A 44,593-nucleotide genomic window follows, 5' to 3' on the forward strand; every position below is an offset into this window, starting at 1 on the left:
AAGATTAACAAAAGAATCTCCAAAAGGTCTAGTGACGATGGCAAGGAGGGCACACCTGTTCCCATACCGAACACAGAAGTTAAGCTCCTTAGCGCCGAGGGTAGTACGCAAGTGCGAGAGTAGGACGTTGCTGGGCCAAAAATTTATTAACATCCTTATTAGGGTGTTTTTTTTATGTTTTTAAATATAATTTTATTCTAATGATCAAAGTTTTCCTTTAAATGAAATGAAATTTACAAATAAAGTTTACTTGGGGTATACTAGTATTGAACTTATTAAATAAGAGTACATACCAATGGAGGTTAGTTATGGATGTAGCAGTTATAGGTGTCAATCATCACTTGGCTCCAATACAGATTAGGGAAAAAGTTTCATTTACAGATTCTCAAAAAATAGAAGCTATAAATGTTTTGTTGGATCAGGATATCAATGAAATTGTTATTTTATCTACATGCAATAGAAGTGAAATTTACATTCATGCTAATACAATTGACGAAAAGATTAATGTTATTAAAAATTTTTATGAAGAATTCTTTCATGATGATGAGATAAAAAATTTCCTATTTTCAAAAACGGGAGAACGGGCAATGGGTCATTTATTTGAGGTGGCATCTGGTCTAGATTCTATTGTTTTAGGTGAAGATCAAATTTTAGGACAAGTAAAAAAAGCCCATGAATTTTCTATGCAACTTGGGGCAAGTAAAAAGTATTTTAATAAACTCTTTAGAGAAGCAATTATGACCGCTAAAGAAATTAAGAATACGACTAAAATCTCTGAGCAACCTTTATCAATTAGTTATATAGCTATAAAACTTTTAAAAGAAAAAATAGGTTCGTTAAAAGGAAAGAATGCTTTAGTTATTGGGTATGGAAAGATGAGTAAATTAGCGATTACTTATCTGAATGATGAGCAGGTTAATGAGATTTATGTGGCAAATAGAAGTCACGGCAAAGTTCAGGATATTGGCGATAGGTTTACTAATGTCATGCCTATTCTATATGAAAATCGGTACGATGTATTGAATGATGTTGATTTAGTTATAACAGCTACTGCCTCTCCTCATGTTATTTTAAAGCTAGAGCATATGCCAACGATTGATCATAAGATTTGCATGATGGATATTGCGCTTCCTCGCGATATTGATCCAGCTATTAAAAAAATGAATAATATTGAACTTTATGATATTGACGACTTAAAGAAAATACACGAAGAGAATGATAATAAGCGAAATGAGTTAGCACTAATTGGACGTCAAATTATTAATCGTAAAATAGAAGAGTTTCTACAGTGGCTAGAGTTAGCTAACATTGACCCAACCATTCAATCATTAAATGAAAAATGTTTGGAAATTAAATCGGATAGTTTAGATTACTTATTTAAAAAAATAAATCTGGATGCAAAAGAGAGAAAATTGATTGATAGGATGATGGAATCGGCCTTAAAACGATTAATAAGAGAGCCTATTATTAATCTAAAACAAATTGATAATAAACATAAACGTGATGAGTATATTAAGTTAATTGAGGAATTATTTGATATCTAGTATTAGGAGGCAACAGGATGATAAATATAAAATCACAGAAAATTTTTGAAGAAGCAATTGAATATATACCTGGCGGAGTTAATAGTCCCGTAAGAGCATTTAAATCAGTAGGGTTGAGTCCAATTTTTATTGATCATGCCCATGGTAGCAAGATATATGATGTAGATGGTAATGAATATATTGATTACATTTGTTCTTGGGGACCTCTTATGTTAGGCCATTCTCCGCAAGAATTAACTGATGGAATCGAAGACGTGATTAAAAAGGGGACAAGTTTTGGGGTACCAACACAAATCGAAGTTGAGATGGCCAAGATTATTGTAGATGCCTATCCAGCTATTGATCAGGTACGAATGGTTAATTCAGGAACTGAAGCGACAATGAGTGCGTTACGAGTTGCAAGAGGATATACCAATAGAAATAAGATCTTAAAGTTTGAGGGATGCTATCATGGTCATTCAGATGCACTATTAGTTCAATCTGGTTCTGGAACCATTACTTATGGGGTGCCAACAAGTCCTGGAGTGCCTGAAGATGTGGTTAAACACACTTTAGTCTGCAAATATAATGATTTAGCAGCTGTTAGACGTATTTTTGAGGAACAAGGAAATGAGATAGCCGCTGTGATTGTAGAAACTATTTCTGGTAATATGGGACTAGTTAAAGGAAAACAAGAATTCATTGAATTATTACGCGAGGTATGTACTGAATATGGAGCTGTTTTAATTTTTGATGAGGTTATTACTGGATTTAGAATTGATTATCATAGTTCTCCTGCTTATTTTAACGTTGAACCTGATATGGTTTGCTTTGGAAAAATTATTGGAGCAGGACTTCCTGTTGGTGCATACGGCGGAAAAAAAGAGATTATGAGTGTTGTATCTCCTGTCGGGCCAGTTTATCAAGCTGGAACTTTATCCGGTAACCCATTAGCTATGTATATGGGGAAAAAGAATTTAGAAATTTTAAGGGATAACCCGCAAATCTATACTGAATTAGATCGAAAAGCTCTAAAACTTGAAGAGGGAATTAAAGCTAATTTAGAGAAGCTAGGATTAGATTATACGGTAACACGTGCGGGTTCATTAGTTTGTTTATTCTTTGCTAAAGGACCTATTGAAAATTATGATGATGCTAAGCGATGCGATATCGATAGATTTAATAAGTATTTTAAAGCGTTATTAAGTCAAGGAATTTTAATTGGTCCTAGTCAATATGAAGCGATGTTCTTATCCAATGCTCATACGGATGAAGATATTGAAAAAACAATTGAAGCAAATTACGAAGCATTAAAATTGGCTCATCAAGAATGATTTATTATGTGATAAAAACCTAGTCCATTTGGCTAGGTTAATTTTTTAAAGGTTTCAAGGAGATAAATGATGAAAAAAGCTGTATTAGTTGTAAGTTATGGAACAAGCCATAAAGAAACACGAGAAAAAACAATAGAGGCTTGTGAGAAAAAAATACATAAATCTTTTAAAGATTATGATTTTTATAGGGCATATACATCTGATAAGATTATCAGTAAGATAAAAGAACGAGAAGGAGTAGAGATTCATAACCCAACTAAGGCTTTATCACAAATATTAGAAAAAGGATATGATGAAGTATTAGTGCAATCTTTGCATATTATTTGCGGAGATGAGTTTAATCAATTAAAAGAAGAGGTAGAAGCCTATCAACATAAATTCAAAAAAATTGTATTAGGGAGGCCTTTATTGTCAGTTGGTCATGATTACGAGGAGGTAGCAAAGGCTTTAGAAGATGAGTTGTTTGCCATGAATAAAGATGAGGCCGTTGTATTTATGGGACATGGGATGTCTCATAAATGTAATCAAGAGTATTTAGGAGTTGAGTCTGCTTTAAGATCGCATGGTATCAATGCTTATGTAGGAACGATTGAAGGGACGCCTAGATTAGAAGAGGTGATACCGCGATTAAAGGCTGGTCAAGTAAAGACGGTTAATTTAATGCCTATGATGTTAGTAGTAGGGTACCATGCTAAAAAAGAGATGATAGGCAATAGTCAAGATTCATGGAAAAATGTATTGGAGTCCGAAGGATTTGTTGTGAATGTTCAACTGAAAGGTCTAGGAGAGAATATTGGGATCCAAGATAAGTTTTTAAAACATGCGCAAGAGTGCTTAAAGGAGGTTTAGTATGCGAGTAGTGGTCGGTACAAGAGGAAGTAAATTAGCGCTGACGCAAACGCAATGGGTGATTGATCAGTTAAGAAAATATCATCCTGAGGTGGAATTTGAAGTTAAAATCATCAAGACAAAAGGTGATTTGATTCAACATGTTTCGTTGGATAAAATAGGAGATAAAGGGTTATTTGTAAGAGAAATAGAGCAACAATTATTAGATAAAGAAATTGATATAGCTGTTCATAGTATGAAAGATATGCCGTCAAAATTGCCCAAAGGGTTAAAGTTTGCAGCGGTTCCTAAACGCGAAGATCCACGAGATGTGCTAATCTTAAAAGATGGATATAAAACGTTAGAGGATTTGCCTAAAGGGGCTAAAATAGGAACGGGAAGTAAAAGAAGAAAGTATCAATTATTAAAATATCGACCAGATTTAGATATTTTATCGATTAGGGGAAATATTGATACGAGAATTAGAAAAATAGAGGATGAGAATTTAGATGGAATCGTACTTGCGGCTGCAGGGATATTAAGAGCGGGAATGAGTGAAATGATTAGTAGTTATATTCCAGTTGATATTATGGTGCCGGCTCCAGCTCAAGGAGCATTAGCGATTCAGATTAGGGAAGCAGATTTAGAGATTGAAGCGTTAATAGAGAGTATTAAAGATGTTGAAACTGAAATTAGGGTAGCAGCAGAAAGAGCCTTTTTAGCAGGTGTGAATGGTGGCTGTCATATTCCAATGGGAGCGTATTGTGAATTAGAGGGTGAAAAGCTTAAGTTAACAGGCCTTTATGGAAGTGAGAATGGAAATTGTCTGGTGAGGAAGTGTTTAGAAGGTGGAATTGAGTCACCGATTGAGTTAGGATTAGAGGTTGCACAGTTTGTTTTAAAGGAGTATGACAATTATGAAAGGTAAGGTTTATCTTGTAGGAGCAGGGCCAGGTGATTATAAGTTATTAACGTTAAAGGGACTAGAGTGTATTCAGCAGGCAGATGTTATTGTTTATGATCGATTAGCGAATGTTCATTATTTAAAGGAAGCTAAACCCGATTGTGAGATTATTTATGTTGGCAAGGCATCTAGTGATCATACGCTACCTCAAGATGATATTAATCGTGTGATTGTTGAGAAAGCGAAGGAAGGTAAGATCGTGACACGATTAAAGGGTGGGGATCCTTATGTTTTTGGTCGTGGAGGTGAAGAGGGAGAAGCGTTAAAGTCTGAGGGAATTGAGTTTGAGGTAGTACCAGGTATTACGTCTGCTATTGGAGGACTTTGTTATGCAGGGATTCCAATTACTCATCGTGATCATGCATCGTCATTTCATGTGGTGACGGGGCATTTAAGAGCAGATGATAAGGAAAATCCTGAGATTAATTGGAATGCTTTGGCGAATATAGGCGGAACGTTAGTCTTTTTAATGGGGGTGGCTAATTTGAAAAAAATTAGCGACTGTTTAATGAGAGAAGGTAAAGATGGTAAAACACCGGTAGCGTTAATTAGTTGGGCAACACGTTTTAATCAGCGAGTGATTACTTCAACGCTTGATGAGGTTTACGATACGGCGATTAAGGAGAAGGTGAAGCCACCAACGTTGATTGTGGTGGGATCGGTTGTTGGATTGCGTGAGTCATTGAATTTCTTTGAGAATAAGCCGTTGTTTGGAAAAAATGTGATGGTGACACGTAGCCGAACTCAAAGTAGTTCGTTGGTTGAGAAGGTGATGGATTTAGGTGGAAATCCGATTGAGGTGCCAACGATTAGGATTGAGAAGATTAAGGATAATGTTGAATTAGAGCAAGCGATTAAGGAGATACAAGATTATACGTATTTAATTTTGAGTAGTCAGAATGCGGTGGATATTTTCTTTGATCAGTTAGATGAATTAGGATTTGATGCAAGGGCATTGGCTCATTTGAAGGTGTGTGCGATAGGAAGTGCAACGGCCAAGGCGGTGAAAGACCGCGGGATTAAGGCTGACTTGATTCCATCTAAATTTGTTTCAGAGGCTCTTTGTGAGGAGTTAAGAGACGTATTAAAACCTGGGGATCGAGTGTTAATTCCAAGAGCTAAGAATGCACGAGATGTTTTGGTTGAGACGTTAGGTCAAATTTGTTCCGTTCATGAGGTTCATACGTATGAAAGTGTGATGGATACAAGTATGAAAGAGGATGTCACTGAGCTATTAACCAATCATCAGGTTGACTATGTGACGTTCGCTAGTTCGGCAACGGTTAAGAATTTTGTTAAGATGTTAGGGACTGATTATTTAGAAAAATTGAATCAGACAAAGGTCATATCAATAGGACCTGTGACCTCTAAAACATTGCAAGATTTAAAAATCGAAGTATACAAGGAAGCAAAGGAAGCAAGTATTGATGCGCTTGTTGAAGCGATGATTGGAGGCCATTAGAATGTTAAGAAGACCACGTCGATTAAGAACGAGTCAAGCAATTCGAAATTTAGTAAGAGAAACGAAGTTAAATGTTGAGGATTTAATTTATCCGTTATTTATTGTCGAAGGCGAAGGAATTAAACGTGAGATTTCATCGTTACCAGATGTTTATCATTTTTCAGTAGATCAATTAGAGGCCGAAATTATAGAGTTAGGCGAACTTGGAATTGAGCATGTGATTTTATTTGGAATTCCTCATGATGAGGATAAAGATGCATGTGGAAGTGAAGGATTTAATGAAAATGGAGTAATTCAACGTGCCATTCGAAAAATTAAAGAAGTGAATCCTGCTATGAATGTCATTACAGATGTTTGTATGTGCGAGTATACAAGTCATGGACACTGTGGAATTTTAAATGAGGAAGGGTATGTTAAGAATGATGTGACCCTTGAGTATTTAACGAAGATTGCCGTGAGTCATGCGTTGGCAGGAGCAGATATGATTGCACCATCTGATATGATGGATGGACGTATTAAAGCGATTCGTGAAGGATTAGATGCAGCAGGGTTTGAGAGTATTGCGATTATGTCATACAGTGTTAAATATGCGTCAACGTTTTATGGACCGTTTCGTGAGGCGGCTAACTCTGCGCCGGCTTTTGGAGATCGAAAAACGTATCAAATGGATCCGGCTAATTCAAATGAAGCCTTAATCGAAGCAGAACTAGATGTATTAGAAGGGGCTGATATTTTAATGGTGAAGCCAGCCCTTTCTTATTTAGATGTCATTCGCCGTGTGAAGGATGAGTTTGATCTTCCATTAGCAGCCTATAATGTGAGTGGGGAGTATGCCATGTTAAAATCGGCAGTTAAAAATGGGATTTTAGCAGAGGGAGCCATTTATGAATCGGTGATGTCGATTAAACGTGCGGGAGCAGATATTATTATTACGTATTTCGCGAAAGATTTGGCAAAGATGTTAAAAAAATAAACATAAAAAGACTGATGACGCTTGCGATAGTCATCAGTTTTTTTGTGTTATAATGAGGCTATATGAAGAAATGAAGGTGATTTTTTTTGCTTTATCCGGTCAATTTAGAGTTGGATCAGTTTGAAATTGTGATTGTTGGAGGCGGTGAAGTAGCTTATCGAAAATGTAAGAACTTTCTTGAGTTTAATAAATCGGTTAAAGTCATAGCACCTCATTTTTTAGATAGTTTTTATGAGTTAGAGAATGTGGTGTTAGTGCAGGATAAGTATGATGAAAGATATATTGAAAGTAGTCAAATAGTGGTGGCAGCAACAGATAATCGGTTAGTTAATGAGGAGATTGCAAAGTATTGCTATCAACATAAAAAACTTGTGAATGTGGTAGATAATCGGATGCTTTCAAATTATATCGTTCCATCTTATGTAAAAAGAGGTGATTTACTGTTAAGTGTTTCAACGGGGGGAAAGAGCCCCGCTTTAGCGAAGAAGATTAGCCGTGAGTTAGCGGTGGAGTATGATGATTCTTATGAGGAATATGTCAATCTTTTAGGGAGTTTACGAGAAGCTATTATGAAGAGGTATGAGGATGTTGGTGTGAGGCGAAAGCTAATTAAAGAGTTGATTTCATTAGATTATGAGGCATTAAAAGAAGAAAGTAGAAAGTATTTATAAGATTAAATTTTATCAAAATTAGAGTAGTGTGTGAGCATTGTTTTGCTATATTCAGGTGCTAGAGATGAAGCTGCAGTTTAAAAATAAGTTTAAATTTTTTTAAAATTGTTCTTGATTTTTGAAATGAATTACCTTAAAATGTATTTAACAATTTGATTTGAATAAATCCTTTGACGAAGAAAGTAGCCATAAGTTAATTGCAAAGCGAGCTAGAGTAGGTGTGAGTCTAGCCAATGCTTATGTGTGAAACGCCCTTCTATGGAGATTATCACAAATATACCTCGTATAGAGTATGATAATCGGGTACTCCCCTTAATGAGCAGAGCGGATGCAAGTTTTTGTATCAATTAGAGTGGTAACGCGGTCAGTAGGTCGTCTCTTATGTTTATAAGAGATGACCTTTTTTTATAAACATAGCCACTATTAATTGATAAGATAAACTTGGATCAATAAGAGTGGTACCGCGGTTGAAAGATCGCCTCTTGATGAAAGAGGCGGTCTTTTTTAATTGTCAAAAAAAATCGATTCAAATCAATTTATACAAGGAGGAGAAAACGATGAAAAAAATGTTAATGATTTTAGGTTTAATGTTAGTGGGCGTGGTAGGATGTTCACAAAATGGTGTGAGTGTTGAAAGTATCGAAAAGAACGGAAGTTTATTAGTCGGGTTATCGGCAGATTATCCACCTTTTGAATCAGTAAAAATGATTGATGGAAAGGAGACGTTAGTTGGATTTGATGTCATGTTAGCAGAAGAAATTGCGAATGAGTTGGGTGTTAAAGTTGAGTTTAAGCAAATGGATTTTAGTGGTTTAGTAGGAGCTTTACAAGCGAGTCAGGTTGATATGGTTATTTCAGGGATGAGTCCTGATGAGGAGCGTCAAAAGCAAGTTGATTTCTCAGATCTTTATTATACAGGGGAAAATGCTGTGTTAATTAGAACTGAAAGTGTTGACTCAATTAAGTCGGAAGATGATTTAAAAGGGATTAAAATTGGGACACAATTAGGAAGTGTACAGTCACCAATTGCTTATGAGTTAACTGAGAATGTTAAAGAGTTAGCAACAACTCAAGCGATTGTATTAGAGTTAAGTAATGGGAATCTTGATGCGGTGATTGTTGGAAAAGAAATTGCGAATCGTTACGCTGAGCAGTTTGAAAATGTAGAAGTGGCTGATTTAAAAGTTTCATCTGAGGAGTATATGGCAGTTGCGATGCCAAAAGGTTCAACAGATTTAGTTGAGAAAGTGAATGAGGTTATCGCGAGTTTAAAAGCGAACGGTAAGTTAGATGAGATGTTAGAAGAGGCGATTACAATTTCAAATCAATAATGATTTTAGGGAGTGCAGGTGAGAAAAATGAGTTTTGAATTTTTAGTTGATTATTATCCGATGTTGTTAAAGGGAACGGGTGTGACGATTGCGTTAGCATTGATTACCGTATTCTTTGGAACGCTTATTGGAATTTTGGTTTCGTTGACAAAGTTTAATGCTAAAGGGATGCTCGGAAAAGTTTTAAGTAAGCTAGCCGATGCCTATGTGGCCTTTTTTAGGGGAACACCATTAATGATTCAATTGTTTATTTTATGGTTTGGGGTGCCACAGTTATTGCATACACGTTATCCATCGTTTGGATGGATTTCAGCTGAGTTTTTAGTTGGAGCCATTGCTTTAGCGATTAATTCAGGGGCTTATGTATCAGAGATTTTTAGAGCTGGAATTCAAGCGGTTGATAAAGGGCAATTTGAAGCGGGGCGTTCACTTGGTTTAAGTGAGAAACAAACGTTAAAGCATGTCATTTTACCACAGGCAGTGAAAAATATTTTACCGGCACTTGGAAATGAATTTGTTGTCATTATTAAGGAATCAGCAATTGTGTCAGTGATCGGACTACGCGATTTAATGTATAATTCAGATATGATTCAAGCGGCAACGTTTAATGCTTTTGGTGTTTATGTGGTCGCGGCGGTGATTTATTTTATTTTAACGGCGTCATGTTCAAAATTATTATCTGTTTTAGAAGGGAGATTACATCAAGATGCTTAAAGTTTGTGGGTTATCAAAATCTTTTCATGGTAAAAAAATCCTCAACTCTATTAATTTAGAGATTAAAGAGGGAGAAATTATTGCGATTATCGGACCTTCTGGATCAGGAAAATCGACGTTATTACGTTGCTTAAATTTATTGGAGGTTCCTGAGGAAGGAGAAGTGTTATTTGAGGGAACAAATTTATTAGATCCAAAGACTGATTTAAATCAAGTTCGTGAACAAATCGGGATGGTCTTTCAAAACTTTCATTTATTCCCGCATATGACGGTTGGAAAAAATATTACATTAGCGTTAAAGTTATTAAAGAAAATGGATGATAAGTCAGCGGATGAGATTGCACTTAATTTGTTAACACGTGTTGGACTTGCCGATAAGTTTGATGCGTATCCATCTAAGTTATCAGGTGGACAAAAGCAACGTGTGGCCATTGCGAGATCACTAGCTTTAAATCCGAAGTTAATGTTATTTGATGAACCTACCTCAGCACTTGATCCTGAGATGGTGAAAGAAGTATTAGATGTCATGAAAGAACTAGGAGAAGGTGGCATGACAATGGCGATTGTCACTCATGAGATGGGATTTGCCAGAAATGTAGCAACACGTGCCATCTTTATTGATGAAGGTCAAATTCTAGAAGATACGAAGCCGGAAGTATTATTTACGTCACCAACTCATCCCCGTACAAAAGAGTTTTTAGCGAAAGTTATGTATTAAGATGAAACCACCCGACTCAATCGGGTGGTTTTTTTCATGCATAAAAAAAGAGTTGAACATTCAACTCTTTTGCATAGAGGAGCTATTTTAGAAATTTAATGAACTGTTAAAAGCTTTGGCCTAGGTTAAGGGATAAAGGGTAACGAGGAAGGCACAGACTCTATTTTTGATGAAAGGGTGAGAAGGTTGTGTAAAAAGGATGAGTGTATAAAATAAGAGGGCGTAAGCGCGGCATAGTAAAAAGATATCTCCTTAAGGAAATGGTTATTTAGGGTTATGACTAAGGTGGAGGAGATATTCTTAGAAGTGATATAATAGCAGTAGTTTAGGAGGTTTAGAGATGGAGACACAACAGCTATTAAAAACGTTAACGTTATATTTTGATGGAAAGTGTGAGATTTTGCATGGTTCATCTGGCATGAATAATCTGACAAGGTTCATTCGCCAGGAGAGTGGAGAATATGTGATGCGGGTGTATCAAAATCATGCGGATGTTTCGAGGATTTTGGTTGAACAGGCAGTGCTTGATCAGCTTCAAGTGTTGCCAGTTCCTCGAATTGTTTTGACGAAGGATGGTCAAACGATGGCTAAGGTGGGGGAGAAATTAGCGGTTGTGTTTGAGTTTAAGAAGGGTCAGAATTTAAAGTTAGAGCGTATTGATCAGTATGTTGCGTATGGAAAAATGGTGGGACAACTGAGTGTGAAGCTACGGGATGTATTTGTAGGTGAGGGAGAGTATTTGCCATATTATGAGCTTGAGAAATCGTATCCTATGGTGAAGGCAACCGGGTTGGTACAGGAGTTGTTAGAAGAAGTGAAGGGATTGATGGCGCAATTTAAGGCGTTACCTCATCAGTTGATTCATGGGGATATTAATTGTTCGAATATGCTAATGGATGATTTGGGGATGCCATGTGCCATTTTGGATTTTGAGTTTGTAACATGGGATTTAAGAGCGATGGAAGTAGCGATTTGTTTATCGGAGTTATTGCAAGAGGATGATTATTTTAATGGATTAAAGGCATTTTGTGAGGGGTATAAGTCAGTGGTTTCATTAACTGAAGCGGAGATTTTAATGATTCCATGGTTGATTAGGCTGAGAAGATTAGATGTGATGCTTCATTTTTTAGAGCGTCATGAGCGTGGGATTGAAACAGAGGCTATTGAGAGCGAGCTTTTTTTACAAAAACAGCTCTTATCCTTACAAAAGCAACATCAGTGGTTAGTTGATCATGGGGGCCTTTTAATGGAATATTTAAGATAGGAGTGCGCATAGTACTCCTATTTTTTTCATATAGTGAAGTGTGAGTTCATTTTAGCCTAACCTTTAGGAATGGCTATCTTTTTTTATCTATATAGGAGTCAATTTTGTCTATATAAAGTTAAATGTTTAGCGATTACAATAAAGGGGAAGGTAAAGTTTGGAAGGAGAGTTGAGATGGAAGAAAAAATTTTAGGGTATGAACAGTCGAATCTAGAAGCGTGGAATGGAATTTATACGGCGAAAGAAATTCATCAGCAGCCTGATGTGTGGTTAAAAGTCTTACACCAAATTTCAACTCATAAAGAGGTCATTCAAAGTTTCTTAGATCAGGTGTTAGAGCATGAGGATTTAGAGATTATTTTAACAGGAGCAGGAACATCAGCTTTTGCTGGTGAGGTCGTAGAGCCCTATTTACATCAGTTAACTAAAAAGTCTGTTCGTGCGATTGCAACAACAGATATTGTGGCAAATCCATTTGGCTATTTGTCGCCTGAAAAACCAACGTTATTAATTTCTTATGCTCGTTCTGGAAATAGTCCTGAGAGTGTAGCAACCGTTCAGTTAGCCAAACAATTAGTGCGCAACTTGTATCAAATTGTCATTACCTGTAATAAAGAGGGAAAATTAGCTCAGTTTGCAAGCGAGGATGAGGGCTCATTATTATTGTTAATGCCTGATGAGACAAATGATATGAGTTTTGCAATGACAAGTAGTTGCACGTCAATGATTTTAACGAATATTGCGATTTTTAATTTGAAGACATTACATAATTTACAAACTGATTTATTTAATGTGAGAGAAAATTTACTTGATTTATTTAATAATACGGACTTATTTAATGAGATTTTAACATATGACTATGATCGTTTAATTTTCTTAGGATCAGGACCACTTAAAGGTATTGCACGTGAGATGGCATTAAAGACACTTGAGTTAACAGCTGGAATTGTCAATGCAAATTACGATACACCACTAGGATTTAGACATGGACCTAAATCAGTCATTAATGATAAAACGTTGATAGTAGTGCTTAAAAATAATCAAACTTATCCAAAATACTACGATGAAGATTTAATCCGCGAGTTGTTATCAGAACGTAAGGAAAATAAAGTGTTGGTGTTATGTAATGATCACGTGGCTGATGATTCTGTTTATTTCGGACGTGCGATTAAAAATAATGTGATTTTAGGAATGCAGTATTTAGCATTTGGACAAATTTTGGCTCTTAAGAAGTCGTTAAGTTTAGGGATTACGCCTGATAATCCTTGTCCGACGGGAGAGGTTAATCGCGTGGTAAAAGGAGTTACGATTTATCAATTTAAGGAGGAAAAAGGATGTTAATAAATACGAAAGAAATGTTAATCGAGGCACAACGCCATGGTTATGCCATTCCAGCCTTTAATATCCATAATTTAGAGACCATCCAAACAGTTGTTGAAACAGCGAATCGTTTGCATTCACCGGTTATTTTAGCGGCAACTCCTGGAACAGTGAAATATGCAGGAGGCGAAAATTTAATCGCGATTACAGAAGCGATGGCGAAGAAAGTCAATGTGCCAATTACGTTTCATTTAGATCATCATGAGAATGTGGAGGATATTAAAGCGTTAATTGAACTTGGGTGTCGTTCAGTTATGATTGATGCCTCAAAGCATCCGTTTGAAGAAAATATTGAGATTGTACGTGATGTTGTTAATTTTGCTAAAAAATATGGAGCCACAGTTGAAGCAGAGCTTGGAAAGCTTGGAGGACGTGAAGATGATTTAGTGGTAGAGGACGCAGATGCGTTCTTAACTGATCCTAAAGAAGCACAGATTTTTGTTCGTGAAACAGGGATTGACTCGTTAGCAGTTGCGATTGGAACGGCTCATGGAATGTATAAAAGCACACCTAAACTAGATTTTAAACGATTAGCACAAATTCGTCAGGTCATTGATATTCCACTTGTGTTACATGGGGCATCAGGTGTTCCAACAGAGATGGTTCAAGAGGCGATTAATTTAGGAATTTGTAAAGTGAATGTCGCAACAGAGCTTAAAAATATTTTCAGTGAAAGTTTAAAGATTTATTTTAATGAGCATCCCGATGCGACGGACCCACGCTATTATTTCTTACCTGCCAAAGAAAAAATGGGTGAGTTAGTGGCGACAAAAATCGCCATGTGTGGTTCAAATTTAGAAGAGGTTACTAAAAATGTAGGTTAAATAGATTAAAAAGAGCATACAATGAGTTGTGCTCTTTTTTTTATGTCATTCTTTTAGTAAAGACTAAGGTAATAAAATGGAAAATTTGTGCAGGTTATGATAAAATAAAGAAAGCGCTACTAAAAGAGGGGAGTCGAATGAAAAAGTTAGAATGGGGAAGGCAATATTATATTGTCAGAGAGAAACTTGAACTTTTGTTTCGAAAGTTTAGTATTTATAAGCGGTTGATAACAGTTATGTTATTAGTCTCAATTGCGCCGATTGTGATGATTGGCAGTATTTCAATCCATATCATTTATGGATCGATTCGTTCTAATTATGTGAATCATATTGAGAGTACGAATGAGATTTTAGCAGATAATTTATCCTTATTTATTCAAGATGTTGAAAGTTTTGGAACGCAACTTTTGTTTTCATCCACGATTCGCCAAGGGCTTCAAAAATCAGAGGGGATGACTCTTAATGAGCAAGTTCAATTTATACGTGAAGTCGAACAAATCATCTCACAAAATTATTCTTTGTTGACGTTAGCGGCGGATATTTCAATTTTGAATGTAAATAAGGATTTTTTATATGCTCAAGGTTATCGATATGTTAATACGGATTTCATGATTAACTGTATCGAAGAACTTGAAGAGAGTGGAAAATCATCTCTGAAGAAAAGTTTTTATAGTCGAGATGGACGATATATCGGTATTATTTTGAAGATAACCAATGGCAATCCGCATACACCGATGGGATATTTATTCATTGCGATTGATGAGATAAGGATGCAAAATATTTTAGAAAAAGGGATGATTAGTGGTGTAGGTGGTTTGATGTTGCTTGATTTAGAGGGGGATGTGGTAACCTCGATTGGGCAACCCACTCATTTTGATTTAGATGAGTTTTTGAAGCAATGCTATTTGAAGGGGGATTATAAGGGAACTAAGATGTTTACTTATAACCTCGTGAGTTACAAGTATGTCAGTTATAATGATTGGTATTTGATTTCAAGTACACCAAATACGTATATTTTAAGTGAAGTTTTAAAAGTGGTAAAGTCACTTTTAATTGGCATTATAGTTTTGATTGTCATCGTAACTTTGATTTCGTTTTTGCTGTGGCAAAGTATTATTAGACCGTTGAATCGATTGATTATGACGATGAAAAGTATAAATACGATCGAACTGACAGACCCTCAACGTGAGGATGGAAATGACGAGATGACGTATTTGTACAAAGAGTTTAATATTATGATTCAATTTATTAAAGATTTGATTTCAGATATGAATGAGACGAATGAAAGTCAAAGGCGACTTGAACTTAAAATGTTACAGGCTCAGATTAACCCACACTTTTTATTTAATACGTTAAATTCAATAAAGTGGATGGCAGAAATGTCGAATGTTAAGACCATTAGCAATACGATTGGGGCTTTAAGTCGATTGTTGCAGGCAACGATTAGTGATACCAATGAATTGATTCCAATTAGTCAAGAACTTCAAAATGTAGAGGATTATATGACGATTCAAAGAAATCGTTATGGAGATACGTTTCATTTTACGGTGGATATTGAAGTAGATTGTTTAGATTATAAAATTACACGTTTTATCTTGCAGCCCATCGTTGAAAATAGTTTATTGCATGGTTTGAATGAGGAAGAGGATTTAAAAATTACGATTAAGGTGCGAGATATGCTCAATTGGATTTATTTATATGTTGAAGATAATGGAGCAGGATTTGATGTAGAAAAGGTGTTAGAGAAGAAGTCGAAGGAGAAGTTAGACGGAAAATTATCTTCAATTGGAATGATTAATGTCATTGAACGAATTAATCTTTGTTATCAATCAGAGGGAGATATTAAGATTTTAAGTCGTTTAAATGAAGGCACGACAGTAGTTATTAAAATACCTAAGCAGTTATAATTGGGGGGGGCTAGTCATGTTAAATATTTTAATTGTTGATGATGAACAAATTGTAAGGATTTATTTACAAAGTGTAATAAATTGGCAAGAAGAAGGATGTAAGGTGGTTGGGGTTTGCAAAAATGGAGCAGAGGCACTTGCATTCTTAAAAAACAATCAGGTTGACGTTGTCTTAACAGACTTAAAAATGCCAAAAATGAACGGCATAGAATTAATGGCAGAAATGAAGGCAAGAAATATGGAAACTAAGGTGATTGTATTGAGCAATCATAGCGATTATGATTTGGTCCGTCAGGCGATGAAATTAGGGGCAATGGATTATTTTATTAAGATTAATTTACGAACAGAGGATTTAATTAACTTAATTAAACAGATTAAAGTTGAATTGAATGAGAAGCAGTTAAAAAAACGTAAATTAGAAGAAGATGAAAAAAATGAGGTTCATCATTTTAAAATAGGGAGAAAAAGTTTTTTAACAACCGTTTTAAAAGGGGACATTTATTATAGTGAGGATGAACTTGATCGGTATGTGAAGATGTATCATTTATTTGAACCGCAACTGAGTTTATATCGCTTAAGAGTGAAAGAAAATGACAAGATTGAAGATGATCAATTTCCGTATATTGATGCCATTATTAGGGAGCAATTTAGGGGATTTGATTTTGATGTGGTCCATATTAATCATGAGAAAGTACTTATTATTTTATATGAGCGAGAAGTGTTAGAAGATCTGATTATAACCGATCGTTGGATTAAGGTTGTGAGAAGTGTTCGTAATTATTTAAATACCGATTTACAAGCTTCAAAACGAGTCGTGATTGATTCGAGAGTTAAGTTGGCTGCTTGTACGAAGCTATTTCAAGATCAAGTAAGACCGGATCAACAGATTTCCCTTATTTCTGATGAGGAGTTGGCCCATTATCGACCTGAGGTCCAATTGGTCCTTGCGTATATTCATGAACATTATGTCGAACGAATTACACTTCAGGAACTAGCAGATTATGCGTGTTTGAATGAGGCCTATTTGAGTCGTATTTTTAAGATTGAAACACATAAAACGCTGAATAATTATTTGAATGAACTAAGAATTTCTAAGGCAAAGCAGTTACTAAAAAAACGTGACATAAAAGTGAAAGAAGTTGCGCAGTTAGTTGGAATTAAGGATCAACTTTATTTTAATCGTGTGTTTAAGAAGTTTTGTGGAGAAAATCCCACCGAGTATCAAGAACGGGTCAAAAAAGTCCATTTCTAAGTCAGTTTAAGTTATTTTAATTTTTGGGGATTAATCTTAGAATAATGATGTAAGCGATTTTAATCTATCTTAAATAAGGGGGATTTAGAAATGAAGAAAAAGCTATTGGGTGCATTATCTGCTAGTTTGATGATGTCATTATTGTTAGTCGGATGTTCAGGATCAAACGATGCAACGACGACAAAACCTGAGGGAGAAACATCAGAGCAAACACCAACACAAGAGGAAACAACATCAACAGATGAGAAGCAAGAAGTTTTAAAAGTCGCAGTATTTGAAGGGGGCTATGGTAAAGCGTTTTGGGAAGAAGTTGCCAAACGTTTTGAAGCCGATTATCCAGATGTAACCGTTGAGTTAACTGCAAGTCCAAAAATCGGAGATGTGATTCGTCCTCAATTAGCGGCTGGAAATGCTCCAGATTTCATTTATTTTGCCTCAACAAATGAATCAGGTGTTGCACAAGCGTTAATTAAAGACAAAAAGTTAGCAGATTTAAGTGACGTATTTTCACAACCAGCACCTGGGGAATCAACACCAATTAAAGATAAAATGTTACCAGGATTCTTAGATAATAAATTAACAGCCCCTTATGGAGATGGAACCGTTTATTTAGCTCCCCTTTATTACAATGTAACAGGCCTTTGGTATAACAGTGCATTATTTGCAGAAAAAGGATGGGAAGCTCCAAATACTTGGGATGAGTTCTTTGCTTTAGGAGATGCTACTGCGTCAGAAGGATTAAGCTTATTTACATACCAAGGGATGTATCCAGGATATAATGAATCCATTGTATGGCCAGCCATTGCGGGAGCAGCAGGCGCAGAAGCAGTTGAGAATATTTTCTCTTATGCTGATGGAGCATGGGAAGATGAAAATGTCGTAAAAGCTCTAGAAATTTTCCAACAAATTGCTGAAGGTGATTATTTATTAAAAGGGACGGTTGCCATGAATCATACCCAAGCACAAACCGAACATTTAAAAGGTAGTGCTCTATTCTTGCCAAATGGTAACTGGTATGAAGATGAAATGAAAGATGCCATTCAAGAAGGTTGGGAATGGGGATTCATGACATCTCCAGTGTTTAATGAAGGAGATACTCGCTATGTTGCGACCGGGATTGAAGAAATGTACATTCCATCTGATGCTGCTAATGTTGAATTAGCAAAAGAGTTCATGCGTTATTTATATAAAGATGAAATTGTTGCATTAAATGCCGAGTTGAATCATGCAGTTGTTCCAATTGAAGGTGCAGTGGAAATGGCTAAAGAATATGTTCCAGCATCTAACTATAGTAGTTTTAAAATTTTTGATGAATCAGATGTGTTGCCAATTATGGTTGGATTTGAAGTGGCGACTAATACTGAAATTAATATGAAAAATGAAGTGTTCCAACCGATTAGTTCAATTATGAATAAAGAGTTAACAGCATCTGATTGGGCTGCTAATCTAGAGGTTGCTTCAGATAAAGTACGCGAAAGCCAAGAATAATTCTAATGAAAAACCATTCTCAATAGTTGAGAGTGGTTTTTTTTAGGAAAGCTTATTTTTTAGTAGAGATTTTTTCTAGCAACGTTCTTTTTTATTTTAAGGTTCATATTTGTCGAATGATATGATTAAAATGATAGTAGGAGGGGGGATGTTGCTTGAAGAGATGGATTGTGTTGTTGTGCTTTTTGGGTTTGATAGGTTGTCAGGAGCAGTTTAATTTGTTGCAAGTTGATGAGGTGGATAAGATTGAGGTGTTGTTGGCAAGTGATGAGGACGTGTCTCGTACAGAGGTGATCACAATCACAGAACCTGATGAGCTTAGAGGAATGATGAGGATTCTTCGCAGTGGAAAGTTAGGGAGACGGATAGCCGATCGAGACATGTATTTGGTGCAGTCTAGTTATTATGTGTTGTATAAAGATGATGAAGTGGTGCAAATGATTTCTTTTAACGGCAATGATTCGCGTCATGTTTGGCGTGGAGTGGAATGTTTTGAGGTGAAGTATAGTGGGATGACGCCTTATGAGTTTGTTGAGTCGTTAGATAATAAGTAAGATAACAGCGAATTATTTTTCGCTGTTTTTTCATCTTAAGAAAAAATTAAGAATTCACCTGACCTTTTTTTAAGATTTATTAGTTATAATGACATCATGATTTTAAGGAAAGGTGGTGTTGAGTATGAGCTCAACTATTTTAAATAGTCTGAAGCGGGGACTTGGTTATCTCTTGATGACCGGATTGATTATTTCGGGTGGAAATTTTGTATATATTCAGTATCCGAAGATGACAGAGCAAGTTAAAAAAATGCAAACGCCATATTTTGAAAGCTATCAATTTATTAGGCGATTGGCAAATAGTAGTTTGTATCTTGCATACGAATTTCAAGAGATATCGGGTGATGAAACAGGAACGAATGAGGGGAATTTTTATGATGAGTTATCATATTGGGAATATACGTTAGACCGCTATCCGGCTGAATTAGATTATTACGCTGTGAATACAGATGGATCACATGAGGAGGCACGTGAAGCTGATCTATTAAAGCAGTTAGTGACGACATCAGACGAGTTGTTATGGAATGAATTACAATCACGTTATCAGTTTGTGACAACCGTAACTTTTGATTCGGAAGGGAATGTATCAATTGGTGACGTTTACGGGGCGGATCGTTTTGATTTTGAACGTTTAATGCAGCAAGAGTTTGACTCATATTATGACCACCAATATGATATTAAAAATATGACGTTTGTCTTTGGAGTTCCACAGGATTTACCGATGAATGGACCGATTTATTACGAGTTAAATGATTTTGGGATGGAGAATTATGTGATGGTTAGCATTCCTTATTTAATCGTGATGGCGCTGGTGACGATTTTAGTTATTTTTGTTTTACCCTTTAGATGGATTAAAGAATCAGGATTAGTTAAGGGATTATTATTTGTACCACTTGAAGTTAGATTTTTATTTGTGATTGCAACTTGCTTTGCCATCATGGGGGCACCATTTTTAATCATTGCGACGCAAACTGGCGCATTAGCTGAGATAGTGCAGTGGAGTGTTAATACCGATTATGTAGCGGGAATTGTTCATTTAATGAATGTGTTCTGTTGGAGTGCTTTTATTGCTGTCATAGCCATTCATGCGCTTTATGTGAAAGAGTTCTTTATCATTGGTCCTTGGAAAATGTTACGCCGCCATACGATGATTGGCCAGCTGTTTGGTTTGTTCAAAAAGACATCAGACGTTGAAACTGTGATTGAGGAACGAGTCGTGTATCAGGAATCTCCTGCGTTTGCTTTGATGAAGGAAAGGGTGTCTTCTTTAAGTCATCGTCTTTCGAACTTACAACATCAGCTTCAAGAAGCGATGTCTTGTGAGACTGATGTGGCATTACTTGAAGAAATGAAGTCAGTTCAGGAAGAACTCCAGTTGCTACTTCATTTAAGTGAAAGTCAAAGTATGAAAACAGAAGTTAATTTTTCGAAGTTAATGGCAGATGTTTTAGCTAAGATGCCAGAATCATTTAATGAGTTTGAATTAAAAACTAAACTGCCGACGTCTTCAGTGACGGTCTTAGCTCATCAAAATCAGTTATCTTCCGTGATGGAACAATTATTTACGACGATTGCCACTGATGCTTTAGCAAATTCTCGTGTTTATTTAGAAGTAGACGAGATGAATGAGTTCGTGCAGATGACGTTACGTTATGTGACGAGTCATGAAGCAAAGATTTCCTCAGAGTTAGTGACATGGATCCAGATGACGCTTGAAAATCAAGAGGGATGTTTTGAAATGGTGGATGATGGTGATTTAGTGAAGTTTATTTTAAGCGTACCAATGAAATAATTTGAGTTGTCTGGTCAGGGCCAGGCAACTTTTTTTATGGAATCATGTCGTCTTTGTGTCAATAGATTGGGGGGAGGTGAATATATATGTAATGTAAGGGGTTTAAAAAAGGGGGGTTAACAATGGATATTTTGTATGCATTAGGATTAATTTTAGGACTGAATGTGTATATTGGATTAGTGATTTATTTGTCCAAGCAAAAACAAGTATTTTGGGGACTTTTGTTACCCTTTTTGATGAGTGGAGTCAGTGTTTGGCGTGTGATAGAATATGTGCGATGTGGTTCATACTATTTAAATAGTGAAGTAGGAGTATCGATGATTTGTTCATTTATTTTAGCGGTATTTGGATGGGTTTTATTTACAGTTGTGAGATATGGTGAATAAAACGAATAAGGGATTTATTGTATAAAAATAGATTAATTTGGAATAATAAGAAGTGGAAGGAGTGGGATTGATGGAATATCAGCAACTCATTATGACACTTGTACAAGTATTAATATGGGGAGGATTAATCGGATTATCAATTTTTGGAGTTTTATATAAAAAAGGACAGGCAACAGATGAGGAAGAAGTTGAGCAATATCCAAAAAAACGACAAGTTTAAGATGAACTTGTCGTTTTTTATTTCATTTTAACGTTAAAATGAAATAAGCGCCCCTGTTAAGCGGGTGATGAGTGATTTATATTTAGTTTGTTTTGCTCCTAAATAAACACGATTTTGATAGTATTTTAAAATAGCTTGAATGAGAATTGCCACTAATTATGCCTATTTAAGGTTGTTATTTCTATCTATTTGTAATCTTTTATTTTCAAAATAGTAAACTATTCCATTTAGTGATGTGGTTTTATTACAGTAAACAGAATAGGGGAGGATAGGGATGCGATATTATGTGAAAGGGTGAGCCTTAACGGAAACAACCTTTTTTATTTTATTAGCTGTGTTTGAGCCGAATCACGGTTATGGAATGATGCAATTTATTGAAGAACGAACAGAGGGACGTTTAGTTTTGGGAGCGTAAACCTTGTACGGGGCGATTAAAACATTAGATAAAAAAGGATGGATTCAAGAAGCTTTAGATGACGGTGAATCCTTACGAAAGAAGGTATACATCATCACTGAACTTGAACGAAAAATTGCAGTGCAAGAATTGAATCGTCTAGAATCACTTTACCACACAGCGAAAAAAATCATGAAGGGTAGAGAGTAGAATAAGTAAAAAAGTATATAAAATCTTGTTGAATCCGTTTGAACCACAAGAAGATTGGTTGAATAAAATGGCAGAAGAAGGATGGAAATTAGTTAAGACGAGTCGTTGGGGTTATAAATTTGAAGCCTGTCAACGAGGAGCTGTCTGTTAGGAGGTAGACTTTGTAGCAGATAAGTCGTTCGCTGAGTTAAAAGAGTATGAAGCATTTTTAGAGGGACTAGGCATGAGGGTTTTCACTAAAAACTTGAATCTTGGCAAGTACTCGATTGGGGAAGTTCGTTTGCGTGAAAAAACATCAGGATGAAAAAGCATTTAAGTTACAGACAGATTATGAAGATTTTATTCTATATGTCAAAACAATTTGTAATGCATACATTGTAGCGGGGGGGTTATTAACGATCACGCTGATGATGAATCTTGGCAATCACTTACTGCTCAACTTCGTGTCAGTTGGATTTATCCTATATTTATTAAAATTGGTTCGGTTGTTTAAGCGTGAACGTAGAGTTTATAAAAAACAATAAAAAATTTAAGAATCGTAAAAGTGACTTCACCATGAAGTCACTTTTTTTAGTGGGGACAAATTTGTCCATATGAACGTCAATATAATAAATTTTAATCGCTTACATTGCTTGTTAAAATAGGGGTGTATTATAAATCAAGATTAAGAAGGGATGGGAGTGTCTTGGAGGCTTTAAAAAAATCAAAAGCAATGAAAGTTGGGGGGACACAAAAAGAAAAAGGGATGAGCCGTAAAGGGAAAGATCGGTTGTTTATTGCGGTTTGTGTTTTACCTGCTGTGTTGTTATTTAGTTTATTTATTTTATATCCGATGGCAAAAGGATTTATGATGTCTTTTTATCGATATAGTGGACTCGGGGGGGAAGCAACGTTTATCGGGCTAAAAAATTTTCAAACGTTATTTGCGGATCCAATCTTTCTCACTGCTATGAAAAACATGGTGTTTGTACTGGTATTCTTCCCATTAATGACAATGGTGCTCGCCATGTTATTTGCAGTAATGTTAACTCAGGGAAGACTTCATCAGTTTGAGCAGAAGTTTTTTAAAATGATTATTTTCTTTCCTAATATTTTATCAATGGTTGTGATTGGGGTGTTATTCCTTTATTTATACGACTATAATTTAGGATTACTTAATGGATTTTTAGATGTGGTGGGATTTGAGGTCTTAAAGCAGACGTGGCTTGGACAAAAGAGCACCGTACTGTGGTGCTTAGTTGCGACGATGGTTTGGCAAGCCACGGGTTATTACATGGTGATGTATATTGCAGGGATTAATCAAATTCCAGTCGATTTATATGAAGCGGCTGATATTGATGGTGCTAGCAAACGCGTCCAATTTTTCAAAATCACGCTTCCTTTACTTTGGCAAATCTTACGTGTCACCTTAGTGTTCTTTATTACAGGGGCATTTAACTTAACGTTCACATTTGTGACGGTAATGACAAGTGGTGGACCGAATAATGCCTCACAAGTTCCACTGACTTACATGTATTCACAGGCGTTCTCGAATGCGAATTACGGTTATGCGATGGCGATTGCAGTGGTGGTGTTTATTTTAGCGATTACGTTGTCATTCATGATTCAAAAATTAACAGATAAAGATGCGATTGAATTTTAAGGGGAGGTGTAACGATGAAAAAGTTTTTATCGGGAACAGTACTTCGATTGATTTTATGGTTGGTGTCAATTTTAATTATTATTCCACTCGGATGGACTATTGTTCAATCGTTTAAAACGACACAGGAATTTTTCGGGGATGTTTGGGCGCTTCCAGCGTCACTTCATATTGAAAATTATGCGAATGCTTGGTCAACCGCCAACATGGGGTCGTATTTTTTTAACTCCATTTTGGTGAGTGTCATGGGGGTTTTATTCTCACTTTGCTTAGCCGTACCGGCTGCTTACTGTTTGTCACGCTATCGATTCTTTGCTTCAAAATTCATAATGTTTGTATTTAGCGCTGGTTTATTTATTCAAGCAACGTATGTGTTAGTTCCATTATTCTCATTATTAAAAGATTTAAATTTACTTGATAACTTAGTCGTTTTAGCCCTTATTTATGCGACTTCAAGTTTGCCATTTACGATTTTCTTGTTATCAAGCTTTATTCGAGGTGTGTCAAGAAGTTATGAAGAAGCAGCAGTGATGGATGGAGCCAATCGTTTCCAAATCATGACGAAAGTGATTATGCCACTCATTCAACCAGGAATCGTCACAATTGTTATTTTTAACTTTATGGCTTATTGGAACGAGTTCCCGATGGCATTTACGTTTATTTTAGATGACGCCAAAAAGACGTTACCAATTGGGCTTCAAAATTTAATGGAAGTTCAACGATTCTCAACAGACTGGGGAGCTTTATTTGCGGGGATGGTCATTGTATTAATTCCAATTGTGATTATCTATGCGATTTTAAATGAAAAATTAACTGAAGGTGTTAATGTCGGTGGAATTAAAGGATAAGAAAGGGGAATTTAAATGTCAGGATTTACATTACCAATTGATAACGTAGAATATGAAAGATTAAGAGAGGTGATGACGCGTTGGCATGCCGATGCGATTCGAGATTCAGATGGAACAAAACTAGATGATCGTATTTTAGAACTTGGTTTAAAAGTGTATAAAACGTACTTAACAACACGTAATGACCAACAGTGGGCAAAAGATCACAAAGAAGAATTACAACAACTTTATATGATGAGTGAACCAACGATTGCTTTTCATAAGTATTTAATCATTGATCTGATGAAAGGAATTTTTAAAGAACAATTTAAAGTCAATCCCAAAGATTATCATCGTTATTGGCAAGTCATTGACCGAACAACGGGTAAGGAAGTCGGTCATGAGAAGTGGTTTTATGATGATGAAAAAGAAGTTGTTGTATTAGTTGATGCTATTCTTTATCATGAGTACACGGTTAACTTCTTAATGTATCAAATTTGGGATCCAACTCAAATGTACAATCATTTAACGAATGATTGGGGGGATCGTGAGCATGAAATGCCGTATGATATGAGACATCCTCTGACGAATTCCCATATTAAAGGCTATTTAAATGAGTGGTTAAGCGAGCATCCTGAAGTAGATGTGGTTCGGTTTACAACGTTTTTCTATCATTTTACACTCATTTATAATGAAATGAAAAAAGAAAAGTTTGTGGATTGGTTCGGTTATAGTTCAACACTTAGCCACGAAGCCATTCAAGCATTTGAAAAAGCTAAAGGATATCCCTTAAAAGCTGAATATGTCGTAGATGAAGGATATTTTAATAATCCATTCCGAATTCCAACTAAAGAGTTTTTAGACTTTTTAGATTTTCAATCGGAGTTTGTGTGTCGTGAGGCGAAGGTCCTCGTGGATATGACGCATGATCATAAAAAAGAAGCCATGATGTTTTTAGGTGATAACTGGATTGGAACAGAGCCTTATGGAAAATATTTTGAAGCGATAGGCATTGATTCAGTGGTTGGATCAGTTGGAAATGGAACCACACTTCGTATGATTTCTGATATTCCAGGCGTCAAGTATACAGAAGGACGTTTCTTACCTTATTTCTTCCCTGATGTATTTTGTGAAGAGGGGGATCCTGTTACTGAAGCGAAGGAAAACTGGATTCAAGGACGACGTGCCATTATGCAAAGCTCTCTTGATCGGATTGGATATGGTGGGTATCTGTCACTGGCTTTACAGTTCCCTGAGTTTGTTGACGTGGTGGAGCGAATTTCAAATGAGTTTCATACGTTTCATGAAATGGTGCAAGGTACGAAAGGATATAAGGCTCCCTTTAAAGTGGCGATTTTAAATTGCTTTGGTAAACTTCGTTCTTGGCAAACAAATCAAGTCGCGCATGCGCTTTGGTATAAAGAGATTTATTCGTATGTTGGAGTACTTGAGGCATTGTCGGGGATGATGTTTGACGTGGAGTTTATTAATTTTGAGGATATTAAGCAGAATGGAATTTCTGAGGAGATCGGGATTATGATTAACTCTGGAGATGCGATGACGGCTTGGAGTGGTGGTGAAAATTGGTTAGATGAAACAGTGATTACAACGATTCGTGAGTGGGTTTATAATGGGGGTGGATTTATCGGAATTGGAGAACCAACAGCTATTCAACATCAAGGGAAGTACTTCCAATTGTTCGATGTACTCGGAGTTGATAAAGATATTACGTATGGACTTAGCTATCGTAAGTATCATGAGTTAACAAAGGAACATTTCATTCTTGAGGATATAAAGACGGAGATTGATTTTGGTCGTGGGATGAGGGGCGTATTTAAAAAAGGTGAACATACGACGATTTTAGCGATGGATCAAAATGATATTTTATTATCAGTCAATGAGTATGGACGCGGACGTGGCGTTTACATCGCAGGGTTACCTTATAGCGCTCAAAATGCAAGACTTTTACAACGTGCGATTTATTATGCGGCTCATCAAGAATCAGAACTAATGACTTATTATGTGGATAGCTGTGAAGTGGAGTGTACTTACTTCCCTGAAGTGAAAAAGCTAGCGGTATACAATAATAGCTTTGAGGTTCAAGAGGCACAAATTTATGTGCGTGGAGAAGTGAAGCATCGTGTTACATTAAATGAAATGGATTTAATTTGGTTAGACGTTGAATAGTAAAAAGCGATATCTAAAAGGATATCGCTTTTAAATGAATAGAGTAAAAGGAAAAACCTTTATGGCCATTTTTTAAGGGGGATCAAAAACTTTAGCATCATCAATTACTGTTAAGGGATTAATAAAGCTTTAGAGATCGTACGTCCTAATTAATCTAGTAAAAATGAACCCCTCTAATGAAAAGAGTCTTGTTTTTTAGATAATACCCTAAATACTAGATAGTGTTAATTGATTAGAGTATATGATCTTTTATGAATTTAATTTTTTTGATATTAATTTTAAAAAGTGACTCATTACATCCCAAGATACTTAAGGTAGTCATTAATTGTCATCAGAGGCATATCTAGTTTTAACTTCGTCTCTTTCGTTATAGCTCTTTGTGTTGCCATTTCAAATCCTGCTAGTTCTACAGCAGCCAAGTATTCATCAACGATTGGCTTAATGTGGATATCTTTACTTTTTAACAGTTTGCCACAGTTCCTGTAAATTTCTAAAACAGGATGACAGGGAGAAAAAACAGCTTTCATTGTTTCAAAATTATTGTTTCCAGGGAAACCAGAATTTGAGATGACAACGAATTGTTGTGTTTTTTGTACGGTATCGACAAGGTCAAAATTTTCATTTTGCTGAACGATTAATGGACTTTTCAATGGGATAAGACGGTCGACAAAGTTTTTTAGTACAGCTGTCATATTCCAAGTATAAATTGGAGTTGCAAAGCAGACAACATCAGCAACCTTATATTTTGGAAGTAATGCTTCCATATCATCTTGCAGTATACATTTTCCTGGAGTTTTAAACCAACAGGTAAAGCAACCTTTACAGTGACCGATTTTTTTGTCAATGAGGAATATATTTTCAGTATCTGCACCGCCTCGTTTAGCACCACGTAAAAAAGCTTCTGCTATTACATTCGTGTGACTATTAGCTCCTGCAGGGCTACCATTAAAGATAATAAATTTCATAGGGAAATCATCTCCTTCTCTTAGCTGATGACTTTATTATAAAGACGACAATAGATATGTTCAATCGACGCTCCGTAGAGTTAAAGATAGAAATGGTCATTCCTTCTTATAAAATATCCTCAATTTCGGTCAATGCAATAAATAAAAAAAGGCCTAGGGCCCTTTTTATTCAATTGTTAAAAGATAGCTTTTCCAGTTTTCATAGGTTAAATCAGTTGCTTGGTTAATTAAATATTCTCCTTTTCCTGCATAGCTGTAAATTTGGTAACACATGCGGCTTTCACCTGGCAATAATTTAGTGTTTTCAGAACATGGAAGTACTTTTTCATTGTTGTATTCAACGTGATAGTTTGCTAAATAATCGTTGTTCTCAACCCCCATGATGTAAGGAGTCGTTGAAAGTGGTTTAAGTTCTTGATCATCTTTAAAGACAGTCATTAGAGTTAGAGGATGTTGCCCATATAGCCCAACTTCAAGTGTCTCATTGGTTGTATTTGTTTCGGTAAACCATAGTACTAACCCTTTTTTTGAACTTCCAAGTTCATCATCGACAATTTCAGCTTTGTCAAATGAGACCAATCCAAGGATTTGGTCGTCATTTTGAATGGTGATTTGATCACCGATAGTTAAGTGAGGGAGTGTTTCGTAGTCATGGCGTGATAATCCATTTTCAAGATAGAGTTGTGCTTCATTTACGATATAATCACTACTATCTATCAGTGTATTAACGGATGGTTCTTCTTCCTCTTCAATCGCAATATTTTCTTCGGCTGTTTCAATTTTTGTTGGGGATTCTTCTATGATTTCCGGCTGTGGTTGTGCATCTTCCATGACATTTTGTTTTTGATGACAGGCAGTTAAGAATAGTAAACTTAAGAGTAGTATTTTTTTCATGTTGGTAATCCCTTTCAATTCTATGATATGAAATTATAGCATATTGATAGATGATTAAGGTTAAATTTACAATATTAATAATAAAATTCCATAACTTTGTTATAATTTGGCAAAAAAAATAAGGTCACCGTTAGGGTGGCCTTATTTTACTTCAATCAAAAAGCTTTGATAGTTACTATAAGTGTTATCTAGCGCTTGATTGATGAGATATTCTCCCTTCCCAGCATAGCTATAATGGTTATAGCACAGACGACTTTTTCCTGGCTCTAGCGTATTAGGGGTAGAACAAGCTTCTACCTTTGCTTGTTGTTGAGTGAACTCGACATGCTGTGTTTGAAGATAATCTTCATCTGCAAATTTTAGGTTTAGTTCATCTGCAGGCATCAGTTTAAGTTCATCTTCTCCATAGAAAACACTTGTATTGACAACTGGATCTAACACGCGTCCTGCTAATCCAACGTGAATTTCCTGATCACTAATATTAGTTTCTTTGTAGTAAAAGGCAATGCCTTTACGTCCACTTTTTTGATGGTCATCAATAATTTCATAATGATCAAATTGAACGGTTGCATAATCTGTTTCACCATTATTAAGGGTGATGACATCATTAGAATTTAGATAGGGTAGTGTTTCATAATAGGCACGTCCCACTCCGTTTTCTAAATAAAGTGAAGGGGTATTTTGATTAGGAGATTCAAGGGAGGGTTGGATGGAATGTGTTGAAGGATTGTCCTCATTATTTGATGGTTTTTCTTCATCTGATAAAAGAGGAGAGTCGAATTCTTCTTCTTTGTTTGGAAGAGTCATTTGACTAGGATTTTGTAGGGAAACTGAGGTAGATTGGGGTTCCTCAGTTGGGAATTCAATCTGCGTGAGTTTCAGTGGCATGCCTGGGGTGTTGAGTAAGACAAGTTCGGGTACAGGGGTAGAACAAGCACTGAGTAGGGATAGCTCACAGATTAAAAATAGAATGCCTAGAGGTTTCATAATTGCCCCCTTTCATAACGAATTTAATTATAGCGGTTAAAAGGGCACCTGACAATTGGAAGTATTGAAAGAAAAGATATTTTTTTGAAGAAAACGCCTAAAAAAATAAACGAAGTATGACGAGCTGTCATAAGCTATAGTAAGAAAGTTTAGTAGGAGATGATGAGATTCATTAGAAGTAAAAATTTTGAGAAATAATAAAAATTATGGCTTAGAATGGATATTTTAGCAATATAATGACGATAATAAAAAGTAAGCGTTTAAATCTCGTAAAAAGGAGGTGAAAATGATGAAGTGGTTAGTGAACGAAAGTGATCATTATGTGTTTCATGTACATGCGGGCAGTTTGGCGCAGAAGGATATTGAAGAGATTATGGAGTATCAAGAGCATTGCCTGAAGTATGTGTTACAGGTTTTAAGACTTGAGTTGGAAGAGAAAATTCATTATTTTTTATGTGATAGTTTAGATGAGGTTGGAATGTATTATGGTGATTATGTTCCGTGTAGTAGTTTTTTTCGTGATCCATTTGAGATTTATGCAGTCTATAGTCGGAAACAAAAAGCGATTGGCTTTCATCAAGATGTGTTGTTGTTAGCTAATTTAATTAATCGACCAAATGCAGTGGCCATTCGAGAAGGGTTAGCGATGTTTTTTAATAAGAAATGGTTTGGTGTTCATAATTTTGAGTGGGTTCTTTATTGGTTAGAGAATGACCAGTATGTTTCATTACAACGTTTGATGAAAGACGAGTATTTTTATGATTATCCCCCTTATTTAACGTATCCTGTCGTCGGTGCTTTTACGCAATATCTCATTATGACATACGGAATGGATAAATATTTATCATTTTATCGATTAAATGAATCAACGGTTAATAAACGATTTAAGGAAATGTACGGGGAGGGAATTAAGACGATTGAAAAAGAGTTTTTAGATTATGTGAGATTATTTAAATTGGATTATGCGATGAAAGAGCGGATTATCGAATTAATCAGTGAAATGTAAGATGTCATCTCTTAAGAGGAAGAGATGACATCTTTTATGTTTTGATTGACAGTAGATAAAAAATGAATTACAATGACTATAATATTGATTTTATACAATTAAATTTCATAAAATCATATGAGGTGAAATGATGAACAAATATGAAGCATTAAAATTAGAGAATCAGTTGTGCTTTGCTTTATATGCGACATCTCGTGAAGTCATTAAGTTATATAAACCATTTTTAGATGCGTTTGGCTTAACGTATACGCAATATATTACATTGCTTGTTTTATGGGAAAAGGAAGCTATCTCATTTAAGGATTTAGGACAGGCTTTGCATTTAGATTCAGGTACGTTAACGCCGCTCATTAAAAAATTAGAAGCGATGAAATTAGTCATCAAATATCGTGATCCACAAGATGACCGTGTCGTGATTGTGGAATTAACCGAAGATGGGCGTGTGTTAAAAGATGAAATGGTAGATATTCCAAATCAATTATTCTGTCGTGTTGGTGGCGAGGTAGAAGAGTACGCTAGCTTGAAATCATCACTGGAATCTTTATTAAAGAAATTGAGTTAAATCACGGATTTAACTTTAATTTTTTCTAAATTAATTGTATAAAATTAAATTTGATAAAATTAGAAAGAAGGAATGAAAATGAATTTTTATCATTTAGAAGCGAAGAAAATGAATGGACAAATGGTTCGAATGGATGAATATCAAGGAAAAGTGGTATTGATTGTCAATACAGCGAGTAAGTGTGGATTAACACCTCAATTTAAAGAATTAGAAGCTCTTTATCAAGATTATAAACCTCAAGGGTTTGAAGTACTTGGCTTTCCATGTAATCAATTTGCAAAACAAGATTCAGGAAGTAATAAAGAGATTCATGAGTTTTGCCAACTGAATTATGGCGTGAGTTTTACAATGTTTGAAAAAATAGAAGTGAATGGGGAAGGAGCACATCCACTTTATCGATTTTTAAAAAAGGAAGCAAAAGGACTGTTTAGCTCAGAGATTAAGTGGAATTTTACGAAGTTTTTAATTGATCAAAATGGTCGTGTCATTAGACGATATGCCCCAACGGTAAAACCTTCAAAGATTGAAGCAGATATTCAAAAATTATTAAAGTAAGGAAAAATTAGATGAAGCGTCAAATGGTTTATAGGCTAAATTTTTTCAACAGGATTTGAAACGGTAACAGGGGATACTAAATGGTTACTAGTGGATCGTGTAGGAAATGTTGTGGTGCGTTTTACACCGATAATGAAACGAGAATAATTAGAAGATGCCATTAAAGAATTAATTTAATGAGTCGTAATAAGTAAGATTAAAAAAGATTGAGTTTTCTAAAGACTCAATCTTTTTTATGACGATTATTTAAAACAAAAGACTGGTTCTACAAATGGTGGCTTAGGTATAGCATTTAATAAAGAAGGAGTTGATTTAAATGTTACAAACAGAGCGATTAATCATTAGGAGATTTACGAAAGAAGATTGGCAGGATTTGTATGAATACTTGCGTGATGAGGAAGTTGTTCAATTTGAGCCTTATGAGGTTTATACTGAAGAGCAAGCCAAACAAGAGACGCTCAAACGAGTAAATGACGATTGTTTTTTTGCAGTTTGTTTGAAAGCAGATGGAACAGTCATTGGGAATTTAACGTTAATTGAAGGAGCATTTCAAACATGGGAAGTAGGGTTTGTTTTTAATCGTCAGTATCAACGTAAAGGTTACGCAACAGAAAGTGTCAAAGCGTTAATGAATTATGCTTTTACTCATTTAGGTGCTAGACGAATTGTTGCGATGTGTAGTCCATTAAATGAACCATCTTGGAAGTTGTTAGAACGAATTGGGATGCGTTATGAGGGGACATTGTTACAAAATGTGTACTTTAAGAAGGATGAAGAAGGAAAGCCGATTTGGTTAGATACCTACGAGTATGCCATCTTAAAATCTGAATGGATAAAACAGGGATAACCTGTTTTTTTTATGGGGTTGTTTCGTTTAAAATAGAAATAATAAAACATTGTTACGTTAAAGTATTCACAACGAAACAATGTTATGCTATATTAATAGTATGATGAAACAAACCCTATTCAAAGGATGATTAAAATGGACCATAAAAAACAAAATTTAAATATAAGTTCAAAGCTTCATTTAGTAGGTGGAGATTATAAGAAAGTTCATATTTCTGGTAGTGGCACGTTTAGTGGGGATTTAAACTGCGATACTTTTCAAACGAGCGGCAAAGCAAACCTAGAAGGAAATTTGCTAACCAATCAGTTTTATAGTAGTGGGAAGGTATTATCAACTGGAGCTCTAAGTTGCCAAGAAGAAATTAAAGTGAGTGGAAAAGCTTGTTTTGAGAAATCTGTTACGGCAAAAGAAATCATTGTATCGGGAATATTGGAATCATTTGAACAGATAAGCGGTGAGAAAGTAAAAGTGTCGGGACGTGTGCGTGCTAAGTCGATGAAAGCTGATGAGGTTTTTATCTCAGGTTCAATGAATGTTCAAGAGTTACTTCAAGCACAAGAGTTAATAGTAAGTGGTTGGTTGAACGTATCAGGAGGGATCGAAGTGGAACAGATTAAAGTAGCCGGCCATGTCAGTTGTGAAGGATTACTAAGTGGTGAGAGCGTTAGGCTTGAGGCAATGAGTGGTTCAACATTTAAAGAAATTGGGGCAACAGAAGTTGAAATCATGCGTTCATCGATGGAGAGTGGCATGACCCAGATGGTTGGGTCACTTTTAAATACGCTGATGGGAGGATTATCGCCACTTAAAAAAGTAAGTGGAGAGTTAATTGAGGCGGATACAATCACCGTAGAATATGCAAAAATTTCAAAAATTAGTGGGCATGATATCATCATTGGACCTAATTGTGTGATTGATGAGATTGAGTATAGTGGCAGTTTGAGTATTGATGAATCGTCAGTTGTTCATCATCAAGTAATGGTATAGGAGGTAAAAAATGATGAGAAGTTTAAAAATGAATGGTGCAGGAAGTAGTGGCGGTGGTGTTTTTAAAGAGGTTATGTTAGAAGGTGCTCATAAAATTACAGGAGATATCGACTGTGAGAATTTTCATACGGCAGGAACGTGCAAGGCTTTAGGTCACATTTCTTGTTTAACGTTTAACGGAGCAGGAGCTATGACGCTTCAGGGCATTAAGACAAAAGAGATGTCGGTAGTGGGATCTTGTACCTGTCATGGAACAGTTGATGGTGAAGTGTTACAGGTGGAAGGGTATTTAAGTGCAGATGAAGAAATAAATGCTGAAGACATTCGAATCGAAGGAAAGTTTAAAGTATTAGGTGTGATGAATGCAGAAAAGGTAACCTTGTTATTGCATGAACCATCAAGTGTAATGGAAATTGGAGCCGGAAAGATTGAGGTTAGAAAATTAACGAAAAAATCTAAATCATGGAATATCTTTACGATGTTTAAAATAAAGAAAGTGGCGTTAGAGGCAAATCTGATGGAGGCTGATGAGATTTATTTAGAGTATGGTCATGTTAAAAAGGTATGTGGCGATCAGGTGGTGATTGGACCTCATTGTATGATTGAGGAAGTGGAGTACCGAGGAGAGATTGATATCCATCCGACTTCGAAAGTTAAGCGTCAAAAACAAATTTAAGGAGGTTTGAAAGATGGCGGAGCATTTAAAGATATATGGTGATGCAACCGTTGGTGGAGGAACCTTTGATAAGGTTCGTATTTATGGTGATGGATTGATTACAACAGATCTTATAGCTAACAGTATTAAAGTTTATGGTGATGCGACGTTTGAGGGACGTGTTGAGGCCAATTTGATTAAGGTCATGGGGGATTGTGAGTTTAAAGGGCATGTGACGTGTCAGACGGTTGCAATTTATGGTGATACGACGTTTGAAGGAAGTGTTGCAATTAAGTTGTTAAAGATTCGTGGGATGGCGACACTTAATGAATCAAGTGTGATTGAAAGTATTCAAAGTATGGGAGCTTGCGTGGTCAATGGGACATTAAAAGGTGAACGTTTGACGAGCTATGGATCACTTGATGGGGATGGAACGATAAAGGTTCATACCTTAATGTCACAAGGTGAGATTCGAACACGAGGTGAACTTGAGGGTGAGTATTTAAATATTTATGGTGCGATTCATAATGCGAAGTTAATTAATGGTGAAGAAATTCATATTGTGTTAAATGAACATTGTCGCTGTGAAAGTATTGGGGCAACGAAGTTAACGGTGAGTCCGTCTAAGAAAAAACGAGTTCGTAAGACGTTGACGGTGAATCAAATTGAAGGTGATGAGATAAATCTGACGTATACGAAAGCGAAAAAGGTTCACGGTGATAAGGTGATGATTGGAGCGGAGTGTACGGTTGATTATGTGGAGTATTCAACTGATTTAACAACACATCCTACAGCAAAGATTAAACAACAAGATAGAAATTAGGTGATGAGTATGGAAGAATCTTTAATCTCTAAAAAAGAATTATTGCAGTTAACGAATATTTCATATGGACAACTGTACAGATGGAAGCGTAAAAACTTAATTCCTGAAGAATGGTTTATTAAGAAGTCTGTTTCAACCGGACAAGAAACATTTTTCCCAAGAAAAGAAATTCTTGAGCGAATTGAACGGATTCTTGAACTTAAGGATACAGTGTCGTTAGATGAGTTGTCAGAAATTTTCTCACCCCATGTAGCGGAACCAACATTTGATAGTTCGGAGTTAATAAATAAGAAGATTGTGTCACAGCAGGCAATGCAGTTGTATCAAAGTATGACAGGGGCTTCAGCTAATTTATCAGATTTAAAAGAGGTGTTGATGTTAAAAATTTTACAAGATTATGTGGCATCAGGGGTTATTACATTTGATGAAGGAAAAATGATTCAAGCTTTTTTAAATCAGCATTTTATGAAGTTAACACAGGAAAAATCAAGTCTTTTTTTGATGCGGCATTTAGGCCTGCCGTTTGTTATTGGTGCGATTGATAAGGAGATGTTGCTGATTGATGAGCAGGATCGAATTGTGTTAGAAATTGCAGTGGCGAAGGAACTAAGTCAGATTAAGTTAGCGAGTTTGCAATAAATTTTAAAATATCGGGGGGGACTGTTTATGAGACAGTACATGTTTAAACACAAATTTTTACTGGTTACAACAGTTTTAGTTCGTTGTATTGGGGCAGCGATGCAAGTCTATATTGCGCTTTTAATTCAACAATTGATTGATTATGTAGTGGGCGGGGACATGAATGGTTTTGTGAAGGCTATTCTCTTCGCGGCGGTTTATTTTTCACTGATGGGACTGGTTGACTATTTAACAAGTGCGACTCAGGCGATTTATTTGAAAAAAACGTTGATTGCGCTAAAACGTGATGTGTTTAAAGGGATTTTAGCAAAAGACTATGAAGATTTTAATAAGAGTAATACGGCTGATTATTTATCAAATTTGACGAATGATATGAATTTGATTGAGGCCAATTACATTACACCGTTTTTAATGATGATTGGAGATGTGGTGATTTTTGTAGGGACCACGGCTGTTTTACTCTGGATTAATCCCTGGGTGACACTTGCGATGTTTTTGATGGCCGCTTTATTAATGATTGTGCCATCGCTTTTTGGGAAGGCGCTTGAGAAAAGACAAAATAAAGTATCGGATGAGCAAGGGATGTTTACCTCAAAGATTAAAGATATTTTTCAAGGCTATGAAGTCGTGAAGTCTTATCGAATGATTCCATCCGTCACCCATGAATTTAACGTTGTGAATGATGAGTTAGAGGATGCAAAATTTAAGAGTACACATCTAAAAGGGGTGGCTCAAGCTGTTTCGATGATTTTTGCCATTGGTACACAAATTGCTGGAATGGCGATTGCGGGATACTTTGTCCTTCTTGGGCAAATGACAGTCGGAAATTTATTTGCGGTCGTTCAACTGGGGAATGGAATTCAAGGTCCGATTATGTGGATTATGCAGAAAGTGACTCAAATTAAAGGAATGAGCGGTGTGAATGAAAAAATCATGGCGCTGATTGAGGTAGGAAAACGTGAATCTAACGAAGTAGCATTATCAGAATTTAAGGAATCAATTAGATTAGAGAATGTGCATTTTGCTTATGAAGAAACACCGGTTTTAAATGGTATTTCTTATACGTTTTCAAAAAATAAAAAGTATGCGATTGTCGGTGAAAGTGGTTGTGGGAAATCGACGCTGATTAAATTAATGATGGGATATTACCGTGATTATGAAGGTCAGATTTTGGTGGATGGTCAAGATGTTAAGAATCCAATCCCATTATCGATGACAGAACTCGCTTCTATGATTCATCAAAATATTTATTTATTTGATAAAACGATTGCAGATAATATTTTCTTAGATCAAACCTTTGCAGATATTCAAATAAAACGTGCTTTAACTCAAAGTGGTGTAACAAAATTTATCAAGCTGTTACCTGAGGCTTTAAAAACTGCTGTTGGTGAAAATGGGAAGAATTTATCAGGAGGGCAAAAGCAACGTGTGGCGATTGCGCGCGCCTTAATTCAGGAGATGCCTATTTTAATGTTGGATGAGGGAACCTCAGCACTTGATTTACAGACGGCGTATGATATTGAAAAGACGTTGCTTGCAATCGATGAGTTAACAGTCATTACCATTACTCATAAGTTAAGTGAGGAAATTTTATCAGATTATGATGAAATCATCGTGATGGATCAAGGTCAGATTGTTGAATCTGGAAGTTTTAATCATTTATTAACTCAAAAAGGTGCATTTTATCAGTTATATACACTTAAAAAAGACGACGATTTTTCTGTTGCTAGTTAAGATTAAAGTCGACCTTCTAGGTCGGCTTTAAAAATAATTTTTCTATATGGTAATAAATGGTTTTTGAGGGGCGGGGAGTTAAGGGAAAATAAAAAAAGCTATTGATTATATTCAATAGCTTCAGTTTAAAACAAATTTAGTAACGTCGACATCCTCGTTTAGTAATGAAATCACCTGTTTCTAATTGGTAGAAATCTTCTGACTCTCCAATGACACGACGTAAATCACCTGGACGGAGGACGGTTGTCGCATGAGCATCAGGAGATGCTTCGGTTAAAACTGGGATATTACTGATGACTTTAACAACAAATGGGTCTTCTAATGTGATGACTTCATTCGTTGCTGCAACTAACACCTCACAAAATTCTTTACTAATCCACCCCGGTTTAATTCGATACATGTCATTGACAACGGACGAAACAGAATAGACTTGCCCAACCTTTGCACAAACCATCATTTTTGAGGTGTTTGAAGGATCTTTGTGAATGGTGGCATGATCTAAAACAGCAATTAAAAACTTGTCATTTGGAACATAATACGTGTTTTCGTTATATTTCACATTAGCCATCTTTATCAATCTCCCTTTAGGTGAATATCATCTTTCTCTATCAGTATATGTTTGAATTTTTTATATTTTCCCATGATTCGTCTAATTTTCGAAAGAAATGAATAAGTTTGTTAAGGGATGATGCGTAATTAGGCTTTAGATCATAAGTGGTAGGGGGAGAGAATGGATTTTATGAAGTATCAGGTGATAGATGAGGCGTAAAAGACGTTTAATAGTCCTCGAACTTTAGAGAAATTTTTAAACAAGAAGGTTTGTTTATCGAAAGAATATGAAGTTTTAGGGGCTATTTTGTTAACGATGGATAGAAAAATGAGGATTTAACTAGGGGAGGCATTAATCATGAATGAGAAATCATCAAAGGATGTTAATCGAAGGGATTTAAATCATTTAAAGTATTTGATTTCACACGCTTGGAAATGGGATAAGTTATTATTTGTTTATTATGGTTTATTTACATTATTAACAGCCGTGCAACCCTTTATCAGTTTGTTTTCGATTAAGTGGCTGATTGATGAGTTGACGACAGAAATGAATGTGATAGTGTTAGCTTGTATTTTAGGATTCTTTTTGCTCGGTGGGGTAATGGTTAATGCCCTTGTTACATTCATTAAAAATTTATATATGCCCCGTCTCATTTTACTGCGTTTTAAGTTTATAAATCAGATGCAACGTAAAGCTATGAAGATGGATTTTAGATATACAGAAGATCCCAAAACATTGGATGATTTAGAAAATGCCGGGCAAGCTGTTTCTTCAAATCATGTGGGGATTGAAGGGGTTTTTCATAAGTTGTTTGAGGTATCGGGGAGTTTAGTGTCGTTACTGACATATATGAGTTTATTATTTATGCTCAGTCCATGGGTTCTTTTATACTTATTTTTGAATATGCTGTTTGTTTACTATTTAACATCTAGAGCGAAAAAATATGAATTCTCTAAAAAAGATGAAAATGCAGCGTTAAATCGCCGGTCGAGCTATTTGTATAATACGATGTCAGATTTTAAATTTGGAAAAGAGATTCGCATTTATCAATTAGGAAATTGGCTTTGTGAAAAATTTAGAGGGATAAAAGGAGAACACTTACAGTTAACGAAAAAAATTCAAAAGCGTTATTTGGGCGTGAGTTTAGTGGATGCAATCTTGATTTTAATTCGAGAAGGAATTGTGTACGCCTATTTAATTTATTGTGTCTTAGCAAAGGGATTAAGCCTTGGAAGTTTCTCCATGTATTTTACGAGTATTAGTCATTTCACGACGACCTTGCAAAGCGTAATGGAAGATTTAGCTCATCTTCGTTTGCAATTATTGTATGTCAATCATTTTAGAACTTTTTTAGAGATTCAAGATGAGCTACCATTAGAAGAACCAACCCCTATTCCGTTGCTTAAACCGTATACGATTGAGTTTAAAAAGGTGAGTTTTAAATATCCAAACAGTGAACGTTATATCTTTAAAGATTTATCGTTTAAAATTAAGGCAGGAGAACGCTTGGCCATTGTTGGCATAAACGGAGCAGGAAAAACAACGTTGGTTAAATTAATAACTCGTTTATATGAACCAACAGATGGTGAAATATTATTAGACGGGATTAATGTTAAAAATTTGGACCGCGCCAAGTATTTCGACTTATTCTCAGTCGTGTTTCAAGATATTAAAGTGTTGGCGTTTACGGTTGGTGAAAATGTAGCGATTCAAAATCGTGATGTCCTTGACCGTGCAAGAGTGATGGAATGTTTAGAGCAGGCAGGGATTAAAGATAAAATTGCATCCTTAAAGCATGGCATTGAGACGCCGATGTTAAAAGGTCTTGAAGAAGAGGGAATTGAGTTATCGGGAGGTCAAAATCAAAAATTAGCATTAGCGCGGGCACTCTATAAAAATGGAGACATTGTCATTTTAGATGAACCCACTTCAGCGCTTGATCCGTTAGCAGAGTATGAAATTTATCAAAACTTTGATGCCTTGATTGGAGATAAGACTGCCATTTATATTTCTCACCGATTATCAAGTACACGTTTTTGTGATACGATTGCTTTTTTTGAAAATGGGGAGATTTTAGAGTATGGTACTCATGAGGAACTGTTAGCGAAAAAGGGGCGTTATGCGGAAATGTTTAATATTCAAGCACAGTATTATCAGTTAGAGTCAGTAGAGGAGATGGCAGCATGCGCAAATTAATAGAACCCTTGATGAAAGATTTGAACGTGATTTTCTTTTTATTTCGATTGGCCTATCAGATTTCAAAGACCTATCTTCCCATTGTCATCACCTCATCTATTGTGACGGCCTTGATGCCATTTTTGAATTTGGTGATGATGAAGCTAGTCATTGATGAGTTGACCGGTTCTAGAAGGATTGAGGTTTTTATCTGGTTGGTTGGAATCGTGGTGCTTGGAAATTTGGTGTTAAATGTGACATCGCGTTGTTTGAAAACGAAGGTGGAGATTAAAAATGAGGAGTTGTTAAATGGATTTGACGCGATGGTGGGTGAAAAAATCATGAGCCTTGATTTTCAAATGATTGAGGATCCAAAGATTCTAGATTTGAAAGAGCGTGCGTTATTTCCGATTCATAATCAGGGGGCAATGTATCGGGTTATGGAATATTCGATCACGTTATTTTCAACCATCTTAACGATGATTGGATTGATTGCCATGATTTCGATGTTAAATCCGTTGATGATTCTATTTTTGTTTTTAATGGCAATTTTATCAGCGTTCATTAATAAGAAGGCACAACAAGTGATGTTTAAATTTTATCAACTCTTGATTCCAGTTAATCGTAAGTTTAGTTATTTTGGAAACTTAACGAGCGATTTTAGTTATGGAAAAGAGATTCGTTTATATAAAATGGACGATTTAATCATGGATCGTATTGAGGATTATAATCACACGACGTTAACGGTCTTTACTGATTTATATGAAGTGCTTGGGAGATATGCAGCTTATAGTGAAGTGATGATGCAGATTCAGATAGTGTTCGTGTATCTTTATATGGTATATAAAGTCGTTGTTAAATCGATTGGACTGGGTGATTTTACGATGTATGCCTCAGCTGCAACACAGTTTGGTCAGTGTTTATCACAAATTTTAAATACCTACATGGAGCTATCTCAAATGTGTCGATACATGGAATCGTATATAGAATTTGATGCATTAAAACCAAGTGTTTTAAGTGGGAAAGAGACAGATGTACCGATGGATAATCTGACACTTGAGTTTAAAAATGTGTCATTTAAATATCCAAAAAGTGAAGTTAATGTGCTAAATAACGTTAATGTGACGATTCTGCCAGGTGAGAAATTATCCATTGTTGGACTCAATGGTGCGGGGAAAACAACCTTTATTAAATTATTAACGCGTTTGTATGAACCAACAGAAGGAGCCATTTATTTAAATGGGGTTAATATTTTAGAGTATGATTTAAAAGAGTATTTAGCTTTAATGTCTGTCGTTTTCCAAGATTTTAAATTGTTCGCTTTCTCGGTTAAAGATAACATTGTGTTTAATCAAGTGGAGAAAGATGAAACGATTATTGAAGTATTAAGAGAAGCGGGATTTGAAAAAGATTTGGCTAATCTTCCAAAAGGAATCGAAACGCCTATTTATAAAACATTTGAAGAAGATGGTGTCGAATTTTCAGGTGGACAAAGTCAAAAAATTGCGATTTCCCGGGCAATATACAAAAATTCCCCGATTGTCATTTTAGATGAACCGACATCTGCTCTTGATCCGATGACTGAGTATGATATTTATCACCGTTTTAATGAATTAGTGGGAGCTAAAACAACGATTTATATTTCTCATCGTTTATCGAGTTGTTTATTTTGCGATCGAATTGCAGTTTTTAAAGATGGACAGATTGTTGAACTTGGAACACATGATGATCTGATGAAAGAAGGAGGCTTATATCAAGAAATGTATCAAGCACAAGCACAATATTATATATAAGAGACGATGTGATGACGGTTTTTGAAAGTGCTGGATTTGAATAGGAGGGAATGACGTATAAAGCCATGAATCATGATCGCGATAGATTCGTGGATTTACTTTATGATTCACTTGAAAAGTTATTAAAGATAGCTATCTCGATTTGAGATAGCCTTTTTAGTTTACTCAGCCCTTTTGAGGGTTAAGTTTTTTTGACTTGATAAGCAAAATCGAAATGACATAAAACCGATAGATATGATTATTGATTGATGAAGTGAAATCAGTAAATTAAGGGAGATGAATTGTTTTTTTAGTGAAAATATTTTAAGATATTAATTAGAAAGTTAGGTGTTTTTAGATGAAGTTATTTGCATCAGATTACGATGGGACGTATTGTAAACATACAAAGCTTGGACGTCAACAATTAAAGGAAAATATTAAAGCAACTAAAGAGTGGCAAGAGATGGGGAATTTATTTATTTTCGCGACCGGTCGACCGATTTCATTAATGAAAATTGAACAGAAAATACATGGTCTAGTGTATGATTATATCGTGGGTTTAAATGGAGCAGTTATTGTCTCAAGTGATGGACAAGTTGTCTTTCGTCAGACGATAAAAAATGAAATAGCTAAACAAATTGTTGAGCTTATTCAAGAAAAAAAAATAACACAATATATGGTCACAGATGGATTAAATGGCCATTATTATACGACGTTTCATTTATTTAAAAGGGAATACTACCTATTTAAGATTTTGAAATGGACACATCGTTTGTTTAACTTAACGTTAACACAGGCACTTGAGCAACCAGTGGCCCAGATTGCAGTGAAAACGAACAGTCATGAAGAGGCTATTCAATTTGCCAAGATTATTAATGAAACGTTTGGTCATGAAGTAGTGGCCTATGCCAATTTACTACATGTCGATATTTGTGCCAAAAACTTATCAAAAGCAAGTGGGGTTTTTGAGGTGGCTAAGCGTCATCGAATTGAAACAGATGCGATTTATTGTATTGGTGATAGTTTTAATGATTTACCGATGATTGAGGCCTATCATGGCTTAACCATGATTGAAGCCGTTGATGATCTTAAGAAGCAAGCAGAAGCCGTTTTTAAAACGGTAAGTGAAGCATTTATCTATGCAAAAGAAAAGGTTTAGTCCAGGAGTGGGCTAAACCTTTTTCAATGGAGTCAAGATGACTTTTTGAAATATCATCATTTTACGGTATAAAATCAAGTCAAATATCACTACACTAAAAGAACGAAGAAAGGATGACTGACTATGATTATAATTGATTCAAAAACCCCACTCGATCTCTTTGAATTTGGTGTTATTTGTTATTGTCCAGATGCCAAGGAACTATCTGAACATGGACTGGTGATTAACCGAATGAATGAGTTTGAGTATTTAATTGGAAGGATCGATTTTATGCCGGATGAAACCCCATCAACAAAAGACTGGTTATTTGATAGATATCATCCAGGTATGATTTGGAGATGTCCAGAGGTATTAAAAGAGGCCTTGCTTGATCAAACCTTATTATTTCAAGATATCATCAGTCATTGGCTTCGAGCAGATGAATCCATTGGATTAATTAATACAGCTTTTAAAGTGGCATCCCTAACGTTATTAAATGATTACTTTCCACGAAAGGACTTAGTGATTCAATCATTAAATACGATTTTTTTAACGGAATCTCAACTCCTTAAAGAGATTCCCCTTCGTCAATCTGCCTTTTTTAAAGATCAATATGAGGGACAGTGGATTATTAGTCGAATTAATGTTTCGCTATTATGTTTGGTTCAAGTTTTCTATGAGGCAACAAATTCGACTTTAAAGCTAATATCAGAAGCTTTTATGATTAACGAACTCGCTCTTTTGGTGATGAAAGATCAGTTTAATGAGATGGAATGGGAAGAACTGACTTTAGCACAAGTACTTCTATTGAAAAACGTCATGCAACAGTCTTGCTCGCATCAAGAATTAAGTGAGCCTTTTAAACAAGCATTTCGAGTTTATCCGATGACAGACGTTCAAAACTGGATGAGTCCTCTTAAATTAAACCTAAATAAGTAACGATTAGGTTAAATTTAAAAAGATAGGGCATAGGCACTCAACTATTAACTCGTTGTTGGATATAATAACGTGACACAGTAGAAGAAGGAGGGGAGTTTATGTTCTATCGAAATTTAGCACCGGTGATTCCAATGATTTTGATGTCCAATCAGTTCCATCGACGTCCTGAACATCAAAATCATTCAAATTATGGAAGTGGTCAATTTAATTCAAGTCATGAAGAAGATGGATTTTTTGAAAATGACGAGATGTTTGGAGGTGGAGTTGTGGGACCATTATTAGTGGGAGGATTAACCGGCGTAGCACTAGCCAGTCTTTTTGGAAACAAACAAGCATATGCAGCGACACCATATCCAACACAAAGTGCATACCCAATGCAAAGTGCATACCCAATGCAAAGTACGTACCCAATGCAAAGTGGGTATGCGTACCCAGTATCAACTTACCAACCACCTATTCAAGCAAGTGCCCCCTATTATCAACAGGTACCGATGGTAACTCAATCGATGCCAACTCAAGCACA

43 protein-coding genes, 1 rRNA gene, 1 pseudogene and 1 other annotated feature are annotated in these 44,593 nt (G+C 35.7%); of the genes and pseudogenes, 41 read left to right on the plus strand and 4 right to left on the minus strand.

Going from position 1 to position 44,593, the window contains the following annotated elements:
• The first annotated feature begins 27 nt into the window (after positions 1-27).
• From rrf to gnpA, 27 genes are all read left to right on the plus strand, one after another.
• Positions 28-136: ribosomal RNA gene (gene rrf / locus J6D32_RS08930) — 5S ribosomal RNA — on the plus strand.
• A gap of 172 nt (positions 137-308) precedes the next feature.
• Positions 309-1,544: a glutamyl-tRNA reductase gene (gene hemA / locus J6D32_RS08935; protein WP_009606778.1), complete on the plus strand. Its 1,236-nt coding sequence runs from the start codon at positions 309-311 to the stop codon at positions 1,542-1,544.
• A gap of 17 nt (positions 1,545-1,561) precedes the next feature.
• Complete coding sequence (gene hemL / locus J6D32_RS08940) at positions 1,562-2,857, plus strand: glutamate-1-semialdehyde 2,1-aminomutase (RefSeq protein ID WP_006783544.1); 1,296 nt, start codon at positions 1,562-1,564, stop codon at positions 2,855-2,857.
• Between the two features lie 69 nt (positions 2,858-2,926).
• Positions 2,927-3,706, plus strand: a complete 780-nt coding sequence (locus J6D32_RS08945; protein ID WP_287467586.1) for a sirohydrochlorin cobaltochelatase — start codon at positions 2,927-2,929, stop codon at positions 3,704-3,706.
• Position 3,707: 1 nt separating this feature from the next.
• The gene (gene hemC / locus J6D32_RS08950) at positions 3,708-4,613 is read left to right on the plus strand and encodes a hydroxymethylbilane synthase (RefSeq protein WP_009606761.1); all 906 of its coding nucleotides are present in this window, start codon (positions 3,708-3,710) and stop codon (positions 4,611-4,613) included.
• Complete coding sequence (gene cobA, locus J6D32_RS08955) at positions 4,603-6,111, plus strand: uroporphyrinogen-III C-methyltransferase (protein WP_055164288.1); 1,509 nt, start codon at positions 4,603-4,605, stop codon at positions 6,109-6,111. The genes hemC and cobA overlap by 11 nt, the downstream gene beginning before the upstream one ends.
• 1 nt (position 6,112) lies before the next feature.
• A complete protein-coding gene (hemB, locus tag J6D32_RS08960; protein WP_006783548.1) occupies positions 6,113-7,084 on the plus strand; it encodes a porphobilinogen synthase in 972 nt (323 codons plus the stop codon).
• Between the two features lie 86 nt (positions 7,085-7,170).
• Positions 7,171-7,755: a precorrin-2 dehydrogenase/sirohydrochlorin ferrochelatase family protein gene (locus tag J6D32_RS08965; protein WP_287467588.1), complete on the plus strand. Its 585-nt coding sequence runs from the start codon at positions 7,171-7,173 to the stop codon at positions 7,753-7,755.
• A 161-nt stretch (positions 7,756-7,916) separates the two neighbouring features.
• Positions 7,917-8,138, plus strand: a binding site (T-box leader).
• A gap of 174 nt (positions 8,139-8,312) precedes the next feature.
• The gene (locus tag J6D32_RS08970; protein WP_006783550.1) at positions 8,313-9,086 is read left to right on the plus strand and encodes a transporter substrate-binding domain-containing protein; all 774 of its coding nucleotides are present in this window, start codon (positions 8,313-8,315) and stop codon (positions 9,084-9,086) included.
• Between the two features lie 27 nt (positions 9,087-9,113).
• Positions 9,114-9,800, plus strand: a complete 687-nt coding sequence (locus J6D32_RS08975; protein WP_006783551.1) for an amino acid ABC transporter permease — start codon at positions 9,114-9,116, stop codon at positions 9,798-9,800.
• Complete coding sequence (locus tag J6D32_RS08980) at positions 9,793-10,518, plus strand: amino acid ABC transporter ATP-binding protein (RefSeq protein ID WP_006783552.1); 726 nt, start codon at positions 9,793-9,795, stop codon at positions 10,516-10,518. Before J6D32_RS08975 ends, J6D32_RS08980 begins: the two co-directional genes overlap by 8 nt.
• Before the next feature lie 340 nt (positions 10,519-10,858).
• Positions 10,859-11,782, plus strand: coding sequence for a phosphotransferase enzyme family protein (locus tag J6D32_RS08985; protein ID WP_006783553.1), 924 nt, complete (start codon positions 10,859-10,861; stop codon positions 11,780-11,782).
• A gap of 174 nt (positions 11,783-11,956) precedes the next feature.
• Complete coding sequence (locus J6D32_RS08990; protein WP_006783554.1) at positions 11,957-13,123, plus strand: SIS domain-containing protein; 1,167 nt, start codon at positions 11,957-11,959, stop codon at positions 13,121-13,123.
• Positions 13,117-13,986, plus strand: a complete 870-nt coding sequence (locus J6D32_RS08995) for a tagatose bisphosphate family class II aldolase (protein ID WP_006783555.1) — start codon at positions 13,117-13,119, stop codon at positions 13,984-13,986. The genes J6D32_RS08990 and J6D32_RS08995 overlap by 7 nt, the downstream gene beginning before the upstream one ends.
• A 137-nt stretch (positions 13,987-14,123) precedes the next feature.
• Complete coding sequence (locus J6D32_RS09000) at positions 14,124-15,893, plus strand: sensor histidine kinase (RefSeq protein ID WP_006783556.1); 1,770 nt, start codon at positions 14,124-14,126, stop codon at positions 15,891-15,893.
• Between the two features lie 16 nt (positions 15,894-15,909).
• Positions 15,910-17,145, plus strand: coding sequence for a response regulator transcription factor (locus J6D32_RS09005; protein ID WP_006783557.1), 1,236 nt, complete (start codon positions 15,910-15,912; stop codon positions 17,143-17,145).
• 90 nt (positions 17,146-17,235) lie between these two features.
• Complete coding sequence (locus J6D32_RS09010; protein ID WP_147633310.1) at positions 17,236-18,633, plus strand: carbohydrate ABC transporter substrate-binding protein; 1,398 nt, start codon at positions 17,236-17,238, stop codon at positions 18,631-18,633.
• 155 nt (positions 18,634-18,788) lie between these two features.
• Entirely contained in the window at positions 18,789-19,187 is a 399-nt protein-coding gene (locus J6D32_RS09015) for a hypothetical protein (protein ID WP_229098559.1), read from the plus strand.
• Positions 19,188-19,311: 124 nt separating this feature from the next.
• The gene (locus J6D32_RS09020) at positions 19,312-20,979 is read left to right on the plus strand and encodes a hypothetical protein (RefSeq protein ID WP_006783560.1); all 1,668 of its coding nucleotides are present in this window, start codon (positions 19,312-19,314) and stop codon (positions 20,977-20,979) included.
• 122 nt (positions 20,980-21,101) lie between these two features.
• Positions 21,102-21,365: a hypothetical protein gene (locus J6D32_RS09025; protein WP_006783561.1), complete on the plus strand. Its 264-nt coding sequence runs from the start codon at positions 21,102-21,104 to the stop codon at positions 21,363-21,365.
• Positions 21,366-21,435: 70 nt separating this feature from the next.
• Complete coding sequence (locus J6D32_RS09030; RefSeq protein WP_009606742.1) at positions 21,436-21,585, plus strand: hypothetical protein; 150 nt, start codon at positions 21,436-21,438, stop codon at positions 21,583-21,585.
• Positions 21,586-22,003: 418 nt separating this feature from the next.
• Positions 22,004-22,189 carry a hypothetical protein gene (locus tag J6D32_RS09035; RefSeq protein WP_006783563.1) on the plus strand — a complete coding sequence of 62 codons (186 nt, stop codon included), beginning with the start codon at positions 22,004-22,006 and terminating at the stop codon, positions 22,187-22,189.
• A gap of 25 nt (positions 22,190-22,214) precedes the next feature.
• Positions 22,215-22,340, plus strand: a complete 126-nt coding sequence (locus tag J6D32_RS09040) for a DUF2812 domain-containing protein (RefSeq protein WP_129821420.1) — start codon at positions 22,215-22,217, stop codon at positions 22,338-22,340.
• 133 nt (positions 22,341-22,473) lie between these two features.
• The gene (locus tag J6D32_RS09045) at positions 22,474-22,713 is read left to right on the plus strand and encodes a hypothetical protein (protein ID WP_006783565.1); all 240 of its coding nucleotides are present in this window, start codon (positions 22,474-22,476) and stop codon (positions 22,711-22,713) included.
• A gap of 161 nt (positions 22,714-22,874) precedes the next feature.
• Positions 22,875-23,831, plus strand: a complete 957-nt coding sequence (locus J6D32_RS09050; RefSeq protein ID WP_009606771.1) for a carbohydrate ABC transporter permease — start codon at positions 22,875-22,877, stop codon at positions 23,829-23,831.
• A gap of 14 nt (positions 23,832-23,845) precedes the next feature.
• Positions 23,846-24,676: a carbohydrate ABC transporter permease gene (locus tag J6D32_RS09055; RefSeq protein ID WP_009606802.1), complete on the plus strand. Its 831-nt coding sequence runs from the start codon at positions 23,846-23,848 to the stop codon at positions 24,674-24,676.
• Positions 24,677-24,691: 15 nt separating this feature from the next.
• Positions 24,692-26,842 carry a 1,3-beta-galactosyl-N-acetylhexosamine phosphorylase gene (gnpA, locus tag J6D32_RS09060; RefSeq protein WP_129821419.1) on the plus strand — a complete coding sequence of 717 codons (2,151 nt, stop codon included), beginning with the start codon at positions 24,692-24,694 and terminating at the stop codon, positions 26,840-26,842.
• 293 nt (positions 26,843-27,135) lie between these two features.
• On the opposite strand, the gene J6D32_RS09065 is transcribed toward gnpA, so the two are convergent.
• The 3 genes from J6D32_RS09065 to J6D32_RS09075 all read right to left on the minus strand — a co-directional run bounded on the left by J6D32_RS09065 (position 27,136) and on the right by J6D32_RS09075 (position 29,688).
• Positions 27,136-27,807, minus strand: a complete 672-nt coding sequence (locus tag J6D32_RS09065) for a flavodoxin family protein (protein ID WP_006783569.1) — start codon at positions 27,805-27,807, stop codon at positions 27,136-27,138.
• Between the two features lie 165 nt (positions 27,808-27,972).
• The gene (locus tag J6D32_RS09070; protein WP_006783570.1) at positions 27,973-28,701 is read right to left on the minus strand and encodes a hypothetical protein; all 729 of its coding nucleotides are present in this window, start codon (positions 28,699-28,701) and stop codon (positions 27,973-27,975) included.
• 141 nt (positions 28,702-28,842) lie between these two features.
• Positions 28,843-29,688: a hypothetical protein gene (locus J6D32_RS09075; protein ID WP_006783571.1), complete on the minus strand. Its 846-nt coding sequence runs from the start codon at positions 29,686-29,688 to the stop codon at positions 28,843-28,845.
• 289 nt (positions 29,689-29,977) lie between these two features.
• Here J6D32_RS09075 and J6D32_RS09080 point away from each other — a divergent pair, with 289 nt between their 5' ends.
• The 9 genes from J6D32_RS09080 to J6D32_RS09120 all read left to right on the plus strand — a co-directional run bounded on the left by J6D32_RS09080 (position 29,978) and on the right by J6D32_RS09120 (position 37,496).
• Positions 29,978-30,694: a hypothetical protein gene (locus J6D32_RS09080; protein WP_230321554.1), complete on the plus strand. Its 717-nt coding sequence runs from the start codon at positions 29,978-29,980 to the stop codon at positions 30,692-30,694.
• A gap of 130 nt (positions 30,695-30,824) precedes the next feature.
• Positions 30,825-31,256 carry a MarR family winged helix-turn-helix transcriptional regulator gene (locus J6D32_RS09085; RefSeq protein ID WP_006783573.1) on the plus strand — a complete coding sequence of 144 codons (432 nt, stop codon included), beginning with the start codon at positions 30,825-30,827 and terminating at the stop codon, positions 31,254-31,256.
• Between the two features lie 78 nt (positions 31,257-31,334).
• A complete protein-coding gene (locus J6D32_RS09090; protein ID WP_006783574.1) occupies positions 31,335-31,811 on the plus strand; it encodes a glutathione peroxidase in 477 nt (158 codons plus the stop codon).
• A 316-nt stretch (positions 31,812-32,127) separates the two neighbouring features.
• Positions 32,128-32,658: a GNAT family N-acetyltransferase gene (locus J6D32_RS09095; RefSeq protein WP_006783575.1), complete on the plus strand. Its 531-nt coding sequence runs from the start codon at positions 32,128-32,130 to the stop codon at positions 32,656-32,658.
• 135 nt (positions 32,659-32,793) lie between these two features.
• Positions 32,794-33,645: a hypothetical protein gene (locus J6D32_RS09100; protein ID WP_055164270.1), complete on the plus strand. Its 852-nt coding sequence runs from the start codon at positions 32,794-32,796 to the stop codon at positions 33,643-33,645.
• 10 nt (positions 33,646-33,655) lie between these two features.
• Positions 33,656-34,321 carry a hypothetical protein gene (locus J6D32_RS09105; protein ID WP_006783577.1) on the plus strand — a complete coding sequence of 222 codons (666 nt, stop codon included), beginning with the start codon at positions 33,656-33,658 and terminating at the stop codon, positions 34,319-34,321.
• A gap of 13 nt (positions 34,322-34,334) precedes the next feature.
• Positions 34,335-35,123: a polymer-forming cytoskeletal protein gene (locus J6D32_RS09110; protein WP_006783578.1), complete on the plus strand. Its 789-nt coding sequence runs from the start codon at positions 34,335-34,337 to the stop codon at positions 35,121-35,123.
• Between the two features lie 9 nt (positions 35,124-35,132).
• Positions 35,133-35,762, plus strand: a complete 630-nt coding sequence (locus J6D32_RS09115; protein ID WP_006783579.1) for a DUF4004 family protein — start codon at positions 35,133-35,135, stop codon at positions 35,760-35,762.
• A gap of 27 nt (positions 35,763-35,789) precedes the next feature.
• On the plus strand, positions 35,790-37,496 hold the full coding sequence (locus J6D32_RS09120) for an ABC transporter ATP-binding protein (RefSeq protein ID WP_155062279.1): 1,707 nt from the start codon (positions 35,790-35,792) through the stop codon (positions 37,494-37,496).
• A gap of 136 nt (positions 37,497-37,632) precedes the next feature.
• Here the strand turns inward: J6D32_RS09120 and J6D32_RS09125 are convergent, their stop codons facing one another.
• Positions 37,633-38,064: a hypothetical protein gene (locus J6D32_RS09125; RefSeq protein WP_006783581.1), complete on the minus strand. Its 432-nt coding sequence runs from the start codon at positions 38,062-38,064 to the stop codon at positions 37,633-37,635.
• Between the two features lie 339 nt (positions 38,065-38,403).
• On the opposite strand from J6D32_RS09125, the gene J6D32_RS09130 reads away from it, so the two are divergent.
• From J6D32_RS09130 to J6D32_RS09150, 5 genes and pseudogenes are all read left to right on the plus strand, one after another.
• Positions 38,404-40,242 (plus strand): ABC transporter ATP-binding protein, encoded by a 1,839-nt coding sequence (locus J6D32_RS09130; protein ID WP_147633303.1) that lies wholly within the window; start codon positions 38,404-38,406, stop codon positions 40,240-40,242.
• Positions 40,230-42,014: an ABC transporter ATP-binding protein gene (locus J6D32_RS09135; RefSeq protein ID WP_287467592.1), complete on the plus strand. Its 1,785-nt coding sequence runs from the start codon at positions 40,230-40,232 to the stop codon at positions 42,012-42,014. Before J6D32_RS09130 ends, J6D32_RS09135 begins: the two co-directional genes overlap by 13 nt.
• Positions 42,015-42,351: 337 nt before the next feature.
• Positions 42,352-43,152: an HAD-IIB family hydrolase gene (locus tag J6D32_RS09140; RefSeq protein ID WP_009606790.1), complete on the plus strand. Its 801-nt coding sequence runs from the start codon at positions 42,352-42,354 to the stop codon at positions 43,150-43,152.
• A gap of 123 nt (positions 43,153-43,275) precedes the next feature.
• Entirely contained in the window at positions 43,276-44,070 is a 795-nt protein-coding gene (locus J6D32_RS09145; protein ID WP_287467593.1) for a hypothetical protein, read from the plus strand.
• Between the two features lie 98 nt (positions 44,071-44,168).
• Positions 44,169-44,593 (plus strand): annotated as a pseudogene (locus tag J6D32_RS09150) (hypothetical protein); the annotation flags it as partial.

Origin of the sequence: Turicibacter sp. (assembly GCF_017941855.1) — a bacterium.
GTDB lineage: Bacteria > Bacillota_I > Bacilli_A > MOL361 > Turicibacteraceae > Turicibacter > Turicibacter sanguinis.

Coding starts and splice junctions, on each gene's coding strand:
- hemC (WP_009606761.1), top strand. CDS start 3,708: ATGCGAGTAGTGGTCGGTACAAGAGGAAGTAAATTAGCGCTGACGCAA.
- gnpA (WP_129821419.1), top strand. CDS start 24,692: ATGTCAGGATTTACATTACCAATTGATAACGTAGAATATGAAAGATTA.
- J6D32_RS08980 (WP_006783552.1), top strand. CDS start 9,793: ATGCTTAAAGTTTGTGGGTTATCAAAATCTTTTCATGGTAAAAAAATC.
- J6D32_RS09125 (WP_006783581.1), bottom strand. CDS start 38,064: ATGGCTAATGTGAAATATAACGAAAACACGTATTATGTTCCAAATGAC.
- hemB (WP_006783548.1), top strand. CDS start 6,113: ATGTTAAGAAGACCACGTCGATTAAGAACGAGTCAAGCAATTCGAAAT.
- J6D32_RS09000 (WP_006783556.1), top strand. CDS start 14,124: ATGAAAAAGTTAGAATGGGGAAGGCAATATTATATTGTCAGAGAGAAA.
- J6D32_RS09070 (WP_006783570.1), bottom strand. CDS start 28,701: ATGAAAAAAATACTACTCTTAAGTTTACTATTCTTAACTGCCTGTCAT.
- J6D32_RS09140 (WP_009606790.1), top strand. CDS start 42,352: ATGAAGTTATTTGCATCAGATTACGATGGGACGTATTGTAAACATACA.
- J6D32_RS09100 (WP_055164270.1), top strand. CDS start 32,794: ATGGACCATAAAAAACAAAATTTAAATATAAGTTCAAAGCTTCATTTA.
- J6D32_RS09115 (WP_006783579.1), top strand. CDS start 35,133: ATGGAAGAATCTTTAATCTCTAAAAAAGAATTATTGCAGTTAACGAAT.
- J6D32_RS09075 (WP_006783571.1), bottom strand. CDS start 29,688: ATGAAACCTCTAGGCATTCTATTTTTAATCTGTGAGCTATCCCTACTC.
- J6D32_RS08970 (WP_006783550.1), top strand. CDS start 8,313: ATGAAAAAAATGTTAATGATTTTAGGTTTAATGTTAGTGGGCGTGGTA.
- J6D32_RS09135 (WP_287467592.1), top strand. CDS start 40,230: ATGCGCAAATTAATAGAACCCTTGATGAAAGATTTGAACGTGATTTTC.
- J6D32_RS08985 (WP_006783553.1), top strand. CDS start 10,859: ATGGAGACACAACAGCTATTAAAAACGTTAACGTTATATTTTGATGGA.
- cobA (WP_055164288.1), top strand. CDS start 4,603: ATGAAAGGTAAGGTTTATCTTGTAGGAGCAGGGCCAGGTGATTATAAG.
- J6D32_RS09010 (WP_147633310.1), top strand. CDS start 17,236: ATGAAGAAAAAGCTATTGGGTGCATTATCTGCTAGTTTGATGATGTCA.
- J6D32_RS09020 (WP_006783560.1), top strand. CDS start 19,312: ATGAGCTCAACTATTTTAAATAGTCTGAAGCGGGGACTTGGTTATCTC.
- J6D32_RS09105 (WP_006783577.1), top strand. CDS start 33,656: ATGATGAGAAGTTTAAAAATGAATGGTGCAGGAAGTAGTGGCGGTGGT.
- hemL (WP_006783544.1), top strand. CDS start 1,562: ATGATAAATATAAAATCACAGAAAATTTTTGAAGAAGCAATTGAATAT.
- J6D32_RS09090 (WP_006783574.1), top strand. CDS start 31,335: ATGAATTTTTATCATTTAGAAGCGAAGAAAATGAATGGACAAATGGTT.
- J6D32_RS09095 (WP_006783575.1), top strand. CDS start 32,128: ATGTTACAAACAGAGCGATTAATCATTAGGAGATTTACGAAAGAAGAT.
- J6D32_RS09065 (WP_006783569.1), bottom strand. CDS start 27,807: ATGAAATTTATTATCTTTAATGGTAGCCCTGCAGGAGCTAATAGTCAC.
- J6D32_RS08975 (WP_006783551.1), top strand. CDS start 9,114: ATGAGTTTTGAATTTTTAGTTGATTATTATCCGATGTTGTTAAAGGGA.
- J6D32_RS09005 (WP_006783557.1), top strand. CDS start 15,910: ATGTTAAATATTTTAATTGTTGATGATGAACAAATTGTAAGGATTTAT.
- J6D32_RS09085 (WP_006783573.1), top strand. CDS start 30,825: ATGAACAAATATGAAGCATTAAAATTAGAGAATCAGTTGTGCTTTGCT.
- J6D32_RS09130 (WP_147633303.1), top strand. CDS start 38,404: ATGAATGAGAAATCATCAAAGGATGTTAATCGAAGGGATTTAAATCAT.
- J6D32_RS09110 (WP_006783578.1), top strand. CDS start 34,335: ATGGCGGAGCATTTAAAGATATATGGTGATGCAACCGTTGGTGGAGGA.
- J6D32_RS08995 (WP_006783555.1), top strand. CDS start 13,117: ATGTTAATAAATACGAAAGAAATGTTAATCGAGGCACAACGCCATGGT.
- J6D32_RS09120 (WP_155062279.1), top strand. CDS start 35,790: ATGAGACAGTACATGTTTAAACACAAATTTTTACTGGTTACAACAGTT.
- J6D32_RS08990 (WP_006783554.1), top strand. CDS start 11,957: ATGGAAGAAAAAATTTTAGGGTATGAACAGTCGAATCTAGAAGCGTGG.
- J6D32_RS09080 (WP_230321554.1), top strand. CDS start 29,978: ATGAAGTGGTTAGTGAACGAAAGTGATCATTATGTGTTTCATGTACAT.
- hemA (WP_009606778.1), top strand. CDS start 309: ATGGATGTAGCAGTTATAGGTGTCAATCATCACTTGGCTCCAATACAG.
- J6D32_RS09055 (WP_009606802.1), top strand. CDS start 23,846: ATGAAAAAGTTTTTATCGGGAACAGTACTTCGATTGATTTTATGGTTG.
- J6D32_RS08945 (WP_287467586.1), top strand. CDS start 2,927: ATGAAAAAAGCTGTATTAGTTGTAAGTTATGGAACAAGCCATAAAGAA.
- J6D32_RS09030 (WP_009606742.1), top strand. CDS start 21,436: ATGGAATATCAGCAACTCATTATGACACTTGTACAAGTATTAATATGG.
- J6D32_RS09145 (WP_287467593.1), top strand. CDS start 43,276: ATGATTATAATTGATTCAAAAACCCCACTCGATCTCTTTGAATTTGGT.
- J6D32_RS09025 (WP_006783561.1), top strand. CDS start 21,102: ATGGATATTTTGTATGCATTAGGATTAATTTTAGGACTGAATGTGTAT.